Source organism: Shewanella salipaludis, assembly GCF_012911865.1.
In the GTDB taxonomy this organism is placed as follows: domain Bacteria; phylum Pseudomonadota; class Gammaproteobacteria; order Enterobacterales; family Shewanellaceae; genus Shewanella; species Shewanella salipaludis.
The window spans coordinates 1-57,671 of sequence record NZ_JAAXYH010000013.1 but is presented as its reverse complement, the minus strand read 5'-3'; the positions used below and the strand labels follow the sequence as shown (position 1 = coordinate 57,671).

Genomic DNA, 57,671 nt, shown 5'->3' with positions numbered 1-57,671 from the left:
CTGAGTCGCTGGTATCCGTGCGCTGACCCAGCTTGGCCGTCACCAGGTAACGTTTATCGGCATCCAGGAGATGCTGGGAGAACTTGGTCGCTTCTCCCAGACACACGGGCAGCATGCCGGTCGCCAGGGGATCGAGCGCGCCCGTATGCCCGGCCTTGGCGGCATTGAACAAGCGCTTCACTCTCTGCAGAGCAAAGTTGGAACTCATGCCTGTCGCTTTATCCAATAACACTATGCCGTCGATGAAACGGCCCTTGGGACGACGCGCCATTAAACCCCCTCTTCCGAGTCGGGTGTATCTGGCTCTGATTTTGAGGCCGGGTCCGCCTCAGGCTCTTCACTGCCGAACGCTTTCTGCTTGGCCTTATCCTGGGTGATCACTTGGCTTACCAGGTTAGACATGCGCATACCTTCCACCAGGGAGCTGTCATAGACAAACCTCAGTTCCGGCATGACGCGCAGCTTCATCCGCCCAGCCACCAGGGTGCGGACATAAGGCGCAGCGGCAGTCAAGGCCGCCAACTTCTGTTCAACCACATCCTTGTCTTCTTCGAAGAAGGTGACAAAGACTTTGGCATAGCTGAGATCCCGTGAGACGTCGACGTCATTCACAGTCACAAAGCCGATGCGGGGATCTTTCATGTCGCGCTGCAATATCACAGCCAGCTCTTGCTGGAGTTGTTGCGCTATGCGACGGGTACGACTGAATTCTTTAGCCATAATATTCTTGCCATAGCTGGAGTCATAAAATCAACAAGGGCGGCTAATGCCGCCCTCTTGGTTGTTACAGGGTACGGGCCACTTCGATGGTTTCGAAGACCTCAATCTGATCGCCTACACGAACATCATTGTAGTTCTTCACACCGATACCACATTCCATGCCATTGCGAACTTCGCTGACATCGTCTTTGAAGCGACGCAGTGATTCGAGTTCACCTTCGTAGATAACCACGTTATCACGCAGTACCCGGATAGGCGCGCTACGCTTGATGGTACCTTCGGTCACCATACAGCCTGCGATAGCGCCTATCTTAGGCGACTTGAACACATCCCGTACTTCGGCCAGACCTATGATCTGTTGCTTGAACTCAGGAGCCAGCATGCCTGTCATCGCCGCTCTGACTTCATCAATCAGATTATAGATGACGCTGTAGTAACGCAGATCCACGCTCTCATTTTCTATGGTCTTACGCGCCTGTGCATCGGCACGGACGTTGAAACCAACCATGATGGCGTTGGATGCGGCGGCCAGAGTCGCGTCGGTTTCGGTCAGTGCACCTACGCCACGGGCGATGATGTTGACTTTCACTTCGTCGGTAGACAGACCCATGAGCGAATCACAAATCGCTTCCAGTGAACCTTGTACGTCCGCTTTCAGTACGATATTCAGCTCTTGTACTTCACCTTCTTCCATGTTGGCAAACATGTTTTCCAGCTTGGATTTCTGCTGACGCGCCAGCTTGACGTCGCGGAACTTGCCTTGACGATACAAAGCCACTTCACGCGCCTTACGCTCGTCACGCACCACTGTCGCTTCATCACCGGCAGAAGGCACGCCCGACAGACCTAGGATCTCGACCGGGAATGAAGGACCCGCTTCTGTGATGGCCTTGCCGTTCTCGTCTTTCATCGCACGGATCTTGCCGTACTCCAGACCACAGAGCACGATATCGCCCTGACGCAGCGTGCCTTCCTGAACCAGGATGGTCGCTACCGGACCACGGCCCTTGTCCAGTTGTGACTCGATCACCACACCGGCCGCCATGCCGTCACGTACCGCTTTCAATTCCAGTACTTCGGCTTGCAGCAAGATGCCTTCGAGCAACTCGTCGACACCTTCACCCGTCTTGGCAGAAACGAAGGCGAACATGTTATCGCCGCCCCAGTCTTCCGACATGACGCCATGCTGAGACAGTTCGCTCTTGACGCGCTCGATATCGGCTTCGGGCTTATCCATCTTGTTGACGGCAACGATCAAAGGTACGTTACCCGCCTTGGCATGCTGGATAGCTTCTATGGTTTGCGGCATCACGCCGTCATCGGCAGCCACCACCAAGACAACGATATCGGTCGCCTTGGCACCACGGGCACGCATTGAAGTAAATGCGGCGTGCCCCGGGGTATCCAGGAAGGTGATCATGCCATTGTCGGTTTCGACATGGTATGCACCTATGTGCTGGGTAATACCACCAGCTTCGCCGGCAGCCACTTTGGCACGGCGTATGTAATCGAGCAGTGAAGTCTTACCATGGTCGACGTGACCCATGATGGTGACCACGGGCGCACGTGACTCTAACTTGACGTCTTCATCACGATCTTGCAGTACCTGATGTTCCAGCTCGTTTTCACGCAGCAGTACCACCTTATGGCCCAGCTCTTCGGCTACCAGTTGTGCCGTTTCTTGATCCAGCACTTGGTTGATAGTGACCATGGAGCCCATCTTCATCATCTGTTTGATGATTTCGGTGGCCTTGACCGCCATCTTCTGTGCCAGTTCGGCCACAGTTACCGTCTCGCCGATACGAATATCGCGGTTTACCGCGGCAACCGGCTTGTTGAAGCCATGTGCCATGGACTCGGGCGCAGTGCTGCGGTTACGCATGTGTCTTTCGCGACCGTCACGGGCATCCTTACCACCACGCTTCTTGGCAGTGCTCTTATTACGGGCACGACGACCACGTTTTTCTTCATCGGCATCTGAGGTATCTTCGGCTGCACGGGCAACTTTAGAGGTAGTGATGTGATGATCGCCATTCTTCTCGGCTTCCAAACGCAAACGCTCTTCTTCGGCCCAGCGCTTGGAGTTTTCTTCGGCCAGTTGACGGGCCGTTTCAGCCGCTTTGGCCGCTTCTTCATCTTGCTTACGCTTAGCCACTTCTTCCTGAGCCGCCTTGATACGCTCGGCTTCCAGTCTGGCCGCTTCGGCTTCAGGAGAAAGGTCTTTCGCGACTTTAGGCTCGGCTGCGGCTTTAGCGGCAGCGGCCTTCGCCTTGGCTTCGGCATCGGCTTTGGCTTTCGCCTCGGCGGCGGCCTTGGCTGCTGCGGCATCGGCTTCTGCCTTGGCCTTGGCGGCGGCTTCCGCTTGTGCCTTGGCTTCTTCTTCGGCCTTCAGCACGGCTTCGTTGCCATCACGCTTGATGAAGGTACGTTTCTTACGCACTTCAACCTTGACGTCTTTCGCCTGGCCGCCGCTGCCGGCAACACTCAGGGTCGAAACAGTCTTGCGCTGTAAGGTCATCTTGGTTGGCGCATTCTCGCCACCATGTTGTTTCTTCAAGAAGTCCAGCAGTTGCTGCTTTTCAGTTTCAGACACTGTGTCTGCTTGCTTCTTGTTAATTCCAGCCTGAGAGAACTGCTCAATCAAACGTTCAACACTTTTACCCACTTCCGTGGCCAGCTTCTCTACGGTCGTATCTGCCATCAGTTAAATCCCCCTGTTGATCGACTTATGCTTCTTCGCCAAACCAACAGATATTGCGGGCTGCCATGATGAGCTCACCTGCTTTTTCTTCTGTCAATTCTTCAATTTCGATCAAATCATCAATGCCTTGTTCAGCCAAATCTTCCAAAGTCACCACGCCTTTGCTCGCAAGAACATAGGCTAAGTGTCTTTCCAGACCTTCCAGTGCCAATAAATCATCACTTGGCTCTACACCATCCAGTGCTTCTTCGGATGCGAGAGCTCGAGTCGAGATCGCCGCCTTAGCACGCTCACGCAGGGTTTCAACGAGATCTTCGTCGAAACCTTCAATCGCCAATAATTCAGAGGCAGGTACATAGGCGATTTCTTCCAGCGATGTAAAGCCTTCGTCCGCCAATACCTGTGCAAAATCTTCATCGACATCCAGAGAAGCACTGAACAGGTCAACCACCTTGGCACTTTCGGCCTGGTGCTTGCTATTCATGTCTTCCACTGTCATTACGTTCAGTTCCCAGCCGGTCAGCTGAGTGGCCAGACGCACATTCTGGCCGTTACGGCCAATGGCCTGGGCCAGGCTGTCGGCTTCGACCGCGATATCCATGGAGTGGTTATCTTCATCCACTATGATGGAAGCCACGTCGGCCGGCGCCATGGCGTTGATCACATATTGTGCCGGATTATCATCCCACAGCACGATATCGACCCGCTCACCGCCCAATTCATTCGATACTGCCTGTACACGTGCACCACGCATGCCGACGCAGGCGCCGATAGGATCTATGCGGCGATCGTTCGACTTAACGGCTATCTTGGCACGGGCACCTGGATCACGGGCGGCGCCCATGATTTCGATCATCTCATCGGCAATTTCCGGCACTTCGACACGGAACAGCTCGATCAACATCTCAGGCTTGGTACGGGTCAGGAACAACTGAGCACCGCGGGCCTCGGGACGAACCGAATACAGGAAGGCACGCACGCGATCCCCTGGGCGGAAAGATTCGCGGGAAATCAGATCTTCGCGAAATAGCACGCCATCGGCGTTGTTGCCCAAATCGACCACCACGCTGTCACGGGTGCCCTTCTTGACGATACCTGTGATCAGCTCGCCTTCTTTGTCCTTGAACTGCTCGACTATCTGGGCACGTTCTGCTTCACGCACCTTCTGCACTATGACTTGCTTGGCAGTTTGAGTGGTGATGCGGTCGAAAACCACAGACTCGATATCATCTTCGATAAACTCGCCCGGCTGAATGTCCGGGTTTTCAAAACGCGCGGCTTCCAAGGTGATTTCACGGTAAGGGTTTTCCAACGCCTCACCGGCATCTTCAACCACCATCCAGCGACGGAAGGTCTCATAGCTACCGGTTTTACGATCTATGGCGACACGTACATCGATATCGCCTTCGTATTTCTTCTTGGTTGCCGTGGCCAGCGCTATTTCCAGCGCCTCAAAAATTTTCTCGCGTGGAACGGCTTTTTCGTTTGAAACCGCCTCAGCGACTAGCAGAATCTCTTTATTCATCTCGTCTTGCCTCGTTCACCTTGAAACCATCAAAACTTAGCGAGCAAGTTGCCTTTACGGATATTATCCAGCGCGACAACCAACTCTTTACCATCCACCTTCAGTGTGAGCATCTGCCCATCAACCTTGAGAATGGCACCTTTTAAATTGCGACTACCAGCAACCGGCATAGTCAGCTGAACTTTTACATCTTCGCCTACATAGGCCGCGTATTGCTCGGCGGTAAACAAGGGTCTGTCGACACCAGGCGAAGAGACTTCTAATGTATATTCGGTAGAAATGGGGTCTTCAACATCGAGAACAGCACTGACCTGACGACTGGTATTGGCGCAATCTTCGATATTGATGCCATTTTCACTGTCGATAAAAACCCTCAGAATGGAATGCTTACCAGCCTGAACATATTCTATGCCCCAAAGCTCAAAACCCAAAGCTTCCACCGGGACTCTCAGCATTTCTGCCAGTCTGAATTCTAACGTTGCCAAATAGGACCCCCAAAAAAACAAAAAAGGGCTTAATAGCCCCATTACCCTGTCGTAACCTATGACGACTACGACACATTTAAAAGTCCCAGATAACAAAAAACCCCGTAATCACGAGGTCATTATGTTCAAGAACCTGTAAACAGCAATGAATTCAAAACATTATTCATTGCTTGGAGCTGGTTGCGGGGGCCGGATTTGAACCGACGACCTTCGGGTTATGAGCCCGACGAGCTACCAAACTGCTCCACCCCGCGTCAACTGTGTGCAAGTATATTGACTATTGTCATTGCTTGCAATAACCCACAAAGAACTTATCTCGTCTCTATCGGTTATATTTTGGTGCCGAGAGCGGGACTTGAACCCGCACGACCGTTAGGTCACAGCCACCTCAAGGCTGCGCGTCTACCAATTTCGCCACCTCGGCGACACCTTTTACTAGTCAGGTATTTTCGTATCTGACTTTTCGGTTTTTGCTGGAGCCTGGTCAGAGACCTGCTCAGCCGAACCTAAATCTTTCCATTGATCTTCTTGCTTAGTGTGGTTTGCGCTCAGGTTGCCGATAACCAGGCTGAGAACGAAAAACGCAATTGCCAACACTGCAGTGCTACGGGTAAGAAAGTTACCTGAACCACTCGAACCGAACAGAGTACCAGATGCACCGGCGCCGAAAGAGGCCCCCATGTCTGCTCCCTTGCCTTGCTGGATGAGGATCAGACCAATCAGACCCAAGGCAACCAACAAGTAAATAACTATCAGAACTTCATACATATCATGCGCTCATCGCTATGGTACATAAACTTAAGAACTCACTCGAGTTCAAGCTGGCACCGCCAATCAGTCCACCATCAACATCGGGTTGGGCAAACAAGTCTGCCGCATTACTCGGGGTCACACTGCCACCGTAGAGTATCCTGACATTCTCTCCGATAAACGGAGACACTTCAGAGAGGCGTTTGCGTATAAACGCATGTACTTCCTGGGCCTGCTCTGGTGTAGCGCTCTTACCTGTCCCTACAGCCCATAATGGCTCGTAGGCGATAATGGCGTTATCAAAAGCCATGGTACCGTTTTTCTCAATCACTATGTCCAGCTCTTCTGCGATCACCTCGAAGGTGCGTCTCGCCTCTCGGGCCGGACCTGATTCACCGACACAGAGTATCGGTGTGAGTCCATGTTTTTGTGCAGCGGCAAACTTCTCCGCTACTATATTACTCGTCTCTCCGTACATACGGCGACGTTCCGAATGGCCGATAATCACATACCGACATCCTGAATCTTTTAGCATCTGACCGGAAACTTCACCCGTATAGGCACCGAAGTCATGTTGACTCAAGTTCTGGGCGCCTATCCTGACAAGGGAACCTTCCAAGGCTTCCTTGTTGGCTTCCAGCAGTTGCCTGACGCTTTCCAGGTATATAGAAGGCGGGCATAAAACCACTTCCGCAGAATCATTTTGGAGCTTAGTGGCAAATTTACCGAACAACTCTTTGGCCAAGGCCACACTGCCGTTCATCTTCCAATTGCCAGCAACCATAGGACGTCTGAGTGCCATCACTGTCTCCTCTGAAAGCGGCGTGAATAATAGCGAACCACTTATGAAGTTACAATAGCTAAATGCCGAATATTTACGATATCGCGTCGGAATGCTTGTTTTTTACCCTTCGACCCAGCCTTCGGGTCATTTAAACGGCTAAAGTACTAATTTTTAGCCGTTATCCCAAACGAGCCTGACGGTAAGCGGCTTAAAACGCCGCCTTGACCGCCTCGGCAATGGCGTTGGCGTGCGCCAAGACGTCGGCGTGAACTTCACCCTCGACCATGACGCGGATCAAAGGTTCGGTACCCGACTTGCGCAGCAGTACCCGGCCACGGGCGCCGAGCTGCGACTCGACCAAGGACTGGGCCGCCAGCACTTTTTCCGATGTCAGAGGATCATGCTTGCCTTCGAAGCGCACGTTGACCAATACCTGAGGCAGCATGGTCATGTCCGCAGTCAATTCATCCAGGGTCGCATTCTGGCGACGCATGGCCGCCAGCACCAGGATGCCCGCCACTATGCCATCACCCGTGGTGCCGTGATCCAGGTTGAGTATGTGACCCGAATTCTCGCCGCCTATGCGCCAGTCCTGGGCTTTCAACTGCTCCATCACATAGCGGTCGCCCACCTTGGAGCGGCTGAAGGGGATATCCAGCGCCTGCAGCGCCAGGTCCAGGCCCAGATTCGACATCAGGGTGCCTACCACGCCACCGCGTAAGATGCCGCGTTTCTTGGCATCGCAGGCGAGGATGTAGAGGATCTGATCCCCGTCTATCACTTCCCCCCTGCTGTTGACCATCATGATGCGATCGCCGTCGCCGTCCAAGGCGATACCCAAGTCGGCCCCCTCGGCGACCACAGTCTCACAGATCTTGCCCATGGAGGTGGCACCAACGTTATCGTTGATGTTCAAGCCATTGGGCTTATCGCCTATGGCAATCACCTCGGCGCCCAGTTCACGGAACACATTGGGCGCTATGTGGTAGGTCGCACCATTGGCGCAATCGACCACTATCTTCAAGCCGGTCAGCGTCTGATCTGCGGGGAAATTCCCCTTGCAATATTCGATGTAACGGCCGGCCGCATCTTCGATGCGTGATACTTTCCCCAGCAGGTGGGATTCGACACACACCAGAGGTTTTTCCAGTTCGGCTTCAATTTCCAACTCTATGTCGTCATCGAGTTTGCTGCCGTCGGTGGAGAAAAACTTGATACCGTTGTCATAATAGGGGTTGTGGGAGGCGCTGATCACCACCCCGGCTTCGGCGCGGAAGGTGCGGGTCAGGTAGGCCACGGCCGGGGTCGGCATGGGTCCCATCAACATCACATTCAGGCCAGCGGCAGACAAGCCGGCCTCGAGTGCCGATTCGAACAGATAGCCTGAGATGCGGGTGTCTTTCCCTATGATGACCTTCTTGGTGCCGGTTCTGGACAAGACGCGTCCCGCCGCCCAACCCAGTTTCAATGCCAGTTCGGGAGTCATTTTCCCTGAACCTACCTTGCCGCGAATCCCATCTGTACCGAAGAATTTTCTTTGTTTCACGCTTAACTCCATCACACAATACCCTATGGGGGCACTGTACTCACATTAACCTAATCTGAGCTGAACTCAGTATGCTTATTTTATATTCCGTACCGTTTGCAAGACCTTGAGCACATCCTGGGTTTCGGCCACATCGTGTACCCGAATGATGTGTGCTCCCTGCTGAGCCGCCAGCATAGCGCCGGCCAAACTGCCGGCCAAGCGCTCCTTAGTCGGCCTATGCAAGAGATTGCCCAGCATGCTCTTGCGCGATAAACCGACCAGGAGCGGCAACCCGAGCACGGCAAACTCCCCCAGCCTGGCCAGCAGCTCATAGTTGTGTGCCAGGCTCTTGCCGAAGCCGAAGCCGGGATCTATGACCAGCTGCGAGCGCTGGATACCCGCATCGAGGCAAGCCTGCACCCGTTCGCTTAGAAACGCCTTCACCTCGGTAACCACATCCAGATACTCGGGTGCCTGTTGCATGCTGTCGGGCTGTCCCTGCATATGCATCAGGCAGACAGGCACCCCGAGCTCGGCCGCCATGGCCAAGGCCCCAGGCTGTTGCAGTGCCCTGACATCGTTAATCATATGGGCGCCGGCGGCGACGGCAGCAGCCATCACCTCTGGCTTGCTGGTATCGACCGAAATCCACACTGGGTGGTGTGCGGCCACATATTCGACCAGAGGGATAACCCGCTCCAACTCCTCCGCCAGGCTCACTTCCGCAGCCCCGGGACGAGTCGATTCCCCTCCTATGTCTATGAAGGCCGCGCCCTGACTCACCAAGAGGTCTACATGGCGGCAAGCGGCATCGAACGCCGCATAGTCGCCGCCATCGGAGAAAGAGTCCGGGGTAACATTGACTATGCCCATGACCAGGGGGGACGCCAACGACAACCGCTTATTTGCAGCAATCAACTCAAACACGTTATTACTCCCGCAAACAAGAAAACCCCTTTCGGGGCTTTCTTTTTCAAATCAAACAATTATTTAGCCGGTGATTCATCTATGTCTTTAAGTTCGACATCCACTTTGGGTTCATCTTCACCCGCTTGCGCCTCAGGCTTACCGCCTTTGTCACCGCGGTTGGAATCACCATTTTCATCCAGGTTCCAATCGACAGGTTGACGCACTTCACGGCGATGCATGAGATCATCGATTTGCAGCGCATCTATGGTCTCGTACTTCATCAGGGCATCCTTCATGGCATGCAGAATATCCAGATTATCTGTCAGTATCTGCTTGGCCCTGTCGTAGTTCTTGTCGATGAAGACCTTGACTTCTGTGTCTATGATGCTGGCGGTATCGTCGGACATATGCTTGGCCTTACCCATGCTGCGGCCCAGGAAGACTTCACCGTCTTCTTCGGCATACAGCAAGGGTCCCAGCTTGTCGGAGAAGCCCCACTGAGTCACCATGTTGCGGGCGATGGAAGTGGCATACTTGATGTCCTGGGATGCGCCGGTGGAGACTCGCTCGGTACCGAAGATCAATTCCTCGGCAATACGGCCACCATAGGCCACAGAGATCTGACTCTCCAATTTACGACGGCTCTGACTGATGGAATCGGCTTCCGGCAGGAAGAAGGTCACCCCGAGGGCACGACCACGGGGGATGATGGTGACCTTATGCACGGGATCGTGCTCCGGTACCATGCAGCCCACGATGGCATGACCCGCTTCATGATAGGCAGTCATTTCCTTCTCGGCTTCGGACATCACCATGGAGCGGCGCTCGGCGCCCATCATGATCTTGTCCTTGGCGCGTTCGAATTCTTCCATCCCCACCACGCGGCGGTTACCACGGGCGGCAAACAGCGCGGCTTCGTTGACCAGGTTGGCCAGGTCCGCACCCGAGAACCCTGGGGTACCACGGGCAATCACACTGGCCTTGACGTCATCCGACAAGGGCACCTTACGCATATGGACTTTCAAAATCTGCTCACGGCCGCGGACATCCGGCAGTCCCACCACCACCTGACGGTCGAAACGACCGGGGCGCAGTAAGGCAGAATCCAGCACGTCGGGTCTGTTGGTGGCCGCAATCACGATCACACCTTCGTTACCTTCGAAGCCGTCCATCTCCACCAGCAGCTGGTTCAGGGTTTGTTCACGCTCGTCGTGACCACCGCCTAAGCCGGCACCGCGTTGGCGACCGACGGCATCAATTTCATCGATGAAGATGATGCAAGGGGCGGATTTTTTCGCCTGCTCGAACATGTCACGTACCCGGGAGGCACCGACACCGACAAACATTTCGACAAAGTCTGAGCCCGAGATGGTGAAGAAAGGCACCTTGGATTCGCCGGCAATAGCCTTGGCCAGCAGTGTCTTACCCGTACCCGGAGGGCCAACCATGAGTACACCGGTCGGAATACGGCCACCCAGTTTCTGGAACTTGGTCGGGTCACGCAGGTAATCCACCAGCTCTTTGACTTCTTCCTTGGCCTCATCGCAACCGGCGACGTCGACGAAGGTGGTCTTGATCTGATCTTCACTCATCAGCTTGGCCTTGCTCTTGCCAAAGGACATGGCGCCTTTACCGCCACCGCCCTGCATCTGGCGCATAAAGAAGATCCACACACCTATGAGCAACAACATAGGGAACCAGGAAATGAAGATCTGGGTCAGGAATCCCGACTCTTCGGTTTCCTGGCCATCGAAATCTATCTGCTGACGATTGAGATCGTTGATCAAATCTTTATCGTAGATGGGCATGATAGTAGTGAACTTCTCACCGGTACGCTTGGTCCCTTCTATGGTGCGTTCATCACTCTTGACCACTACCTTGGCAATCTGACCGTCACGGACATTGTCTAGGAAAGTAGAATATTCCATCTTCTGCGATGACGTAGAAGACGGGGAGTAACCCTGGAACACCGACATCAGCACCACTGCGATGACGACCCAGAGTATTAGATTTTTAGCCATGTCACTCAAATTACTCGACCTCATTAAAGTCTTGCGATTATTAAGGCTAGGGTACTACAACTTGTACCCAGTCGCCACAAGATAGACTTCCCGCGAGCGCGCACGCGAGGAATCAGGTTTACGTGTTTTAACGGTTTTGAAAGCTTCTTTAACCGCTTTCATATAGTCGTCAAAGCCCTCCCCCTGAAAGACCTTAACCGCAAAACTGCCGTTGGGTGCCAATACCTGATGACACATGTCCAGCGCCAATTCCACCAAGTACATGGCGCGGGGTTGATCGACACCATCGGAACCGCTCATATTGGGTGCCATATCGGACAACACCACATCCACCTTGGCCTCGCCGACCCGGGTCAACAAGGCATCCAGTACTTTATCTTCACGAAAGTCGCCCTGCAAGAAATCGACACCTACGATGGGATCCATGGGCAGAATATCACAGGCGATAACCTTGCCCTTGTCACCCACCAGCTTGACCGCCACCTGGGACCAACCGCCTGGGGCGGCGCCGAGATCGACCACAGTCATACCCGAGCGGATCAACAAATCTTTTTGCTGAATTTCTTCCAATTTAAACGCAGCGCGCGAACGCAATCCCCGTTTCTGTGCGAGTTTGACATAATGATCATCAAAGTGTTCCTGCATCCAACGGGTGGAACTGGCCGTACGTTTTTTAGCTGACATTTAAAATCCGCAACAAATGAGAGTTACACAAGGGCTATATAGGGGTAGAATAGCCGCTTTTCAACAGTAACTCAGCAAAAGTTGGTAGAAATGAACTTAACAACCAAACAAAAACAGCATTTAAAAGGTCTGGCGCACAATTTAAAGCCAGTGGTGCTGCTTGGTGCCAATGGTCTGACTGAAGGTGTACTAGCTGAAATCGATAGCGCGCTCACACATCATGAACTGATTAAAGTGAAAGTTGCCTCCAGCGACAGAGAGATGAAAAACGCCATAGTAGACGCCATAGTACGTGAAACCCAGGCCGCCAAGGTGCAGCTGATAGGTCATGTGCTGGTGCTTTACCGTCAGTCGGTAGAGATGAAGATTGCCTTACCCAAGGCAAAGTAAGGCTCTCCGGCTCTGGCCTCAGCCAGACAAGCAGACAAAATAAACAGCCACCCTCGGGGTGGCTTTTTATTGGCTCATGCCATAGAAGCAGGCAGGGGAACTAACGATATTCGACCGCAGTGATCTCGTAATCAGTCAAACCACCCGGCGTGGTGATCGACACTTCATCGTCCAGATTCTTACCGACCAAACCCCGGGCGATGGGCGAGTTGACCGAAATCAGGTTCTCTTTGATGTTGGCTTCATCATCGCCCACTATGCGGTAGGTGACTTCGACCTCGGTATCCAAATTCAGAATAGTCACAGTGGCACCGAAGATGATGCGACCACTGTTGACCATCTTGGTCACATCTATGATTTGGGCGTTCGACAGCTTGCCTTCGATATCGCGAATACGCGCCTCGCAGATCCCCTGCTCTTCCCGCGCCGCATGATACTCGGCATTCTCCTTGAGATCCCCAAGTTCACGGGCCGAGGCGATCGCTTCGGTGATTTTAGGGCGACGCTCAAATTTGAGAATATCCAACTCTTTACGCAGTTGCTCAGCACCAACAACTGTCATAGGAACCTTAGTCATAACTTCTTTCGTCTCCTTTAAAACAAAAGCTTCCCCGCCGGCATCAGGGCCAACAGAGTAAAAAAATCGTGTGGATTATACCCAAATTCATGCCAACTGCAGACAAGCGTCGGTGATATAGCAACCCGAGCTGTGTAAACCCGCGAATGCCTCGGCCCAATGCAAGGCACTGGCCGGGCAGCTCGAGACAGCTATTCTACCCCGAGTGCGCAGCGGATACACCCCTCGGATGCCAGCTACAGCTTAACCAAGCAGCGTCTCAGTTACCAGAGGCCCTGGCAAATTTTCCGCCGTCCCCAGGCGGCAGTATCCTTGCACCAGCCAAGTTCCGGCAACCAGCCTGCTCGGGCCGACTATTTTACCTTTGCCGGCTTCTGTTGGCATCTGCCTTGAGTTAGCATAGGCGCAGTACGGCCCTACGATGAACCGAAAGGCCGAACCAAAAGCCAAAAACCAGTCCATCCCGAGTCAAGCCTAATTGTGAGCAAGCATCATGCCTTTCATCCTGTTGGCCCTGTTATCCGCCATTTTCATGGGCACCATAGGCGTACTGGCCAAGTATGCCGCCCTACCCGCGGAGCACATCACCTTCTACCGCCTCTTGCTCGGCGCATGTTGCCTGGCGAGCTATATGGCAATGACGGGCAAGGCACACCAAATACGCCATAGACCGAGCAAGCGCACCCTGCTCAATGGCGTGATGCTGGCCGGTTTCATGGCCTTCTATGTTGAAGCCATTCAGTACATCAACATGGCCAACGCTGTGATGCTCATCTATCTGGCACCGCCACTGACTGCCGTCATTGCCCACTGTTTCCTGGGGGAGAAGCTGGCGAAGGCCAGTGGCCTGACTATCGTCCTGGCACTGGCAGGTTTCGCGCTCATGTTGCCACAGTCGGCCTCGGACGGCGGCAACGCGAATGTAACCAGCGGTTATCTGTATGCCCTGTTGGCCCTGTTGAGCTACAGCGGATTCATGCTGATAAACCGCAAACCCAGCCAGAGCACGCCCTACCAGAGCACCTTGGTGCAACTCTCGGTCGGTGCCTTATGCATGCTGCCACTGGTCATCCAGCATCCGCTGCAGCCTAGCCTGACTCAGGCCGGCTGGCTGGTCGCCATAGGGGTGTTGCCCGGCTTTATCGCCATCCTGTTTGCCGTCAAGGCATTGCGCCACCTTCCGGCAGCGACCTTCGGTACCCTGGCCTATGTCGAACCCGTGGCGGTCGTGGTATTTGCCTGGTGGCTGTTTGCCGAAACCCTGAATGAAGTGCAACTGTTCGGATGCAGCCTGATCATTCTGGCGGGTATGCTGCAAGGCTATTTAGGCCATAGGCAGGCGGCGCAAAAATGTCCCGTTTAAGCTTACCTTTCGTCGGGAATGCTCTAAATTTATAAGGCAGGACTGTGGATATTCGTTGAAGGATGCACCGCAACCCCACGACGCTAGCGCTGATAAAGGCCTTCAATATGGACTCCATGCCGGCCTTCCCTCTGGTTGCTTGAACGTGGGGCCGAACCTGAGATGCAAACTATCACATTCAACTGGTATAGATTACTCCGCTATGCCCTCTTATTTCTGGCATTTTCCCTGTTGATGACATTCGGCATGCTGCTGTGGTTTTCCAACAGCCTGGCCGAAGTCTGGCAAAAGGGGCGGATGCTGAGCATGACTGACCTGGGCGTCTCGATCGAACTGACCCTGACCCTGCTCATCTATATCAGCTTTCCAGTGCTGTTATTCAGGTTCATGTTCTACTTCGCCAAGATGATTTACCGTGGCCGCAATCCCGGGATTGGCATCTTCTGCTATCAAACCCTCTTCAATCCACTGAATTTCATGCTCTTCCCCAGTCTGCTCAACGCCGATGGCCTGCGCTTTCGGCGCCGCTGCCTGACGTCAATAGTGCTGCTCCTTTGCCTCTATTGTGCCATTCTGCTCCTTACCCTCTAGCCAACGACCCCTTGGCCTGAGAAAATGATGGCGATTTAAAGATGTAAGCCATTGGTTAATTTACATAAGCTCTCCGGCTTCCCTCGGCACAGCCAAAAAATCAAAAAACACTAATGATAATGATTTGCATTAGTGCATCCGATTGCTTAGAATCCGCCCCATTATGTAAACAGCAGTTTGGAGATTTGTTTAAATGGGACCACTAGTTCGTCATTCTTTCAGCCTGGTCACCCTGGCACTCGTTACCTCTGGTTTGAGCCATAGTGCCATTGCAGGTGAAGATTTATTCGGTTATGTCAAAGGCGCAGAAGCCTTGCCACAGGGGGCGATGGAAGTTTACCAGAAAGTCACCCTGCGTGATGACAAGGGCCAGGGCACCTACAGGGGCATAGACTATGAAACCGAAGTCGAATACGGCTCCACGGACAAGTTCTCCGTTTCCGGTTCCTTCAAATTCATGTCGCTCAAGAATGAAGGCCTGATCGTCGACGGCTATCTGCCCGAAGAGAAAGACATAGGCTTCAAGACCTCGGGTGCCGAGCTTGGCCTGAGCTATATGTTCCTCAGCCCGGCCAAAGATGACATAGGCCTGTCGGCGTCCGTTTCCCTGGACTACGACTGGCTGGATAAGCACTCGGGCGAAGACAAGGACACATTGTCACTGGATCTGGGCCTGCAAACCCAGAAGTATATGCTCGAAGGCGAGCTGGTCTGGGTGGGCAACATAGGCACAGAAGCCACCTATGCCGATCGCGCCGCCATAGATAACCTGCCGGAAGACTTCGACTGGCCAACAGATCCCGAAATGGAAATCGAACTCAAGCTGGGTACGGGCCTGAGCTACCGCTTCGCCCCCAACTGGTTCGTGAGCGCCGAAGTGCTGTTTGAAACCGAATTCGAAACCGAAGTGGGTCAGGAGCGTTGGTCTGTCTTCGCCGGTCCTTCATTGCATTACGGCAGCCAACAATGGTGGGCGACCCTGACCTGGTTGCCACAGCTGAGCGGCGGCGGTGAGCAATACGAAGGTCAGGCCGATACCGGCCTGCATTTGATCGAAAAAACCGAGCAGGAAGTCAGATTGAAAGTGGCATTCAACTTCTAACTTTCCTGAATTGCGCAGGGACGCCGGCTAACTGACTCGTTTCAGTTCAGCCGGCGTTTGCCTTTAATTCCAACCTATACTCGATAGGAACAGCTATGTCTCATCACTATTGGAATAGCCTCTGGTTCATGCCCATGGCCGTGGTCACGGCACCGGCATTTGCCGCCGACTACCTGACAATCCCCCAGGCACAGGCCCTGATCTTCCCCGCCGGCGCCCAATTTACCGATCAAGGCAAGCTGCTGACCAGTGACGCCAAAGATCAGATTAAAGATCTCGCCGGTGTGCGCCAGCGTCATGATAAGCAACCCATCTGGCGGGTCGAACAGGAAGGGAAATTCCTCGGCTGGTTTATCGTCGACGATGTGGTCGGCAAACATGAATACATCACCTATGCCGTAGGCATCAGCCCGGCAGGCGAAGTGCTGAGCATGGAAATCCTCAGCTACCGTGAGACCCATGGTGGGCAGGTGCGTGATGCCGCCTGGCGGCAACAGTTCAAAGGCAAGACCCTCAAGGATCCCTTCAAGCTGGATAATGACGTCAGCAACATCAGCGGTGCGACCCTGAGCTGTCGTAATCTGCTCGACGGGGTTAAGCGCCTGCTGGCGATACATAAACTCTTTCTGGCACAAGACTCAATCTCTTGATCCGCCGCGCCCGCCCCCTGCTCGGCACCTTGGTCGAGATAGCCGCCCTAGCCAAGCCATCGCAGGATGATGCCGAGGTCAATCTGGCCATGGCCGCGGCGTTCGCACGCATCGCCGCCATAGGCCGCAGCCTGAGTTTCCATGACGGCGACAGCGAGCTGTCCCGCCTCAACGCCAACCCGGGTCGGTGGCAGCCCATGAGCCCGGACGCCCTGAGGGTGTTGCGCCTCGCCAAGGCGATGGGCAAGGCCAGTGACAACAGGTTCAACTGCACCGTCGGCGGCGAGCTGATCCACCGCCGCGCCTTGCCCGGGCATATCTCCCACCCAGTGCTGCCCCAGGGCACATGGCAGGATATCGCCTTGGGGCATGGCAGCGCCAAGCTGCTGCGGCCAATCGCCGTCACCCTGGACGGCATTGCCAAGGGGTATGCCGTCGACGTGGCCGTGACCGAGTTGAAGAAGGCGGGCCTGGCCGGCGGTTGGGTCAATGCCGGTGGCGATCTCAAGGTGTTTGGCAGTGCCTCCCTGGCGGTGCAGCAACGCAACGCTCAGGGCATGAGCCGGGCGCTGCAGATCAACAAGATGGCGCTGGCAAGCTCCAGGGTGTCATTGACGCTGGACCCTGACTATCCCGCCCTGCTGCTCCCCACGGGGGAGGCAGCAATGCCAGCGCCTGCCGCCTGCCCCCATAGTGCAGAGCAGGCTCCCGAGCGGATCGTCAGCGTGGCCGCCCGTTTCGCCTGGCGGGCCGATGCCCTGACCAAGGTCGCAAGCTACCTGACGGATGCGGATTGCACTGGCCGAATCGCCGCCTTAGGGGGTAAAATCCTCGGCTTTAACCAAGATGAACGAACAATTTTATGAGACGACTGAGTGGCTACCCGAACTGGTTCTTTTGGCTGATCATCACCGCCACGGCGACGGCCACCCTCACAGGGCTCTTCATGTTGCCTTGGGTGCTGGAGTTCAAGCTGCAATGGGATCCGGGCGTCGAGCTGGCGCCAGGCTTGCGCCTGCCGGCCGTCGTCATGCATGTCTTCTTCGGCTGGCTGCTGCTGATGCTGCTGGGCGCACTCTGGCATAGCCATATCCGTGCCGGCTGGCGCAAGCGGAATAATCACCACAGCGGCCTGCTGATGTCCTTCAGCCTGCTGCTGTTGGCATTGAGCGGCATAGGTCTGTATTACCTGGGATCCGAGCAGGGTCAGCTCCTCGCCAGCCTGCTCCACAGCGGCTTGGGCCTGACCCTGTTCTGTGGTTTTCTCTGGCATTACTATCATGGTCGTCGGCTGCGCCTGGCCCAGGGGCATGGGCGCCATCACCGTCATAGGCACGGCCGATAGCTAAGTGCGCGGCGGCGGCCCTGCTAGAAAGGACAAGGGCTCTCAGCCAGGATGCGCTCCCCCGTCACCGGATGCTCGAAGCCAATCGAGGTGGCATGCAGCATCAGCCGCTTGGCCAGGCTGAAGGCCTCATCCGAGGCATAAAGATCGCACCCCAGGATAGGATGACCTATCTGCTGGCTGTGGATGCGCAGCTGATGGGTGCGGCCGGAAACCGGCGTGAAACAGACGCGGGTCGTCTTGGGGCCGGTTAGGCGTTCCAACACCCGATATTCGCTCACCGCCGGCTTGCCCGTGGCAAAACAGATCTTCTGCAGCGGGAAGCGCTCCACATCCTTGGCGATCGGCAGCTCGATGCGGCCGCTGTCAGCACTGAGGTGGCCATGCAGCAGCGCCGTATAACTTTTGTCTATGCTGCGGTCCTGAAACTGTTTGGTGAGGGCGCCGTTGATGGCCTTATTCAGCGCCACCAGCATGATACCCGAGGTGCCAAAATCCAACCTATGCACCAAGGTCGCGCCCGGAAAGTCCCGCACCAATCGGTAATGCACCGAGTCTTTATTGGCCGGATGCTTTCCCGACAGGCTCAGCAAGCCGCTGGGCTTATTGATCAATAACAAGTGCGCATCCTGATACAGGACGTCTATGTCGGCATCACACCTGGGGGCGATGAAGGGATCGGTTTGTGGCTGCATGGAATTCCTGTTGTGGTTATCGCGGGTTTTCGCTGCTGAAAAACAAAAAGGCTGCATAACTGCAGCCTTTTTTCACTGTACGCCTAACTTATTTTGCCAGTATACGCTTGTGCAGTTCCTGCACCGAATTGACATTGTTTCTGTCATCGGCGGCATGGGCCATGCAGGTCGCGAACGCGGCATTGAGGGTCGTAGTGTAATTCACCTTGTAACGCAGGGCACCGCGGCGCAGCTGGCGCGAATCTTCGATCGCCTGACGTCCTTCCGTGGTGTTGACTATGTAGGTGTATTCGCCGTTCTTAATGCGGTCAAGAATGTGTGGCCGACCTTCGTGTACCTTGTTGACCAGACGGGGATTGATGCCGGCTTCACCCAGGACTATGGCGGTGCCGTGGGTCGCATCTATCTCGTAGCCCAGCTCGATCAGCTTGGCGGCCAGGTCGGCAACCCGTTTCTTGTCGCTGTTACGCACGGACAGTAAGGCACGTCCAGACTTGGGTACTTCTGAGGTGGCGCCCAGCTGCGCCTTGGCATAGGCTTCGGCGAAGGTTTCACCCACGCCCATGACTTCACCGGTAGAGCGCATCTCGGGGCCGAGCAGAGGGTCGACACCGGGGAACTTGTTGAATGGCAACACCACTTCTTTTACCGAGTAATAGGGTGGGATCACTTCTTCGGTGAAGTTCTGTGATTTCAGGCTCTGACCCGCCATCACCCGGGCGGCAATCTTGGCCAGAGGCACACCCGTCGCCTTGGAGACGAAGGGCACGGTACGGGCGGCACGGGGGTTAACTTCGATCATATAGATCTCGTTATCCTTGACCGCGAACTGGACGTTCATCAGACCCACAACCCCAAGCTCCATCGCCAGCTTACGCACCTGGACGCGCATCTGGTCCTGGATATCCTGGCTCAGGGTATAAGGCGGCAGCGAACAACCCGAGTCACCCGAGTGTACCCCGGCCTGCTCTATGTGTTCCATGATGGCGCCAACCACCACTGTCTCACCGTCACAGACGGCGTCGATATCCACTTCTATGGCATCGTCGAGGAAGTGATCCAGCAGCACGGGCGAGGCGTTGGACACGCTGACGGCCTCGTTGAAGTAGCGCAGCAAGTCTTGCTTGTCATAGACGATTTCCATCGCCCGGCCACCCAGGACATAGGATGGACGCACCACCAGCGGATAGCCGATACGCTCGGCAGCGATGACTGCGCCTTCGACCGTGGTGACCGTCTCGTTTTCCGGCTGCTTCATTTCCAGGCGCTGAATCGCCTGTTGGAAACGCTCTCTGTCTTCGGCTCTGTCGATGGCATCCGGACTGGTGCCTATTACCGGCACACCTGCGGCTTCCAGGGCACGGGCCAGTTTCAGCGGCGTCTGGCCACCATACTGGACTATGACGCCCTTGGGCTGCTCTATGCGGACAATTTCCAGCACGTCTTCCAGGGTCACCGGCTCGAAGTACAGCCTGTCCGAGGTGTCATAGTCGGTCGATACCGTCTCTGGGTTACAGTTGACCATGATGGTCTCATAACCGTCTTCGCGCAGCGCCAATGCCGCATGGACGCAGCAATAATCGAATTCTATGCCCTGACCGATACGGTTAGGGCCGCCGCCGAGCACCATGATCTTGTCACGGGTCGATGGGTTGGCCTCACACTCTTCCTCGTAGGTCGAGTACATGTAGGCTGTGTCTGTGGCGAATTCGGCGGCGCAGGTGTCGACCCGCTTGTAAACAGGATAAATCTCGTGACGATGACGTAGCTTGCGCACTTCACCCTCACTCACGCCCAGCACGTCGGCCAGACGCGAATCGGCGAAGCCCTTGCGCTTGAGCTTGCGCAGCAAGTCTTCGTTCAGACCCGACATGCCGACCTCGGCCACCTGGGCTTCGAGGGCAATCAGCTCTTCAATCTGCACCAGGAACCAAGGATCTATGTTGGTCAGGGCGAAGATGTCGTCGACGGACAGGCCGGCACGGAAGGCGTCGGCGATATACCAGATACGGTCACAGCCTGGTTCCTTCAGCTCGTGGCGAATGCGTTGCAGCGCCTCGGGCTTGCTCGTGTCTATGACAGGATCGAAGCCGTTACGGCTCACTTCCAGACCACGCAGCGCCTTATGCAGCGACTCCTGGAAGGTACGGCCTATGGCCATCACTTCACCGACAGACTTCATCTGGGTCGTCAGGCGGTCGTTGGAACCGGCAAACTTCTCGAAGTTGAAGCGCGGCACCTTGGTGACCACATAGTCGATGGCGGGTTCGAACGACGCCGGCGTACGGCCACCGGTGATGTCGTTCATCAGTTCATCCAGGGTGAAGCCTATCGCCAGCTTGGCGGCGATCTTGGCGATCGGGAAGCCGGTCGCCTTGGAAGCCAGCGCCGATGAGCGTGATACCCTGGGGTTCATTTCTATGATGACCATGCGGCCATCCTTGGGGTTGATACCGAACTGCACGTTCGAGCCGCCGGTTTCGACGCCGATCTCACGCAGTACCGCCATGGAGGCGTTACGCATCAGCTGGTATTCTTTGTCGGTCAGGGTCTGGGCCGGCGCCACCGTGATGGAATCCCCGGTGTGCACTCCCATGGGATCGAAGTTCTCGATGGCACAGACTATGATGCAGTTATCATTGCGATCCCGCACCACTTCCATCTCGTACTCTTTCCAGCCTATCAGGCTCTCGTCGATCAGCAGCTCATTGGTCGGCGACAAGTCCAGACCCTGGGAGCAGATCTCTTCGAACTCTTCCTTGTTGTAGGCGATACCGCCACCCGAGCCACCCATGGTGAAGGACGGGCGTATGATACAAGGGAAACCCACTTGGTCGAGTACGCCGTAGGCTTCTTCCATTGTGTGGGCTATGCCGGCACGCGGACACTCGAGACCTATGCTCTTCATGGCGACATCGAAGCGCGATCTGTCCTCAGCCTTGTCGATGGCATCGGCGGTGGCGCCTATCATCTCGACGTTGAATTCTTTGAGTACGCCCTTGGCTTCCAGCTCCAGCGCACAGTTGAGTGCAGTCTGGCCGCCCATGGTCGGCAGTATGGCGTCCGGACGCTCCTTGGCTATGATGTTGCGCACCACTTCCCAATGGATCGGCTCGATATAGGTGGCATCGGCCATTTCCGGGTCCGTCATTATGGTGGCCGGGTTGGAGTTCACCAGGATGACGCGGTAACCTTCTTCGCGCAGGGCCTTACAGGCCTGGGCTCCAGAATAGTCGAATTCACATGCCTGACCTATGACGATAGGACCGGCTCCCAGGATAAGAATACTCTTGATATCTGTACGTTTTGGCATTGCTTAAATCTTCTCCCAGTTAATACGACTACTTGGCGGTCTGACGATAGTGTTCGATGAGCTCGATAAAATGATCGAACAGCGGCGCGGCATCATTGGGTCCAGGACTCGCCTCTGGGTGTCCCTGGAAGCTGAAGGCCGGCTTGTCTGTCAGGTGTATGCCTTGCAGCGAACCGTCGAACAGCGACTTGTGGGTCACCCTGATGTTGGCCGGCAGTGTGGTCTCATCGGCGGCAAAACCATGGTTTTGGCTGGTGATCATCACATTGCCCTGTTCCAGGTTGCTCACAGGGTGGTTGGCGCCATGGTGACCGAACTTCATCTTCAGCGTCTTGGCACCGCTGGCCAATGCCAGTAACTGGTGACCCAGACAGATGCCGAATACCGGGATGTCGGTTTTCAAGATTTCCTGGATAGCCGCAATGGCGTAATCACATGGCTCAGGGTCGCCCGGGCCGTTGGACAAGAAAACCCCGTCGGGATTCATCGCCAGCACTTCGCTTGCCGGCGTCTGCGCCGGCACGACAGTCACGTCACAGCCGCGGTCGACCAGCATCCGCAGTATGTTGCGCTTGACGCCGTAATCGTAGGCCACCACCTTGAACTTGAGGTCGGCTGCCGGGGTATCGTCCGGCAGGCCGCCGACCAAACGCCAGCTGCCGCTGCGCCATGGGTAGGCTTTATCTGTGGTGACTTCCTTGGCCAGGTCCATGCCCTTGAGGCCGGGGAAGGCCTTGGCCGCCGCCAGCGCTTTGGCTTCGTCCAGATCGCCGACCATGATACAACCGGCCTGGGCGCCCTTCTCCCTCAGGATACGGGTCAGTTTGCGGGTATCGATATCTGCTATGCCGACAACCTTGTTGGCCTTGAGATAGTCGCTGAGACTCTGGGTATTACGGAAATTGCTTGCGATTAGCGGAAGATCGCGGATGATGAGACCACAGGCATGAACCGCCGCGGATTCAGTGTCTTCATCATTGGTACCAGTGTTGCCTATATGAGGGTATGTAAGTGTTACTATCTGGCGTGAATAGGAAGGATCCGTCAATATCTCCTGGTAACCTGTCATCGAAGTGTTAAATACCACTTCACCAACAGAGAGTCCATCGGCACCAATTGCTGTGCCAGAGAATACGGTTCCATCTTCGAGTACGAGTAAGGCAGACTTTGTCAACGCGACCTCCAAAAAGAGCCAAGCCACTGAAATATAATGTTTTTATATAATGTTAAGATACCAATTTCCGCTAATTTACGAAATTTTGACAAATTCCAGCGATTTTATAGGAAAAAGCTGAAACCGTCTACGCCTTGGCGGGCGGTTTTTTCCAAAAAACTCTGTTCGCAAATACCATTCGAAAAAAAACCACCCCTGGGTGGTTTTTAAAAATCATCGATTGAGCCCGAGCACCTGCTGCATATCGTAGAGGCCGGCATCCTGATCCACCAGCCAAATGGCGGCGCGCATGGCACCGTTGGCGAAGGTCATGCGGCTCGAGGCCTTATGGGTGATCTCCAGGCGCTCGCCGATATCGGCAAACATGGCGGTATGCTCGCCCACGAGATCGCCGGCACGAATGGTGGCGAACCCTATGGTGTTGCGCTCCCGCTCACCCGTTATGCCCTCACGGCCATAGACGGCACACTGCTCCAGATCCCGGCCCAGGGTCTGGGCGATCACTTCACCCATCTTCAGCGCCGTGCCCGAAGGGGCGTCTTTCTTATGCCTGTGATGGCCTTCGATGATCTCTATGTCGCTGTACTCGCCCATGACCTTGGCGGCCGTTTCCAACAGCTTCCACATCAGGTTGACGCCGACCGACATGTTGGGCGCCAGTACCACAGGGGTTTCCTCGGCGAAGGCATTGATCTGCTCTTTCTGCGCGTGGTTGAAGCCCGTGGTGCCTATCACTATCGGCTTGTTGTGGCGGGCACACCAGTCCAGGTTAGCCAGGCTGGCTTCGGGAGAAGTAAAATCGATCAGCACATCGAAGTCATCATGACTGAAGTCGAGGGAATCGCCTATGGGAACATGCAGCCGACCGACACCGGCCAGCTCACCGGCATCGACATCCACCAGACTGGAGCCGGGCCTATCTATGGCCGCGCCCAAACGTATCTGGTCATGATTCCTGGCGGCCTCGATAAGAGTACGTCCCATACGGCCACCCGCCCCGACGATAGCAACTCTCACTTGTGCACTCATCTCTTTCTCCTAATCCTCTGGATGCAGGTAAAAAAACGCCTAAGTTAACTTAGGCGATTTATACGATTAAACGATATCCAACAACTCAACTTCGAATACTAAGGTTGAGTATGGTGGAATCGAGGCACCGGCGCCACGTTCACCGTAAGCTAAGTGATGTGGAACGAAGAGTTTCAGCTTAGTGCCAACCGGCATCAGCTGCAGGGCTTCGGTCCAACCGGCGATCACACCTGAAACCGGGAACTCTGCGGGTTGACCGCGAGTCACTGAGCTGTCGAAGACGTCACCGTTGATGAAGGTACCGTGATAGTGAGTGCGAACCGTCGACTCATGGGTCGGCTTCTCGCCATCGCCTTGAACCAGCACTTCGTACTGCAGACCCGAGTCAGTCACTGTCACGCCATCACGCTTGGCGTTCTCGGCCAGGAAGGCTTCGCCTTCGGCAGAAGCGGCAGCGGCGGCTTCTTCTTGGGCCGCTTGTAAGCGACGACTGATTTCAGTGAAAGCCACTTGCAGATCTTCCATGGAAACAGCGCTTTCTTTACCCGCGAATGCATCGGCAAGGCCGGCCTGTACCGCTGGGATATCGACACCCTCGAAAGGATTCGCCGCCAGTTGTTCGCCCATTTGACGACCCACACCGTAGCTGGCTTGCTGTTCCATAGTGCTGAATTTGTCAGACATAATTAATTTACTCTCAGTAATCAGTGAATTTTAGCCGTGAATTTAAGTAGCTTAAATTTAGTATCTGGGGATTTTCGCGCGCCAGTATAACACATTTTGCCCGCAGATGCTGGCAAAGCCTGGGCTTATTTGCCCAGCTGGCAGCGATTTTTCACCCCGGCCTGACTGGCATGGTACAGAGGCAACACCTGAGCCTGGCGTTTCTGCAGCTCTTCTATCCTATGTCCATGGGACGGATGGGTCGACAGCAACTCGACGCCCTGGCCGCCGCCCGCCTTATCCATGTTCTGCCACAGGGCGATACTGGCCGCGGGATCGAAACCCGCCTTGGCCATCAGCTCCAAGCCAATGGCATCGGCTTCACTCTCCTGCGCCCTGCCGAAGGGCAGAATGAAGCCCACCTGGGCCCCGAGCCCCAGGGCCGACATATAGAGATCTTTGTTGGCCACGCCAACACCGCCCAGCGCCGCATCGGCAATCTGCATGCCGACCCCGGTCAGCTGCGCCCGCGAGACCTGCTCGTTGCCATGATTGGCCAACACGTGGGCCACTTCGTGTCCCAGCACAGTGGCCAGTTGGTCGGGACCCTCGGCCACTTTCAACAGCCCCGTGTAGACGCCTATGTGGCCACCTGGCAAGGCGAAGGCATTGACCTGCTCCGAGTCGAACAGCACCACCTCCCAAGGTTGGCCCTGGTTCGGTAACACAGAGGTGATGCGCCGGGCGACACAGTTCACATAGTCAGTCTGGCGTTTGTCCTTGCTCAGCTTCTGCTGCCGCTTCATCTCGGCGAAGGAGCTGTCGCCCATTTGCTGCATCTGCTCGGCAGAAAACAACAGGGTCTGACCACGGCCGGTCGGTGACTCAGTGGTGACGCAGCCACTCAACAGGGCCGTGGTCAGCAAACTCAACAATAGGGGTTTCATGGAATTCATCCTTTGTGCGACTCCTTGGTCTATTCCAGCCATAGGCGCTTCATATGGGAATAGACGCTTCATATGGGAATTTTACTTGTGCCTGCCGGGGATGCCAAACGAAGATTGGCCTCCTGCACTCAATCCAGCCTTTCTCCTGCTTCAAGCAGAGATTGCCCCGTCTATCGCTGGGCTGCAGGCTGCAATGACTGCCCCTGTGCCGGCTCATCCTGAAAAATAGCCTCAATGGGCAAGCCAAACAAACGCGCCACCTTGAAGGCCAGCGGCAGGCTGGGATCGAACTTGCCGGTTTCAATCGCATTGATCGTCTGGCGTGAAACGCCCAACGCCTGCGCCAATTGTGCCTGAGTCCAGTCGCGTTCCGCCCGCAACACTTTCAATCTATTTTTCACCTGTATCTCCTGTTGCCCGCCAGCACACCGACGAGAAACGTCAGGCCCATCAATATCATCAAGTGTGAGATGTCGGGTTCGAAACTGATCAGCCTGATATCCTCCATGATGCCGTAACTGCAGGCGCACACCAAACCTACGCCCAAAGTAATGGCGGCGGCATCTAAAAATATCTTGCGCGCCAGCTCATCCATCGCCTGTACCTGACGGATGTTGGCTCTGATCATGACGGCGCCCACCCCCAGGTTGAGCATGAGTGCCAGGAGCGAATACAAGGTATCGAACTGCCAGAGAAACCTCGGCCCAAAGGCCAGCAGCGCAGTTGAAAGCAACCAACTCCCCGACCATAGGCCCAGGCTGAGGGTGCTGCGCTTCAAGGTGGTTTGCCAAACTTCTGCATTCTGTTCTGACTTGCTCATATGTACGCTCCATTTGTCATTAAGTCATGTTAACTTTACTTACAGTAGCAATCGCCCCTCAAATGTCAAGCTCGCATGACTTAACGTCGTCAACACACGACTTTAGCTCATGGGCACGCGAGTTTACGGCGACCCATGTGGTGCGCAGCTCCCATCCTTGGCCTGAGAGTATTGCCAGAGCGCTGAACCCATGGGCTCAAACCTGCGGATTTTACCCGCAATCGCGGCGGGGCTATGCTGATAGTGATGGATTCAGCCGGATACGCTTATGAGCTTAAGTACAAAGGATCCTCATGCGGCCTTGGTGCGCACTTCCTTCTTTCGCTTCTATGAGGAACTCAACGATTTCTTACCCCAGGCGAGGCGCAGGGTCAGCTTTGCTTATGGATTCAAGGGACGGCCCAGCATCAAGAATACCCTCGCCGCCCTGGGGGTACCCCATGCCGAGATAGATCTGCTCTTGGTCGATGGCCGCTCCGTCGATTTCGACTACCGGCTACAGGGGCAGGAACATGTCAGTGTCTACCCCATGTTCGAGTGTTTCGATATCAGCGCCATCACCCGGCTCAGCCATAGGCCGCTGCGGAACAGCAAATTCATAGTGGATGTGAACCTGGGGAAACTGGCCACCCAACTGAGACTCCTGGGTTTCGACAGCCTGTATCGCAGTGACTTTGCCGACAGGGAGATAGTGGCGCTTTCACTGGCGGAGCAGCGCATCATACTAACCAGAGACAAGGGCATACTGCATTATAATTCGGTCAGCCACGGCTACTGGGTGAGGAGCACGGATGTCAGGGTCCAGATCCAGGAAGTCATAGAGCGCTTTCAACTCGAGCATAAGCTGGCGCCCTTCAGCCGCTGCCCCCTATGCAATACTGTCTTGGAGGCCATAGACAAGGCCGAGGTCCGCGGGCGGGTGCCGCCGGGGGCCTTTGGTTGCTACGAGACTTACAAGGAATGTCCTCGCTGCCGCAAGATCTACTGGCAAGGCTCCCACTACCGGCAAATTTGCCGGCGCATCGCCGCCCTGCGCGCCAGCCTGCACTCCGCCGGCGCGCCCCCAGCCGACCCACTCCCTCTGGATGCAAACGGCGGCAAAGATTAAGGCTTTCCAGCGTTCCATGGCGCCGGCTTCATGTGCCGGCACTTAAGTTCCCGGGTAAAACCGCGGCTATGTCGGGTTTGCGCCCTGGACTATACTGACTAACAGACAGGTATTATCTTTGGCCCAAGCCGAACCTGTCGAACGCGCCTGGTTGCAACCACGGGTGAAATCAGCACTGAAACCAGAGTTGGAACCAGCACCGAAACCAGAGTTGCAGCCAGAGCCGTAAGCGGCGGCGCAGCAAGATTAGCCGCGCTCTTTGAGCCTGATGTTGGGCCTGAGTGACTCATTACAGCTCATTAAAAGATACGCACCGAAGGACATCCATCATGAAAGGTTTATTGCTTTCAGCCATGTTGCTCTTCAGCAACGTCACTCTCCCGGCACTCGCCGCCGACGTCGGCATCTCCATCAGCATCGGCCAACCCGGCTTCTATGGCCAAATAGATATCGGCGACTTTCCGCAACCTGAGGTCATCTATGGCCACCCCATACTGATCGAACCCCTGGTGATCTCGCGCCCAGTCATCTACCTGCGGGTGCCCCTCTACCATGCCAGAGACTGGCATAGATATTGTCACTACTACCGAGCCTGCGGTGAGCGGGTCATGTTCGTCCGGGACAGCTGGTATACCCACACCTTTGTGCCCTATTACCATAAACATAGGCAAGAGTACGAAAACAGACGCCACCATAGTCACGGCGATAAGCATTACTACAGGGACTACCGGGACCGCCAGGATGACGACCACAGTTACCGGGATAGGGGGGACGGCAATCGCCAGGGCCATAAGCAGAAATACCGTGACGATAAGGGCAATCGCGGCAAAGGCCATGGGGACCAGGGAAAAGGAAAAGGCAAGGGCCAGGATCGCGGCCATGAGAAACACTGAACGCATTTCCCTCATTTGCCCCTTCCAACCAAGTTTCACCCATGAGCCGGGCAAGTGTCCCGGCTCAATTTATGTCGTGCCGCCGTCGTGCCGCTCGTGCATCTAGGGCCGTCACCGCAATCGATGCATGACATGACTCGTTAGCCATGCGGCCGCTGACCTAAAGACGTAGGCAATGCCTATTGCAGTATTCCCCATGGCTCTCGTTCACAGCATGCCGCTATGCAAGGCTCACGGGGGCAACAGTGCCTGCTTTGCAGTGCCCATCTGGCAGCAGAGTCTAAGTAGAGGTATGCCAGCCACTGCTCTTTTGTGAGCGCACAGGCCAAAGAGTACCCCCTTGGGAGTTGCCGCTGGGGGGATGGATCTCTTGATTTAATATCAGGCATCTACTGCACCTGACTCAGCAGGGGCATCATGGCGGGTGCAGGGTGCATAACCCCGGCGGTTGAGCTTATGAGCCAGAGTTAAAGCCCACGATTCTCGCCAAGCGCACCCGCCAAGCGCAGCTTGAAAGGTTCCGCAGGAGCCTTTCAAGCATAGTCAAGCCGCCTAGCGCCCGGATTTTCCTGTAAAGTCCTTGATGCTGCGCTTATTGATGCTGCGGCGGTTGGCCTGTTTATCCCTGGGGGGACGCTTGCGCTCGCCGCCTTCGCCACGGCCGCCACCGCCTACACAACCGTCACCGCGCTTCCCCTCCGGCACCTCACCCGTACCAGTGTCGGCCTTGGCGGCCGGCAGATCTGTGACGGGGAAACCCGGCAATGCCTGCAGCGGCAAGGCCCGCCCCGTCAGGGTACGGATGGCATCGAGGGCATCGTTCTCGCCATGACACACGAGTGAGATGGCCAGCCCTGAGGCGCCGGCCCTAGCGGTGCGGCCGATGCGGTGCACATACACGGGCGCGCTGGGCGGCAGGTCCAGGTTGAGCACCACGGGCAAGGCATCCACGTGGATGCCGCGGGCCAGCAGATCTGTCGCCACCAACACCTTCACCCTGCCCGCCTTGAAATCCTCCAGCGTCTGGGTACGCACCGCCTGCGCCTTGTCGCCATGCAGGGATGCCACCGCAACGCCGGCCTTGGCGAGGCGCTTGGCGAGGGCATCGGCACTGTCCCTGGCGCCGATAAACACCAAAGCCTGTGACCATTGGTGTTCCTTTAACAAGGCTATCAGGGCCTGGGCCTTGCTGCCCTTGTTGACCAGATACAGACGCTCCTCTATCTCGGCCACCACAGAATTGAGCGCCTGGGCCTCGATGCGCACAGGCTTTGTCATCATCCCCAGCGCCAGCTCATTCAGCGCCGCTGGCAGGGTCGCGGAGAAGAGCAAGGTCTGCCGCGTATCCGGCATAAAAGTCAGCAGACGTTGGATATCGGGCCAGAAGCCCATCTCCAGCAAACGGTCGGCCTCATCCAGCACCAGGTGGCGCACATGCTGCAAACTCAGGGCATCTTGTTTGAGCAAGTCCAGCAGCCGCCCCGGAGTGGCCACCAAGAGCTGTGGCCCCTTGGCCAGGCCTTCGAGCTGGGTCTCCTGCGCTTCCCCGCCGCACAGGACCTGCAGCCCTATCCCGAGTGGCGTCGCCACCGCTTGCAGCGCCCTGCTCACCTGCGCCGCCAGCTCCCGGGTCGGCACCAAGATCAGCGCCTGCACCCGATCCCTTGGCTCTGAGTTGTCTGAATGCAGATTCTGCAGCAGCGGCAGGGCATGCAGCAGCGGCAAGCCAAAGGCCAGGGTCTTGCCGCTGCCTGTCTGCGCCAGCGCCAGCAGATCTTTGCCCTGCAGGGCTACGGGGATCGCCAACTGCTGGATACGGGTCGGGGTATGCAGCTCAGGGGGCAAGGCCGCAAGCAATACGGGATTGAGGTTAAGCTCGGCGAACGTCATGGGGAATACAAGGCTAAGGGAGTCGAGGGCGAAGTCTACCAGTGTCACTGGATAAGTAAAACCCGCCGCTTGCCCGCGCCTACGGGAAACGACTAGTCACAGTGTATGAGGAAATATGTTTTGGTTGTCCTTTCTTTTTCTTAGGGCAGAATTCCAGGTGTCCACATTTTTGTCGGTAAATAAAACGGCTATGACCCCTTTTATTTCCTTTTATTTCCTTTTATTTCAGTCATCACATTAAGTAGATAGACAAGGTTTTGTATGCGACACGACACCTTTTTCCCATTGAATTCATGATTACTCAAACAGCAATACAGACGCTATAGCGGACTATTACTGCAACCGCACTAACTCTCGTTTTCTTTTAGGTTCCGTTAGGTAAAGAACCTGCGAAAAATCTTCAGAGGCGTTAATCAGCATCTTGCCTTGTTTGTCTCCAATCTCGGTTTGTTGCACACTCTGGTCGAGTAAATTTACTTGGCTACGCAGATAATGTGCTTCTAACTCATGAATAACGTTCAACATTCCATGTATTGCCGTGAGGCCGATGATGTCTTTATCCTGTGATTGCCACACAGGATTAAAGTGACCGTTCGAGTCTAGTTTAAACACGGTGCGTTCATTAGACACATAGAGCGAATCTTGTTCATCTAAATCGAGCGCGGAGCATCCTAACTTTTCACCTTCCACTTCATAGGGTGTCAGCGTCAACGTATCTAAATCAAATTTGGCCGGGTGGTGAGTGGTACCGTTTACAGCGCGATAAGACACAAGCAAGGCGTTGCTGAGATTAAAGGCCTCGCGAAGATAAAAAGAATGGTGCGGATTGTTTATGGGTTTTACTTCCTGTGTTTTTATGTCAATACGATAAAGCGTATCTTTACTGGCGGTATAAACGTACTGCCCATTTGGGCTCCAAACCACGCCAAACATTTCTTCATTGTCTGGGCTGGTAAAGACTAAACGCTGTTGGCCTTGATGATACAAAAAGAGTTGTTTGCGACCAAAGCGATGAGACTCAAAGACAAACTGGGTGCCATCGGGTGAAAATATCGGCAAAAAATCTACCGACGAGGTATCAATAAGTGTTTCAAACTGCTCAGGATCGTCGGGTTGATTACGGATGATATCAACGTCAATATTAACGAGTTCCATCAGAATTTCATTACCGTTTGGATGGTATTGTGCGTCGCGAATGATTTTGTAGTTATTAAAGGCGATTGCCTGACGCGTGCCACTTAAGTCGAGGGTAAACAATTGGTTTTGATTACTCAGTAGCAACTGGTTTTGCGTAGGGTGCCAACTTAGGCCTTGAACTCCATCTTCAATCATCGCAAGTGACTCCACATCGCCGCTATCCACATTAAGCAGGTCGACTCGATATTGGTTTTGACCGGCTTCGAACGCCAAAGCAATGCGCTTATTATCTGGCGACAGCGCATGCATCAGTAACCAATCTTTCCCTTTACTTTGGTAAACGACACGCGTTGCTGCACTCGACAAATCGACGGCCGAGAGTTGTGTATCATTGCTGTTTTTAAGTTTTTCGGCGTAATAAAGCGTGTTGTTGGTTGCCCAGTTTAAGGTGTGGCTGGTGATAGTCGACTCTGTAAATTGAACGATTTGCTGAGCTGGGTGCGGCGTCATCGAAATCGGGTCAAAGGTCAAATAGGCGAGCGTATGCACGTCATTTTCTTGTTGTTCGATTATTGCAAGGGCATTGCTATCTGGGCTCCAGCCAAGGCTGAGGTAGCCCGCCGAATTACTTAACAGCATAGTTTCTTGGTTTGAGTCGAGTCGCTTTACCCATACGCCATAGTGGTCTTCGGTCGCCCGAACAAAGGCGGCTTTGTGCCCATCCGGCGCTAGCACCAAGTGAGATTCATTGGCGTCGACAGAATTAAGCGGGCGCAATGTGGTAAAGGTGGTTTTAACGTCAGCCGCTTTACCAAAATACGCATACGCACTGGCAAAACCAAGGATAAGAAATAGGCTTACAATAAGCACTAATCCGTAATTGGATCGTGTTGAAGCGGTTTGATTTTGGCTTACGGGGATTTCTAAACTGTAGCCTCGTTTTGGGTGAGTGAGGATATAGCGAGGTTGTTTGGAGTCTTCATTCAGTGCTTTTCTTAAGAGTGCGATACAGCGTTGGATTGAGCTTGGATTAAAAATCGCATTAGGCCAAACTCGCTCGAAAATCACTTCTTGGCTGACCACTTGGCCTTGCATTGAATAGAGCACGTTGAGTACATCCATGACTTTTGGCTCTAACGAAACACTGCTTTCGTTGCCACTTATCACGCATCGGCTTAGGTCTACGTGGAACTCTCCGATTGCAAAACTACTCAAATGCCACTCCAAAAAAATATTATTATTCAATGCCTAAGACTTTCTTAAGGAAAACTAAAGCGAAATTCCATTGTGGCTAATGCACGCAAAATGACACCGTGCCGACACGTTTTACTAAGCCCACTACATGATGAACCGTATTCTATTCATAATCGTGATTTTTTTCAGTGCCTTTTTGCTTTTTCAAATCCAACCCATTTTATCCAAAGAGCTACTTCCTGTGTTTGGAGGGGGAGCATCCATTTGGACAGCTAGCCTTTGCTTTTACCAAAGTGCGCTGTTACTTGGGTATTTTTACGCCCATGGCCTTGGTTATCTCAAATTAAAATCGCAAGCGACCATTCACTTTATGTTACTTGCTATTGCCATTGGTACGACGTTCTATCAACCAGAATGTGTAATGGGCGAAACTCTTTCACCCGCAGCAAGGGTGATTTTAAATCTGACTCTCCAAGTTGGGAGCATCTTTGTCTTGCTTAGCTCAACGAGTATTTTGTTGCAGCGCTGGTATTGCGATGTGTTTGTAAAAGAAGTGCCTTATCACTGGTACGCGTGGTCCAACGTTGGGTCGTTGCTGGCACTCTTAAGTTATCCGTTTGTCTTTGAAATCAATTTTAGTCTCTCTGAGCAAAAACTAGGGTGGTTAAGTGCTGCAACCATCATGGTGGTGGCGCTGGCTCTATTGATGAGCAACCTTATTCGCCATGCCAATAATACAGGCTCAGAATCGACAGGGAATGCATTGAGTCATCATCCGTTTATGAGTCGATGTGCTTTGTTGTGGATTGCGTTGGCAGCATGCAGCACCTTGTGTTTGATTGCGACGACACAAATGGTGAGTACCAATATTCCACCCATGCCGTTACTTTGGGTGTTACCTTTAGCCTTGTATCTTGTTACTTTCATCATTGCATTTGCTTTGCCAAAACAAGGTGTTCACTTTATTTGGCTTGGACCGTTGGTGTTTGCATGGCTTGCTGGTGTCATGATGTACTTTATCGGTGGTCAATTTAATGCGTTAGCGCAATTGGCCATGTACAGCTTGATCCTCGCCATCTGTTGTTTGTTTTGCCACAGTCAATTACGCGCTTTAGCGCCTACAAAATCGCAAATGACGCACTTTTATATTTGTATTGCCTTAGGTGGTGCGCTGGGTAGCGTATTCAGTGCCCTTGTCGCCCCTCTGATATTTGAACAATTGCTTGAATACCCATTAATGTTACTGATGACTCTCGGCTTGTTTACGCTGCGTTTTGATAAACCCTTGGCAATGAATAAAGCAAAGGGGCTCGCCATCGCGATGGTATTGAGTTGCACCTCATTATTTGCTTGGTTAAACGGCCAATTTAATCAATTTAATGTGGCAACCGATCGTAACTTTTATGGCTATATAGCGGTGAAAGATGTGAAGACCGCGGCAATTAATGAGCGCAGATTAATAGACGGGACGACCGTCCATGGCAGCGAAACATTGCAAGGAGTAAGACATCTCACACGTGATTACTATCACGCGGATACCGGAGTGGGGCGCGCACTCGAAATCTTAAAGCAATTCGGTCCACTCAACATCGGAGTGATAGGGCTAGGCGCGGGTGTTATGGCGCATTTTGGCGACGAGCACGATAGGTTCACCTTTTATGAGCTCAATCCTGCGGTTTATCAAATGGCGACAATCTACTTCTCGTATTTAAAACACGCTCGCGCGCAAGTGGATGTAACGTTGGCGGACGGCCGACTGGCACTGCGGGAGGAAGCAAACAGTCAGCTGCCAACAAAAAATGCGTTGATTATTGATGCCTTTTCCAGCGATGTGATCCCAACCCATTTAATGACGTTAGAAGCGTTCCAGTTGTATTGGCGACGACTGCAAGATACGGGCGTGCTTATCGTCCATATTTCCAGTAATTACGTCGATTTAATGCCAGTGTTATCGGCTCACGCGCTCTCGCTAAATAAGTCTCTTCTGGTCTTTGATTATCAGGGTAACGACATCACTCATTTAGGCTCAAAATGGGCGGTGATGACCAGCGATCCGCGCTTTTTAGCTGCTTTTCCTGCAAATTCGCACCGCACAATTAACCCAGAGAGTACTGATAAACTCGTCTTTTGGACGGATGAAAAGAACAGTGTATTGCCGCTGTTAAAGTTTTAATTAACATAAGATTTGTATATCGGCGACGTTATCTTAATAGCCTCATCAGGGTCAGGTTTTGTTCAATGACATTTTCAGAAAAACGTGATCAGGTTGGTGGTGAAGCGTGCTAGATTTTTGGAAACCTCGATAATACTGCTTATACATGCAGGGGAAAATGTGCAGGCAACAAGACTGGCAGGGCATATTAGGGTCACTCAGGTCTGGGCATCGAAATCAGCCATGATGCCAGGTGGACTAAATCTGACTCGAAGTGACCATCTCATCTTCCAAGACTCTTAACACTCTTTCCAAGCATAATTGCCAAGCGTACTGGCGCAGCTGTCACATAGGAGGCCAACGCGATTGGCCATGAGCAGCAAACCTGCGTTTGGCCTTCTAAAACAGGGAGGTTTTAGCAGAGCCTATAGAGACATATCCATGGCGTGCCAATGAACAGGATTGCTGCAAATACACTAGCCAAATTTATTATTTCTCACTAAACAATTGAATGGTCACAATCAAGAGTGCCCAAGCAAAAAACAGGGCCGGTCAGCCCTGGCAATACCAACCGACGTTGTTGCCTAAATAGGTGAACCTTCTGCTCCTGACACGATCAGATCCTGTGAATAGCACACAGGAACTGATACAAAATGGGCAAATCCAAGCATCGCACCACCAATTGGCCGGAATATAACAAAGCCTTGACCAAACGAGGCTCATTGACGTTTTGGATAGACGAGCAGGCTATGTGCCACTGGCGCTGCACCGAACATCATGGTGGCCGAGGCAGGGGATTTCAGTACAGCATTCTTCGTCAACTAGATGGGCGATTGAAACAGCGTTAATGCTCAAGGGCCTGTTCAATCCCCCTTTACGGGCACTGGAAGGTTTCATCAACTCGGTATTTGGCTTAATGAACGTCCCCCTGACGTCACCCGGTTACAGCTGCATCAGCAAGCGTACCAAGACTGTCGAGATTCGCTACCGCAATCCCAGCCGTGGGGCGATTGCCCACTTGGTTGTCGATGCCACAGGGCTGAAAGTTTACGATGAAGGTTAATGGAAAACCCGCAAACACGGAAAGGAAAAGCGTCGTACCTGGCGTAAGCTGCATCTGGCGGTGGATGCCACCACACATGAAGTGATAGCTGCTGAGGTCAGCTTGGAAAGTGTGGCCGACAATGAGGTCTTGCCTACCTTATTGAACCCATTAAGGCGCAAGACTCCCTGTGCAGAAAGTACAAGTGTCAGCCGATGGCGCTTATGACACTAAAGCCTGTCATAAACTGCTGAAACGCAAAGGCAGCAATCCCGCCTAGGAAAAATGCGGGTTACTGGGAGGACGGTCACCCAAGAAATGAGGCCGTCAAGGCGCTGAAAAGTCATACGCTACAGCAATGGAAGAAAGACAATGACTATCACCAACGCTCATTATCGGAAACGGCCATGTACCGCTACAAGCAACTCATCAGCCCGAAACTGAGCCTGCGAGACTACAACTCCCAAGTCGGCGAGGCCTTGGCCGGCGTGAGGGTGATGAACAAAGTCATAGGACTGGGTATGCCCGTTCGCCAGGTGGTCAATTAACACCCTAAACCTTGATGGGGGCAGGCTTGCCTGCGAATGATTTGATCAACAAGGCCAAGGTGAACTATCGAACGACGCAAATGGATTTGAACAAAAAATGGACATTAATCTTGCTAAACCCGAGGTGACCATATATGTCCTTTCTTTTTCTTAGGGCAGAATTCCAGGTGTCCACATTTTTGTCGGTAAATAAAACGGCTCTGACCCCTTTTATTCCTTTTATTTGGGTTTGACGTCACCACCCACCAATAAAGTGAGCAAGATTTATCTTAATGTAAGAGCAACAGGAGGAAAATAACAGAAGAGCCAACATGCCGCTGGTTATGCCAAGTTATGTTTCCACTGGTCCCAATGTGGGGTGTCCCCTCCCAGGTTTTCCGTCAGAAAATCGATAAACACCCGTACTTTTTGCGGTAGGTATTGCCGCTCTGGAAATACCGCATACAGAATTTTATGAGGCATGCTGTAATCCGTCAGAATGGGCACGAGCTTCCCTCTGGCTATGTCATTACCCGCAATAAAGGTGGGTAAGCGGCCTATGCCTAACCCCTGTAATAGTGATTCGCGCAAGGCATCACTGCTGTTCACTTGATAGTTGCCGGTTACCTGCACCTTTGTTTCCACATCGTGCTGCATGAAGACCCATTCATTTTTGAGAGAATGGTGGGTGGATACTATGCAGTTATGCTTGATCAGGCTTTGCGGTGTCTCAGGTTGGCCCTGCTCTGCGATGTATTCTGGTGACGCACACAGCACACTGTGTAATGGCAGGAGTTTTTTGGCGATCAACAAGGAGTCTGGCAATTCTCCTGCTCTTAAGGCGATATCAAACCCCTCGGCAATCACGTCTGACCAAGTATCGTTCGTATGCATGTGCAGGCTGATCTGGGGATAGCGTTTTAAAAAAACCGGAATAATAGGCGCCAAATGCAGACGACCAAATGACATGGGCACACTGATCCGCAATACGCCTTTGGGCTGGCGCTGTAATTCAGTCGCCGCTTGCTCTGCAGCCAGTGCCGCCTGTAATGCTTGCAAAGCATGTTCATAATATCGCTCTCCCGCTTCGGTAAGGCTCAGTTTACGGGTAGATCGATAGAGCAATTGCACACCCAATTGAGCTTCCAATCGGCTGATACGTTTGCTCACGGCCGATGTCGAAATCCCCAGTTTTTCGGCGGCTTTAGAAAATCCTCCTTGCTCAATCACAGTCGTAAAGATGGGAATAGTGCTGATATCTAACATGGATACGCCAATTGTTGACCAGAGGTTAATAATGATATTCCCATAGCCCCTATTATCCGTCAATGGCAAAGCACCTACACTTGAGGCACTTACTAGCACTCATGAGTACAAACAAGAAAACAAGGAGAAACACATGTTTCGTTTAGAGCATATTAATTTAGTGGTTAAAGACATAGACGCCACCCTCGACTTTATTCAAACCGCCTTCCCTGACTGGAAGGTTCGCGGAAAAGGTTCCAGTGAGTGGTACAACACCAAGCGCCATTGGCTACATGTGGGAACGGACGATAATTACATCACCCTAAATAGCGCGAGTGAAGGCCAAAACCGTGACCTAAGAAGCAATGCTCCCGGACTGGCTCATATTGGATTTTGTGTGGATGACCTTGCAGGGATTGCCTCGCGTTTGCAGCAAAATGGCTATGAAATCGCCACCATAGGCGCGGATCATCCTCATCGGAAAACCCTGTATTTTATCGATCCCGCTGGGTTCGAGTTCGAATTTATCGAGTATTTAAGCCAAGTCAGCACAGAAAGAAACCAATATGGCGGCGAAACCTCGGCCATACAAAGGGTCGGCAGTGCCTAAAAAACGCCTTATTGCTCAATTGCAAAAGCCTAGTTTACCGCCCTTCTTATACTTTCATAAAAGCGAGAAAAAACAATGGATAACACCAAGCTAATCAAAACCTTATATCAAGCCGTCGATAACAAGAGCCTTACGGCCTTAGCCGATTTCTTGGCGGACAATGTGCGTTTTCAAATAGGTAATTACGCAGCGATCACAGGCAAAAACGCCGTCTTGGATGCCAACCATAGCTTCTTCTCCAGCATCACCAGCATGGCCCATCAAATAACAAGTATTTGGGAAAGTGGCGATGATGTGTTGTGTAACGGCCATGTCGATTACACCCGGCTTGATGGCAGCGGTCTTTCAATTCCCTTCGCTACCGTTCTGAAAATAGACGCCGATAAAATAGTCGATTATCAGGTCTATGTGGATGTTTCACCGCTGTAGCGTCAACTTGGCTTAAAGCTGTCAATGCCACTCTTCAAGAATGCCACTTTTCAAGCTAGTCCCTTTCAACGATGTTTTTACTCTATTAGTGGCCTTGGCATAGTCCTGCAAGGCTGTCTTTGAGTGGGTGTCTTGATAAATGATATTCCATTTCAATTACGCCTAAATATTGACAGGGAGAATCATATGAACTCCCTACTTAGAGGAAAAGATTGTTGGCCAAACTGGCGGCGAAGGAGCAAAAATCCAACAGTCATTTGTTTTTTGAGTGACTTGTTAACATGATGTCCTCATGTCTCAACCGAATTATTCTTTCCCAAGTGGATCTTTAACGCATCTCTAATTTTGTACAGAGTTGACTTATTGCCGTCACTGGACATGAGTATTATTGTGTAGTTGTTTTCAAAATCAGAATGTTTGATAGTGTGATGACTGGGATTGGAGCCATCATGCTCCCAATAGACAATACTTCCATGTTTATCGTTATAAAACCGCCCAAAATCAAAGTAAGCGCGATTAGGCTTGCCGGATAATTTATCACCTGGCAAGGCCTTTTTTATCTTCTCGATAGGCAGAAGTAAGGAACCCCTTAAGGCAGTTTCAAACTTTAATAAGTCGAGTGGTGTTACATATAAAGTCACCCCATTCACCGCAGTTGGATAGTCGCCTGTCACTTTTAACTTGGAAAGATTATTGGCATCTACTTGGAAATATGAGTCAGTCATTCCTGCAACGTCGAAAATAAACTCTTTAGCAAAACTGGAATAAGTATCGCCTGTTACTTTCTCTACAATCAAAGCGCGTAAAATCACATTTAAATTAGAATAAAGATAATTATTTCCAGGTTCAAAAGCCAGAGTGCTATTTTTTATCTGCTTTATCACATCGGAAGTATCTATATATTTCTCCCACTTGACCTTAGGCAAACCTGAAGTATGAGTAAGCACATGTTCTACAGTTACATTTCTTGCCCAAGAAGGGAAATCTGGCAAATACTCAGCAATGCTGTCTTCATAACTTAATTTCCCTTGTTCAACGAGCTGCATAATCGATATGGTAGTAAACTCTTTACCTACTGAGCCTGGGCAAAACAAGTGTTTGTTTGATATCAGGGTTTTCCTGTCGTCATCGGAAAACCCTATGTTTTCATGAAAAACCACACGTCCATCTTTACTTATCAAAACTGTGCCATTAAACCCAGTATTTGCAATAGCCCCTTCAACAACATCATGATATTGACTGTCTTTTTCGGATTCTACCGCAAGAACCATTGGGAAAAAAACTATCATACATATTAATAAAAACATTTGTCTCATTTGAAAATCCTTATCATGTTAACGCCTCAATCTGGGAAATCCCCAGATAATTTCCTTCATATTCAAAATAGCAGACACGCATGCTGTTGTTTGAGCTAATCAATTTCGCACTTTTTTGAATTCATTGACCTTTGCCAACAATTCCAACTCCATGCGCTGCTCTACCTAAATGAGTTCATATCTTACACTGTTTACTCAAAGAGTACTGCCCTCACTCTTGTTGATAAAATAGTAAAAAACCTTAATTCTCTTATGGTTGCCACTGAGGTCTTGTCCGATAACGGTAATTTCAGGCCAACACAATACGAAAAAGGGCTGTGTTATCAATAGTCCGGCTTGGGAATGAAAGTTCGGCGACGCCCAAACTTTCCCAGTAAAAGCGTCAGATTCAAGAGTCGATTTTTCGTTGGGCAATGCTGGAATACAACAAGCGAGTTCACGCCGGAGAAATGCCAGAATGATGAGGGGATCCTCCAGCGCCCCAATAAACCGCCGAAAGGAGCCTATCGCATTGATAGTCGGATTGATTGGTTGTTATGTGCCTTACTTACGGTCCGCTGGATGCTTGACGCCATCATATGTGGGAATGTCGTTGATTTTTAGTGGATTAACACCCTCAAGGCAAGCCACGTTGAAACCGTATTGTGACGGATTGGAACGGCGCTGGTGATGTGTATATATGCCGCAGTTGGAACAAAAATAATGCTTCGCCGTCTTGGTGTTGAATTGGTAAAGCTTAAGGTGCTCGCCGCCTTTGAGAATATTGATACCAACAAGCGGTACCGACGCAACAATGGCACCGCGACGGCGACACAGGGAACAATCACAGCGCCTAACATCAACCAAACCCTCGGGCAGAGAAAGCTCAAACTCTACAGCTCCACAATGGCAAGTCGCTTTATGCTTAGGCTGTATTTTTACACCATCAACGTCCGTGAGATTTATCGGCATAGCGACTCCTTAAAGCACCTAACGCCTCGCTTAACCGGCGCAAAATAGCAGGCTAAAATTAGCGACGAAGGAGCGCAGCCTGCTGTTTTGCGTCCCTTGGTTAAAGCGTTTGTTAGCCGTTCGGTTCAAGGCTCATTTGCTCTGCCATGAGTTCTTTAAATTTACCTTCATGAAGTGAATCAAGGAAGTTGGCAATAATATCCATTGCTACTTTACAGCACCACTCTGCAAACTTAGCTGTCATAATTAAATCCAGCCAACTTTCTTTACCCTGAATTGAACCTATAACCCCTTCTTGTGCCAAATAAGTTAGTTCTTTATCTGGACGTTCATATTTAGATGAATAAGTATATTGCCATTTACCTATTGTCAACTCGCCTAAAATAACTTCAGGAGGTCTATGAATTATCGAATTCCTAAGGTTTCTCAGCATTTCAAACTCTTTATAAGGAGATTCAGATTTGTTCCAGTGTTTTTTTGTGAATAGCCTTTTTGACTTTTTATATTTATCTAAAGTGCTACTCTTCTCCTGTTGTAAAAGAATCATTTGTTCAAATAACTCTTTTTCTTGAGGTGTTCGTCTTCCACCACAGAACAGTTCACTTGAGCCTATTGTTTCATTTATAAAGGCTTCGAGACAGTTAAAACTAAAGATCAATGAAACAATAGCTTGTTCAGGGTTTTCATCTGTATCTTGAGATGCTTTCTTTGCTATCTCAAATAGTAGTTTATGAGCAAAATATACATTTTTTGAATATATCTTCTTACCTTCAATTGACACAGATCTCTCCCTAGACGGCTAACCTTTGTATAACACGCATGCGCATTTATCGGCTCGGACCAGCGCAAAACGTACGTGCGCGCCATAAACACTGTGCCTGTAATTATCCACAACGACAAGCCTAACTTACTGTCAAACATGAAGATTGACAATAGCCAAGATTGCAAAGCGTGCACAGCATCTGGACTAAGTGTGCCAAGGGTGCCGATTACACTGCCCATGGTTGTGAGGCAGAGCGGGATACACCCTCCCCTCGGAGTTGCCGCAGGGCGAATAGACAAATTGCGTGAGTCTTGCCATGGATGGCAAGCTAGCTTTCGGGGGGGAAGGGACGCCCCATCGGAAGCGTCAGCAAATTTGTCGATGAGCACAAGGGGCTTTCCAAAAGGGGCGCCTACTTGCACACAAAGTTTGCAAGATCACTTTTGCTAGACCCTGGAACTAGCTCAAACCACTGAGTTGGATTTTCTTTTATCGCCGTCGGTGATTCTTCGCTGTAGCCAAGCTCACGCATTTCCATTGTTGCGCAGTTTGTTTCTGTTCTGGTGTAGCCGATGCTATCTACGCCAACCCGTTTGTGCAACGCACGGACAATACCATCTTTCTTTCTGGACTCAAGTAGGAAATACTTGCCTTTATCTCCGGCCATACTCCTAGGAATTAGTACCTCGGCTTGGGCTGCTATGGCCGCTTCGCTACTGGCCATCGCAACGAGGAAAAGAATTACTGCGCCTTGTTTCATCTGAACTCTCCTGAGTAGCTATCGCCGCGTTCTGCGGCAATTTTGGATCGCAACGGAAAAATTATCCGGCAGCAGCGCTTTGTTAGATTATTCTAGTTCGATATTCAATTTCAGTAACAAGAATTAACGAAACACCCACTGTGATATTTCCTAGATGCAAGGTTGGCAATAGTTGCGTTCAGGCAGTTCAAGCGTGACAGAAGTAAGCACTGTCATGAAAGTGACCGTCGACGGCATGGATGCCGTCGTCGAGCCCTCAGGGATGAGTTAATGGCGTGTCACTGGAATGACAGTGCTTAATCACTCATAACATTTTTCCCATTTTAGAAATAAAAAAGCCCTGCAAGGTTAACCAATGCAGGGCTTCCAATTATCGCCAGTCACGCTGACAACAGCGGAACTAGACCAGGTTAGCTATTCAGATCTTGGAAGAACTTCTTCACCCCGTCGAAGAAACCTTCGGCCTTGGGGCTATGGGTCTTGGAGTGACCCGTGAGGGTCGCCTCGAATTCCTTGAGCAACTCTTTCTGACGCTCGTTGAGATTCACCGGCGTTTCCATCACTACCTTGCACAGCAAGTCACCGACCGCATGGCTGCGGACCGACTTGACGCCCTTGCCGCGCAGGCGGAACATGCGCCCCGTCTGGGTCTCTGCGGGGATCTTCAGGCTGACCTTGCCATCCAGGGTCGGCACTTCGATCTCGCCGCCCAGCGCCGCCTTGCTGAAGGAGATGGGCACTTCGCAGTAGAGGTTGTTGCCGTCACGTACGAAGATCGCATGCTCACGCACGCTCACCTGCACATAGAGATCGCCCGGAGGCGCACCGAACTCACCGGCCTCGCCTTCACCGGCCAGGCGGATGCGATCGCCCGTGTCGACACCGGCAGGGATCTTGACCGACAAGGTCTTGCTCTTCTCGACCCGGCCATTGCCATGACACTTGCTGCAAGGCTCTTTGATGATCTTGCCGCGGCCATGACAGGTTGGACAGGCTTGCTGCACGGCGAAGAAACCCTGGCGCATCTGTACCTGGCCTTGGCCATGACAGGTGCTACAGGTGGTCGCTGAGGTGCCTTTCTTGGCGCCGCTGCCATCACAGAGATCGCAGGCAGCCAAGGCTGGAATACGCAGCTCCTTGGTCAGGCCCTTAACCGCTTCTTCCAGCGACAGCTCCAGGTTGTAGCGCAGGTCGGAGCCACGGGCAGCCTGACGCTGACCACCGCCGCCACGACGACCGCCACCGAAGATGTCGCCGAACACATCACCGAAAATATCGCCGAAGTCCTGGCCGCCACCGAAACCACCGCCGCCACGATTGGGATCGACGCCGGCATGACCGAACTGGTCATAGGCCGCCTTCTTATCGCTGTCGGTCAGGATTTCGTAGGCTTCTTTCGCTTCTTTGAAATTGGCTTCGGCCGCCTTGTCACCCGGGTTTCTGTCCGGGTGAAATTTCATGGCTAAACGTTTGTAAGCCTTTTTGATTTCGCGCTCACTGGCATCACGGCCAACGCCCAATACTTCGTAATAATCTCGCTTTGACATAGTCTCATGCTTTCTCGGCTGGAGTTGTACGAACGGGCGTTAGGGTTTCCCCGTAACGCCCGCCTGGAAATTAATCAGTTACTATCACTAATCGAGAGTCACTGATTATTTCTTGTCGTCTTTCACTTCTTCGAATTCAGCATCGACAACATCATCGGCAGTCGCGTCGGCACTCTGACTCGCGGCGGCACCGGCATCGCTGCTCTGCGCCTGAGCCTTGGCTTGCGCGATTTCCATCAGCTTGGCAGAGGCTTCGATCAGCTCCTGAGTCGCCTTGTCGATCGCTTCCTTGTCGTTGCCCTTGATGGCGGTTTCGACAGAAGCCATGGCCGCTTCGATCTTTTCCTTGTCTTCTGCAGGCAGTGCTTCACCCGCTTCTTCGACCTGCTTCCTGGTGCCGTGAACTAAGCCATCGGCCTGGTTGCGTGCCTGTACCAGCTCTTCGAATTTTTTGTCTTCGTCGGCATGGGCTTCGGCGTCACGCACCATTTGGTCAACTTCTTCCTCAGACAGACCGGAAGAGGCCTTGATGGTGATGTGCTGTGCCTTGCCGGTTTTCTTGTCTGTGGCAGACACGTGCAGAATACCGTCGGCGTCGATGTCGAACATGACTTCGATCTGTGGCGTGCCACGCGGTGCCGCATCTATGCCGTCCAGGTTGAACTGACCCAGAGACTTGTTGGCGCTGGCTTGCTTACGCTCACCCTGCAACACGTGAATGGTCACGGCGCTCTGGTTGTCATCAGCTGTCGAGAACACTTGCTGCGCCTTGGTAGGAATAGTAGTGTTTTTCTCGATAAGCTTGGTCATCACGCTGCCCATGGTTTCGATACCCAGAGACAGGGGCGTTACGTCCAGCAGCAGTACGTCTTTCACGTCACCGGCCAGTACACCGGCCTGGATGGCGGCACCGACGGCAACGGCTTCGTCAGGGTTAACGTCTTTACGCGGCTCTTTGCCGAAGAAGGCGGTAACGGCTTCCTGGACTTTAGGCATACGTGTTTGACCACCGACCAGGATAACTTCGTTGATGTCGGAGATAGACAGATCTGCGTCGGCCAGTGCCACTTTCAGTGGCTCCAGGGTACGGGTGATCAGGTCTTCAACCAGAGATTCCAGTTTGGCACGGGTGATCTTGATCACCAAGTGCTTGGGACCCGTGGCATCTGCTGTGATGTACGGCAGGTTCACTTCTGTGTGGTTGGTGCTCGACAGCTCGATCTTGGCTTTTTCGGCCGCTTCTTTCAGACGTTGCATCGCCAGAGGATCTTTACGCAGATCCAGGCCTTGCTCTTTCTTGAACTCGTCTGCCAGGTAGTTGATCAAACGGTTGTCGAAGTCTTCACCACCCAGGTGGGTGTCACCGTTGGTCGCCAGTACTTCGAAGGTTTGGTCACCGTCGTTGCTGTCGATTTCGATGATAGAGATATCGAAGGTACCACCACCCAAGTCGTAAACGGCAACTATGTTATCGCCTTGCTTCTTGTCGATACCGTAGGCCAATGCCGCAGCCGTTGGCTCGTTGATGATACGTTTGACTTCCAGACCCGCGATACGGCCGGCGTCTTTAGTCGCCTGACGTTGTGAATCGTTGAAGTAAGCGGGAACGGTAATAACGGCTTCGGTTACGGCTTCACCGAGGAAATCTTCGGCGGTTTTCTTCATCTTCTTCAAGATTTCGGCAGAAACCTGTGGGGGTGCCATCTTGTTGCCGCGAGACTCGACCCAGGCATCGCCGTTGTCGGCCTGAATGATCTTGAATGGCATGATGTTCACGTCACGCTGAACTTCGTCATCCTTGAAACGACGACCGATCAGACGCTTGATGGCGAAGAAAGTGTTATGTGGGTTAGTCACGGCCTGGCGCTTGGCAGGTTGACCAACGATAGTTTCATTTTCGGTGTAGGCAATGATGGACGGCGTGGTGCGATCACCTTCCGCGTTTTCTATGACCCGTGCCTTGCCACCGTCGAGGACAGCTACACAAGAGTTAGTTGTGCCTAAATCGATACCAATAATTTTACCCATGAGAGGTCCTCCAAAATATTTCTGTAACGCTAAATTTGTTGTCTGGTTTCGATATGGGGACGGACAGGGTAAATATCAAGTCCGCCCTGGTTTGCATCCATATCAGCCTTACTCCCTATATTGGGACGGGCAAACTGATTACAAGGGCAGAAAAGTAAATTTTTGATCAAAATTCGGATCCGGCCGGCGGCGAAAGATCGCCGCCCGGACCAGGCAGCGTCGGAGTCTCGCGGAAAAAATAGGCTAATCATTTAAATTATCAGGTAAATTTTTATGGGCCTGCCTGAGTCAAGCCGAATGCCATGAGGTTAACGCCGAGTTAACCCAGAGCAGAGACAAGAACAAACAAACGCTAAAATGCTGGCATCCGTGGGCCGCTCGGGGTAAAAAAGAAGCCATCCCTGCAACCTTAATCCTCAGTATCGGGCAGCTGCACTTATGACCCCAGCCGTACGACTCGTCAAAGGCGCGAGCATAGACTTCAGCCTGCACGACTATCCCCATCAGAAGCATTGCGAGGCCTATGGCGAAGAGGCCGCCGCGGCGCTGGGGCTCGACCCAGCCCAGGTATTCAAGACCTTGCTGCTGGCCATGGACAAGGGTCTGGCACCCGTGGCCGTCGCCCTGGTGCCCGTGTCCCACCAGCTGGATCTCAAGGCCGCGGCGGAGCAATTGAAGTGCAAGCGGCTGGTGATGGCCACCCCGGAGGCGGCCCAGCGCAGCAGCGGCTATCTGGTGGGCGGGATCAGCCCATTGGCACAGAAGAAGCGCCTGCCGACCCTGATCGACAGCAGCGCCCTGGACTTGGCACGCCTCTATGTCAGCGGCGGTCGCCGTGGACTGGAGATCTGTCTGGCGCCGCAGGACTTGGCCGCGCTATGCCAGGGCAGCTTCGCCAGGATCCAGCATAGCGAATAGCCCTACTGAATAGTCAATAGCCATAGTGAGTAGCCTGGCGCAGGGCTATTTTCTTCTGGTGTAGTCGCCCGTGCCGAGCCACTTATAAGTGGTCAGCGCCTCCAGCCCCATGGGGCCCCGGGCATGCAGCTTCTGGGTGCTGACCGCCACCTCGGCGCCGAGACCAAACTCGCTGCCGTCGGTGAAGCGGGTGCTGGCGTTAACATACACGGCCGCCGAGTCCACCTGGTTCATGAACTCGGCCGCGGCGTGGATATTGTCCGTCAGTATCGCCTCCGAATGGCCACTGGAATAGCGGCGTATGTGGGCTACCGCCTCGTCCAAGTCCTGCACCACCCTGATCCCCAGGGTCAGCGACAGCCATTCTGTCGCATAGCTCTCATCGTCTGCCGCCAGCGGGGTTATGCCGCTCGCGGCGCTCAGCGCCCGGGTCTGTTCACAGCCATAGAAGGTCACCCCCAGCGCCGCCAGCTCACGGCAGATGACGGGGATAAACTCGGCCGCTATGGCCCGATGCACCAGCAAGGTATCCAGGGCGTTGCACACGGTCGGGCGCTGCACCTTGGCATTGGCGATGACATCGACGGCGCGCTTCAAGTCCGCCGCCTCATCGACGAACAGGTGGCATATGCCTATGCCACCCAAGATCACGGGGATGGTCGCCTGCTCGGCGCAGAGGCGCTGCAACTGGGCGCCGCCGCGGGGCACTATCATGTCGACATATTTATCCAGCTTCAGCAGGGCGCTGACCAGGCTTCTGTCGGGCGAGTCTATCAGCTGCACCGCATCCGCCGGCAGGCCTTGGGCGACCAGCGCCTGTCGGATGGCCGAGGTCAACACCTTGTTGGACGCCAGGGTTTCCTTGCCACCACGCAGGATCACCGCATTGCCCGTCTTCAGCGCCAGCACGGCGATGTCGACTGTGACATTGGGGCGCGCCTCGTAGATCACCCCTATCACCCCGAGCGGCACCCTGCGCCTGGACAAGCGCAGGCCATTGTCCAGCAAGCGACTGTCGAGCTCCTGACCGACGGGATCGCCGAGAGCTATCACCTTGTCTATGTCGGCTATGATGCCATCCAAACGGGCCTCATCCAGCAGCAAGCGGTCCAGCATGGCGGCATCGAGACCGGCCTGCCTGGCGGCGGCCAGATCTTGGGCATTGGCTGCGATAATTGCCGCACTCGCTTGACGCAGTTCGGCGGCAATGGCGCGCAGCAGCGCCTGTTTCTTGTTCGAAGCCAGGTTTGCCAGGGCGTAGCTGGCCTGCTTGGCCCTCTGCCCCAGGGCCTGGATTGTGCTTTCCTGTTCTGTCATAACAACACCATATCGTTGCGGTGCACTATCGCGCCACCATAGTCATATCCGAGTACCGACTCTATTTCGTCTGAATGTTTGCCGGCGATTTTTACCAGTGCATCTGCGCCGTAACGCGTCATGCCGCGGGCCAGCACCTTGCCGGACTCATCCACCAGTTGCAGGGTGGCACCGCGTTCGAACTCGCCCTTGACGGCGCTGATGCCCTTGGACAGCAGGCTGCGTCCCTGCTGCGTCACGGCACTGGCGGCACCGGCATCGAGTACCAGCACGCCTTCGGTCACTGGGCCGGCGAGCAGCCATTGCTTGCGACTCTCGAGGGGGTTCTCTATGGCACTGAAATGGGTGCCGACCGCTTCCTTGCTCACCGCCTTATGGATCACGTCCGGGTGATGGCCCGAGGCTATGACCACTTCTATGCCGGCACGACGGGCTATGTCGGCCGCCTCCAGCTTGGTGGCCATGCCGCCTGTGCCCAGGCCGGAGATGGAGCCGCCGGCCAGCAACCTCAGGCTGTCGTCTATGTTCACCACCTGGGAAATGAGTTTGGCGTCGGGATGCTTGCGGGGATCGGCATCGAACAGCCCCTTCTGATCCGTCAGCAAGATCAGCAGATCGGCATCGCAGAGCAGGGCCGCCCTGGCGGAGAGATTGTCGTTGTCGCCCACCTTGATCTCATTGGTGGCAACGGCATCGTTTTCATTGATGATGGGAATGATGTTATGTGCCAACAGGGCATTGAGGGTATCGCGGGCGTTGAGGTAACGCTCCCTGTCGTGCAGATCGGCGCGGGTCAGCAGCAACTGGCCCACGTGCAAGCCATAGATGGCGAACAGCTGTGACCAGGCGAGGATCAACTGGCCCTGGCCGACCGCCGCCAACAGCTGTTTGTTGGCCATGGTATCGGGCAATACCGGGTACTGCAGGTGCTCGCGTCCGGCGGCGATCGCCCCCGAGGTGCAGAGCACCACTTCTATGCCGGCGCGCATCAGGCATGCCATCTGCCGCGCCAATTCCACCATGTGTGCCTTGTCCAGGCGTTTGCTGCCCGAGGTCAAGACACTGGTGCCCAGTTTTACTACCACACGTCGATACGCCATCTCAGTTAACTTCATTATTCACTTATAAAAAAATGCCGAACAATTCTTATACCCAATACCGGCGGCAATTGGTAGTGAGTCTGTTTCAGTATCTAAGAATAAAAAGGCATAACTGACAATACGACAGCAAAAGGCCGTAGGTGCGATGGGAGGAGGCGTCATCGGGCGAAAAACAGGCAAAAAAAAAGCCTGTTCAAAAGAACAGGCAAGACATATTTCAAGCGTCCCATGGGGGTGGGAAAAACCGCAATAACGGAAAAACCTGGCATATCAATCAAATAATCAACATGCTACTTGAGTCTTAACACGCCCACGGGGCGATACAAGGGTTGATGGAAACTGGGGTTGCAACTTAACCTTTAAAACTCATGGCGAATAAACCGCCACGCAAAACCTCTGTGTTGAACCAGGTGTTCTGCCAATAAAATTTGTTCGAACCTGTGTAAGACATAGTCTGACTCCCATAAAAAGTGGTAATAAAATTACTCTAGTGAAGTGGGCCTGCCCGGGTTCAAACCCTGAGGTGGCAACTTTTCACTCGGTTTCCTTGGAGACAAGGTCCATCCTGGACTAACTAGAGGGGGCGGGCTGTTACCCGACCACGAGAGAGATTATAGCTAAATGTAGTTTTATTACAACCATTATTTGAGATTTTCTCTCACAAAACGACATCGTGTAATTAAATTACCTTTCAAATGTCGGGAGAGACCGCCTCAAACGACGGTCGGCACCAGAGTAATCATTGATAGTATTGAAATAAATATCAATGTTTCGACTTTGTTACTTTATTACCATATGTTGAAACAAGCCCACCAGAGGGGCCGCCGTGGGTTTGCCGTACAAGGGATCGCCCTCGGTGGCACTGCCGGCAATATCCAGATGGGTATAAGCCAGCGGCTGTGGCGCGGCCGCACCATGGGCCGCCAACCCCGACGCCTTGAGCAGGAAGGCCGCCGGATACTGGTGGCCGCGGGCGGTGACCGAAGAAGGCGCATTGTTGGACGAGAGTAGCTCTGCCGCCCCCGACACATCCCTTATCTTGGCAAAATCATCACGGCGCAGCATCGACAGCTCCAGCGGTTCCCCCCAGAGGGCCGCCTGCTCCTGCAAACGACTGCCGACGCCGGCATTACGGGCGACGCTGTTTTCCACCGCCGCCGTATAACCGCCATAACAGCGCACCACATGGCCCGTCAGGGTCGCCACGGAAAACAGCTCGGGCTGCACGGCAGCGACCGCCTTGAGGCGCAGATGCGACAAGAGATCCGCCAGCACCAGGCGCCCTTCGGCATCCGTGTTACCTATGCGCACCCGAACCCCTGCATGGCCGGTGATGATCTCATCCGTGACAAAGGCTTCGCTGCCTATGCTATTGCGCACCAGCCCCAGTTCGGCAACCACACGTATGCCCTTGGGCTTGAGGATAGACAGTGTCTTCATCAGTCCGGCTACCGCCGCGGCGCCGCCCTTATCCCGGCTCATACCCGCCATGGCGCCACCGACTTTGAGATCGGCACCGCCCGTGTCGTACACCACGCCCTTACCGGCAAACAGGAAGGTGCGTTCGACCTCGCCTTCCGGCAGGTATTCCAACTTCACCACCCTGGGTTGATGGCGGGATACGGCGAAGGAGGCCCGGCCAACGGCGCTCAGCAGTGGATAATCCCGCTCCAGCACGTCTCTGTCTTCTATCACCTCCAGCGCTATGCCGCTGTCCCTGAAGGCATTGACGCAATAATCGGCGAAGGCCGGGGCCGACATCCGCTCCGGCTCTGTGCCACAGAGATCCCGCGCCAGATTGCGCCCAATAGCCAGGGCATTGAGCAACCCGGCGCCATCATTGACACTCAGCAGCCCTATGGCCTGCAGCGGCGCCTCACTCGCATCGACATTGGCTTCGCGGGCTTCCAGCGGTTGCCAGAGTTCCTGGCCACAGGCCAATGCCGCCACCTGCGCGGCGAAGGCGTAACGCCCGCCGTCGGCGCCCAACACCAGCATGAGCGGGCGCACCGCGCCCGTGTCTTTCGCCAGGGCTATGCCGGTACGGGCGGCGTCGGCAAACACCCGCACGTCTTCATAGTCATCCTGGTGGTTAGCTACCGGCGAGATGATGAGCTTGCCGCCGGCAAGGCCAGGCGCGAACAACACAGTCGCGCTCTTGCCCACCCGCTTGTCGACGCCGGCGGCATGCAGGGCCAACTGGGCCAGCTCTTGCTGGGGAATGGCTTCCAGTGACGGGGTCACCAGCAGCAACGCGTCCCAACCGTCGCGGCCCGTATCAAAAATGGCTTGTTCGTCTTTTACATCAATAAAATCAACCTGAAACATATGCTTCCTTATAATTTTTTTGTGGCGACATTATTCTCCTTATCCCGCCGAATTGCCAATCCTATGGCGGCAGCGGCACCAGGCCGAACTGGGTACTGGCAAGCCAGGCTGACACTCTAGCCTGACCAGGTTAAGGATAGATTAATCCGCCGCTGACTCTGTGGTAAACTGCCGGCAGAATTTGCCAACAGCAGAATCCCCAACATCTTCTCGCGGTAACTCAAGTAATAACTATGGAGCATCCAGTGACAGCCTTACATGAATTACAACCTCAAGCCCTGTGGCAATGGTTCGAGCAAATTTGTGCCATTCCCCACCCTTCCAAGCACGAGCAGGCGTTGAGCCAGTTTATCCAGGCTTGGGCCAAAGATAAGCAACTGGCACTGGTGGAAGACAAGGTAGGCAACCTCATCATACGCAAGCCCGCCACCCCGGGAATGGAGAACCGCAAGCCTGTGGTGCTGCAGGCCCACCTGGACATGGTGCCGCAGAAGAATGCCGATAAGGTGCACGACTTCGAGACAGACCCTATTCGCGCCTATGTCGATGGCGACTGGGTCACGGCCGACGGCACCACCCTGGGCGCCGACAATGGCATAGGCATGGCCTCGGCGCTGGCAGTGCTGGGCGCGGACGACATCAAGCATGGGCCGCTGGAAGTCTTGCTGACCATAGACGAAGAAGCCGGCATGACGGGCGCCTTCGGCCTGGAAGCCGGCATGCTCAATGCCGAGATACTGATCAACACGGATTCCGAGCAGGAAGGTGAGATCTACATGGGCTGCGCCGGTGGCGTCGATGCCCAGATCACCGTGCCCATGGCATGGCAGGCGCCCGAGCCGAGCAACAGCGCCTTCAGCCTGAGTCTCTCAGGCCTCAAGGGCGGCCACTCGGGGGTCAATATTCACCTGGGTCGCGGCAATGCCAACAAGCTGCTGGCGCGTTTCCTGTTTGAACATGGCGATGAGCTGGCGCTGGAGTTGACCGACTTCAGCGGCGGCTCGCTGCGTAACGCCATTCCCCGCGAAGCCAGTGTCGGCTTCATGCTGCCGCCGGAAAATGTTGCCCGGCTGCATGCCCTGGTAACCCAGTTCCAGGCCATGGTGCGCGCCGAGCTGGCGATTGCCGATCCTGAGCCGTTGCTGAGCCTGAAGGAAATCCCGGCGCCGCAACAGGTGATGAGCGAAGAGGCACAAAATACCCTGATAGATCTGCTGCACGCCTGCCCCAACGGCGTGATGCGCATGAGCGATGATGTGCCGGGCGTCACCGAGACCTCGCTCAATGTCGGCGTCATCAGCACAGACAAGGAAGCGGTAAACATACTCTGCCTCATCCGTTCGCTGATCGACTCGGGTCGCAGTGAAGTGGAAGGCATACTCACGGCCCTGACCAACCTCGCCGGTGCCGAGGTCGAGTTCAGCGGCGCCTACCCTGGCTGGAAGCCGGATACCGCCTCGCCCGTGATGGCGATAGTGCGTGACACCTATCAGGATATCTACCACAAGGAGCCGGTGATCATGGTGATCCACGCCGGACTCGAGTGTGGCCTGTTCAAGCTGCCCTACCCTGACATGGACATGGTCTCCATAGGCCCCACCATACGCTACCCTCATGGTCCGGATGAGATGGTCAACATCACCACGGTGGGCCAGTACTGGCAGTTGTTGCTGGCAGTGCTGGAACGGATCCCTGAGAAGGACTGATAGCCTCCGGCTTGCCACAATAACCTGAATAAAGAAGCCACCCTTGGGTGGCTTCTTGCTTTTAGCTAAAGCTGACTGAACAACTCAGCACTCTCCAATTTAACATCCTCCAACTCAGCACTCTCCAACTCAGAACCATCCAACTCAACATCCTCCAATTCAATGCTCCTGGCCAACTTGGCCAACAAGGCAACCAATTGCTTCTGCTCTTTCTCCGTCAGAGCATCAACGATTTGATTTTCCAGTGCCATGTCTTCAGCAAAGGCGGCTTCGATAACGGCTCTGCCTTCATAGGTTAGCTGTACCAGGGAACTGCGCTTGTCATTGGGGTCAGCTTGTCGGCTGACATAACCCAATTTGGTCAGCCGGTGCAATCTGTCTGTAAGACCGCTCGAAGTGATCATCAAAGTTTGAAACAACTCGGTCGGCCGCAGCGAAAAGGGCGCGCCGGAGCGACGCAAAGTTGCCAGAACATCGAACTGTCCCGTATCCAATCCGTGCTTGCTGAAAATGGCCTCGATCTGCGGACGCGCGGCCAGAGTGATGCGTCGTGCACGAGCCAGTATGCACATGCCGCGCAGCGACACCTCAGGCATTTCTTTACTCCATTGGTGTTCAACTCGTTTTACATGGTCTTCCATCGAAAATCCTATATCTGAATTGCTGCCGTGATCATATAGCTCAACAGTATACCCATAATTATCTCGACAGCGAGGTAAATCGGCTCTAACATGTCTCGGTATCGAGATAAATTACCGACAATGGAACCCATTTTTAAAAAAGGAGCTCACCATGGATAACACTTCAAAACCCATTCAAACCCATAAAATGCCCTGGATGCCGCTGACCGAAGGGCTTTGGGTAAGGCCGTTACGGTTGGTGGGCGAAGAGCGAACACTGCAACTTAGGGTTGATCCTGGAGTAACCATTCCGCCACATAGGCATACCGGCTTCGTGCACGCGTTGAATTTGAGCGGTCATCGTCAACTTTCAAACGGCCATATCGCCGGACCCGGTGATTATGTTTATGAACCTCCGAGTAACCTGGATACTTGGTCCTGTATCGGCGACGAGCCCTGCGTGATCCAAATCACCATGTCCGGTCGCGTGGAAAATATCGATGAAGACGGCAACCTGCTGAGCTATACGGATACGGCGAAACTGCGAGAAAAGTACCTGGAGTGGTGTAAGCGGGAAAGTTATGTACCAGTGGCCATTGGCGCATCTGACTAGAGGAAAGCCGCCGCAGCACTAGGTTCATCCGGCGCAGAAAGGTAACAGGCTTCTCACACAATTGATGCATCCATAATGCTTGCTGACCCACCTCGCCGCTGTGAGGTGGGGTTCAGCGGAGAAAACAGACGAAGACAAATAAGACAAATAAGACAAAGAAGACAGGACTGGCAAAACTTTTTGAATACATCAGCGCAGGCTCTGAGAGAGCCTTGCTATTGAAGGCACCCAAGTGCAACAGCACCAGTTTTGGCGTCCAAGCTTCGCATCAGAGTATGAAAGCCCAGTCCCTCGCCCATCATGAAACCATGGCGCCAATTAGTTAATCACTGCTCTATTAATAGACTGATTTTTTTAGTAAAGTATGCCACTACAAGGATGTTTTTAGATATTATCAATGGAAATGACTATGTCTCATGCGCTGCTACGTTCCCCGCTTCAAGCAAATAAAGAAAAACTGCTCAAACTGCGATTACAAAACGAACTCAATACAGCACGTATCTTCAAAGCCCTGGATGCCGATCCGAATACGGCAGGTGCAGGGGTGGTTTTTATAGACCATGAATTTACCGCTATCACTTTACGACCCTTTGAACCTATTTGCCGCAAGTATCCTATTCGGTTGATATTGCGCGAACCTCCCAGGCATGTGTCTGCAGTGAACTATGCCAATGAGCTAAAAGCATCACGCCGTGAAAGTAAACTGACCGGTGAATTGCTAAATACTGGATTGAGTTGTGGCGCCGCTGTATTGAGCTGGGTTGTCGTCGCAGGGGCAACAGCAGCTATCCCTATCACTGGCGGGGCCAGTACGGCAGTAACTTATCTTGGCGTCGCTGCAGCTACAGCGTCGGGCTTACAGTGCTTCAACGGCTTTGGACGAACAGTAGCTGAAGCAGTGAATCCCGAATCTCTAGATTGGTTAGATAAGCAGGAATGGTATAACGCTGCCAATACTGCGCTGGATATCATTTCACTGGGCGGTGCGGCAGCTGCAGGTGCTACCACGATTAAAATGGTGCAAACGCTTAGAAAAACCACATCCAAGTCGCTAACAGAAATATTAAAAGGTTTGAGCCGCGCCGAAAGAAAACGCCTAACACAGGAAATTCAAAGGCTGAATCAACCAGGCATCAGTCAAAGCGTGCTTAAAACGCTCACCAATTCTGGTCAGTTAACAACACGCTACAGCAGCCAAGCTCTCGTGAATGCGGTGTCGCTCAATATCAAGGATGCCGTGGGTGCCAGTTTGAGTATCACGGGTAGCGCGTACGGCGGGACGATAAAGAATTTAGCAGTTGGCATATATGAGGAGTTGGGCGCCGATGTCAGATAACTTTTTTGAGAAACATGAATTTTCTATGGGCATGTTTGCCGCCGGCATTGCAGTCATCATGTTCATCATGTTTGGTGCAGGGATTGTATGTCCCTTAGCCATTTTATCATTGCAGACACTATTCGGTGAATTTACATCCAAAGAATTTGGTATTCTTTTCACCTCGAGTGTAGTGATAATGACCCTGATCATTGTTGTGCCAAATGTATTGATTTTTCGAGGAAAACCCCGAGCCGCCAAGGTTAACCAGATAAACATCTATTTCCAGCTTGTCTGTTACTCGTTGTTATCATTGACCTTTGAACATCAGTACAAGTGGGTTTTTCTAAGTTTTGTTATTTTCCCACTGTTGGCAAACTGGTTGATGGTATCGGCTAAGTACCAAGCGTTCCTCGCCTATCATGAGGCCCTGCGCAAAGACCCAATAGGCTTTCGCCGCAGCCTAGCAAAGAAGATGTTTGAGTAGCGCTCTGAGCCCAAGAATAACCGGCACATTGGCTCGATACATTAGCTATCAAAGAACCAAAGACTGGCCAGTCAAAACTTTTCTCGGCGGCAAAGCAGTTCGCTTTTCTTGGCGCTCGCTCGCAGCTACCGCCATGCGATACTCGCCTATGCCACTAAAGGTCGCAGGCGCAACAGTGCCAGTTTTTGCGTCCAAGCTTCGCATCTGTGTATGAAAAGAGTTGTGCCAGCTCTGTCTCGTCCTTACAGGGGGACAATAAAAAACCTGGCGATAGGCATATATGAGGAGCTAGGCGTCTATGCCAAATAACTTTTTTGAGAAACATGAATTTTCTATGGGCATGTTTGCCGCCGGCATTGCGGTCATCATGTTCATTATGTTTAGCGCAGGGGTTGTATGCCTCCTGATGATTTTAACGTTGCAGACACTATTGGGTGAATTTACACCCGAAGAGTTTGGTATCCTTCTAGTCTCGAGTGCATTGATAATGACCCTGAGCATTGTTGTACCAAATGTATTGATTTTGCGAGGAAAACCCCGAGCCGCCAAGGTGAATAAGATAAACATCTATTTCCAGTTTGTCTGTTACTTGCTGTTTTTATTTACGTTTGAAAATAAAAATGATTGGTTTCTCCTCGTTTTTGTTATTTTCCCGCTGTTGGCAAACCGGTTGATGGCATCGGCTAAGTACCAAGCGTTCCTCGCCTATCATGAGTCCCAGCACAAAGACCCAGTAGGTTTTCGCCGAAGCATAGCAAAGAAAATGTTTGAGTAGGTACAGTGCAGGGCAAGATCATGAACGTTTTTTTGCCTACCCTCTAAACAGTATTGACCCACGGAGTCCTCTGTGATCTTATGTCTCCTTTTTTTTGGGGCATGAGCATGAATATCGACATTATTAAGCAGCAT

51 protein-coding genes, 2 tRNA genes and 2 pseudogenes (1 of these 55 running past the window's edge) are annotated in these 57,671 nt (G+C 53.2%); 20 read left to right on the top strand and 35 right to left on the bottom strand.

Features of this window, described 5'->3' with window-relative positions; translation table 11 throughout:
- The 13 genes from truB to rlmE all read right to left on the bottom strand — a co-directional run.
- Positions 1-271: the 5' end (the start) of a tRNA pseudouridine(55) synthase TruB gene (truB, locus tag HC757_RS15425; RefSeq protein WP_169565274.1), read on the bottom strand. The gene continues 683 nt to the left of window position 1, outside the view; only the first 271 of its 954 coding nucleotides appear in the window; its start codon is at positions 269-271; its stop codon lies off the left edge, out of view.
- Positions 271-720: a 30S ribosome-binding factor RbfA gene (gene rbfA / locus HC757_RS15420; RefSeq protein ID WP_244623573.1), complete on the bottom strand. Its 450-nt coding sequence runs from the start codon at positions 718-720 to the stop codon at positions 271-273. Before rbfA ends, truB begins: the two co-directional genes overlap by 1 nt.
- A gap of 64 nt (positions 721-784) precedes the next feature.
- Positions 785-3,421, bottom strand: a complete 2,637-nt coding sequence (gene infB, locus HC757_RS15415) for a translation initiation factor IF-2 (RefSeq protein ID WP_169565273.1) — start codon at positions 3,419-3,421, stop codon at positions 785-787.
- Between the two features lie 25 nt (positions 3,422-3,446).
- Positions 3,447-4,946: a transcription termination factor NusA gene (nusA, locus tag HC757_RS15410; RefSeq protein WP_169565272.1), complete on the bottom strand. Its 1,500-nt coding sequence runs from the start codon at positions 4,944-4,946 to the stop codon at positions 3,447-3,449.
- Positions 4,947-4,975: 29 nt separating this feature from the next.
- On the bottom strand, positions 4,976-5,431 hold the full coding sequence (gene rimP, locus HC757_RS15405; protein ID WP_169565271.1) for a ribosome maturation factor RimP: 456 nt from the start codon (positions 5,429-5,431) through the stop codon (positions 4,976-4,978).
- Between the two features lie 177 nt (positions 5,432-5,608).
- Positions 5,609-5,685: transfer RNA gene (locus HC757_RS15400), tRNA-Met, on the bottom strand.
- Positions 5,686-5,768: 83 nt separating this feature from the next.
- Positions 5,769-5,855, bottom strand: a tRNA-Leu gene (locus HC757_RS15395).
- 11 nt (positions 5,856-5,866) lie between these two features.
- Positions 5,867-6,199, bottom strand: coding sequence for a preprotein translocase subunit SecG (gene secG / locus HC757_RS15390; protein WP_169565270.1), 333 nt, complete (start codon positions 6,197-6,199; stop codon positions 5,867-5,869).
- Between the two features lies 1 nt (position 6,200).
- Positions 6,201-6,983, bottom strand: coding sequence for a triose-phosphate isomerase (gene tpiA, locus HC757_RS15385; protein ID WP_169565269.1), 783 nt, complete (start codon positions 6,981-6,983; stop codon positions 6,201-6,203).
- A 190-nt stretch (positions 6,984-7,173) separates the two neighbouring features.
- On the bottom strand, positions 7,174-8,511 hold the full coding sequence (glmM, locus tag HC757_RS15380) for a phosphoglucosamine mutase (protein WP_169565268.1): 1,338 nt from the start codon (positions 8,509-8,511) through the stop codon (positions 7,174-7,176).
- A gap of 75 nt (positions 8,512-8,586) precedes the next feature.
- Positions 8,587-9,420 (bottom strand): dihydropteroate synthase, encoded by an 834-nt coding sequence (gene folP, locus HC757_RS15375; protein WP_169565267.1) that lies wholly within the window; start codon positions 9,418-9,420, stop codon positions 8,587-8,589.
- 59 nt (positions 9,421-9,479) lie between these two features.
- The gene (ftsH, locus tag HC757_RS15370) at positions 9,480-11,447 is read right to left on the bottom strand and encodes an ATP-dependent zinc metalloprotease FtsH (protein ID WP_169565266.1); all 1,968 of its coding nucleotides are present in this window, start codon (positions 11,445-11,447) and stop codon (positions 9,480-9,482) included.
- 30 nt (positions 11,448-11,477) lie between these two features.
- The gene (gene rlmE / locus HC757_RS15365; protein WP_169565265.1) at positions 11,478-12,107 is read right to left on the bottom strand and encodes a 23S rRNA (uridine(2552)-2'-O)-methyltransferase RlmE; all 630 of its coding nucleotides are present in this window, start codon (positions 12,105-12,107) and stop codon (positions 11,478-11,480) included.
- Between the two features lie 90 nt (positions 12,108-12,197).
- On the opposite strand from rlmE, the gene yhbY reads away from it, so the two are divergent.
- The gene (gene yhbY, locus HC757_RS15360; protein ID WP_169565264.1) at positions 12,198-12,497 is read left to right on the top strand and encodes a ribosome assembly RNA-binding protein YhbY; all 300 of its coding nucleotides are present in this window, start codon (positions 12,198-12,200) and stop codon (positions 12,495-12,497) included.
- A 100-nt stretch (positions 12,498-12,597) separates the two neighbouring features.
- On the opposite strand, the gene greA is transcribed toward yhbY, so the two are convergent.
- Positions 12,598-13,074 carry a transcription elongation factor GreA gene (gene greA, locus HC757_RS15355; RefSeq protein WP_169565263.1) on the bottom strand — a complete coding sequence of 159 codons (477 nt, stop codon included), beginning with the start codon at positions 13,072-13,074 and terminating at the stop codon, positions 12,598-12,600.
- 493 nt (positions 13,075-13,567) lie between these two features.
- Here greA and HC757_RS15350 point away from each other — a divergent pair, with 493 nt between their 5' ends.
- From HC757_RS15350 to HC757_RS15325, 6 genes are all read left to right on the top strand, one after another.
- Positions 13,568-14,437 (top strand): DMT family transporter, encoded by an 870-nt coding sequence (locus HC757_RS15350; RefSeq protein WP_169565262.1) that lies wholly within the window; start codon positions 13,568-13,570, stop codon positions 14,435-14,437.
- Positions 14,438-14,599: 162 nt separating this feature from the next.
- Positions 14,600-15,028 carry a hypothetical protein gene (locus tag HC757_RS15345; protein WP_169565261.1) on the top strand — a complete coding sequence of 143 codons (429 nt, stop codon included), beginning with the start codon at positions 14,600-14,602 and terminating at the stop codon, positions 15,026-15,028.
- Between the two features lie 193 nt (positions 15,029-15,221).
- A complete protein-coding gene (locus HC757_RS15340; protein WP_169565260.1) occupies positions 15,222-16,130 on the top strand; it encodes a DUF6662 family protein in 909 nt (302 codons plus the stop codon).
- Between the two features lie 95 nt (positions 16,131-16,225).
- The gene (locus HC757_RS15335; protein WP_169565259.1) at positions 16,226-16,780 is read left to right on the top strand and encodes an FMN-binding protein; all 555 of its coding nucleotides are present in this window, start codon (positions 16,226-16,228) and stop codon (positions 16,778-16,780) included.
- Complete coding sequence (locus HC757_RS15330; RefSeq protein WP_169565258.1) at positions 16,777-17,646, top strand: FAD:protein FMN transferase; 870 nt, start codon at positions 16,777-16,779, stop codon at positions 17,644-17,646. Before HC757_RS15335 ends, HC757_RS15330 begins: the two co-directional genes overlap by 4 nt.
- Positions 17,643-18,125 carry a hypothetical protein gene (locus tag HC757_RS15325; RefSeq protein ID WP_169565257.1) on the top strand — a complete coding sequence of 161 codons (483 nt, stop codon included), beginning with the start codon at positions 17,643-17,645 and terminating at the stop codon, positions 18,123-18,125. The genes HC757_RS15330 and HC757_RS15325 overlap by 4 nt, the downstream gene beginning before the upstream one ends.
- A 23-nt stretch (positions 18,126-18,148) precedes the next feature.
- Here HC757_RS15325 and HC757_RS15320 read toward each other — a convergent pair whose 3' ends face one another.
- From HC757_RS15320 to HC757_RS15285, 8 genes are all read right to left on the bottom strand, one after another.
- Positions 18,149-18,820, bottom strand: coding sequence for an RluA family pseudouridine synthase (locus HC757_RS15320; RefSeq protein ID WP_169565256.1), 672 nt, complete (start codon positions 18,818-18,820; stop codon positions 18,149-18,151).
- Positions 18,821-18,908: 88 nt separating this feature from the next.
- Positions 18,909-22,133 (bottom strand): carbamoyl-phosphate synthase large subunit, encoded by a 3,225-nt coding sequence (gene carB / locus HC757_RS15315; protein ID WP_169565255.1) that lies wholly within the window; start codon positions 22,131-22,133, stop codon positions 18,909-18,911.
- A 28-nt stretch (positions 22,134-22,161) separates the two neighbouring features.
- Positions 22,162-23,319, bottom strand: a complete 1,158-nt coding sequence (gene carA / locus HC757_RS15310; protein WP_211164448.1) for a glutamine-hydrolyzing carbamoyl-phosphate synthase small subunit — start codon at positions 23,317-23,319, stop codon at positions 22,162-22,164.
- Between the two features lie 201 nt (positions 23,320-23,520).
- The gene (gene dapB / locus HC757_RS15305) at positions 23,521-24,336 is read right to left on the bottom strand and encodes a 4-hydroxy-tetrahydrodipicolinate reductase (RefSeq protein WP_169565253.1); all 816 of its coding nucleotides are present in this window, start codon (positions 24,334-24,336) and stop codon (positions 23,521-23,523) included.
- A 66-nt stretch (positions 24,337-24,402) separates the two neighbouring features.
- Positions 24,403-25,020: a BamJ family beta-barrel-assembly machinery protein gene (gene bamJ, locus HC757_RS15300; RefSeq protein WP_169565252.1), complete on the bottom strand. Its 618-nt coding sequence runs from the start codon at positions 25,018-25,020 to the stop codon at positions 24,403-24,405.
- 125 nt (positions 25,021-25,145) lie between these two features.
- Positions 25,146-25,946 carry a M48 family metallopeptidase gene (locus tag HC757_RS15295; protein ID WP_425313978.1) on the bottom strand — a complete coding sequence of 267 codons (801 nt, stop codon included), beginning with the start codon at positions 25,944-25,946 and terminating at the stop codon, positions 25,146-25,148.
- A 170-nt stretch (positions 25,947-26,116) separates the two neighbouring features.
- Positions 26,117-26,347, bottom strand: coding sequence for a helix-turn-helix domain-containing protein (locus HC757_RS15290; RefSeq protein WP_169565250.1), 231 nt, complete (start codon positions 26,345-26,347; stop codon positions 26,117-26,119).
- Positions 26,344-26,766: a hypothetical protein gene (locus HC757_RS15285; protein ID WP_169565249.1), complete on the bottom strand. Its 423-nt coding sequence runs from the start codon at positions 26,764-26,766 to the stop codon at positions 26,344-26,346. Before HC757_RS15285 ends, HC757_RS15290 begins: the two co-directional genes overlap by 4 nt.
- Before the next feature lie 268 nt (positions 26,767-27,034).
- Here HC757_RS15285 and HC757_RS15280 point away from each other — a divergent pair, with 268 nt between their 5' ends.
- A complete protein-coding gene (locus HC757_RS15280; protein WP_169565248.1) occupies positions 27,035-27,874 on the top strand; it encodes a Mut7-C RNAse domain-containing protein in 840 nt (279 codons plus the stop codon).
- A gap of 329 nt (positions 27,875-28,203) precedes the next feature.
- The gene (locus tag HC757_RS15275) at positions 28,204-28,767 is read left to right on the top strand and encodes a hypothetical protein (RefSeq protein WP_169565247.1); all 564 of its coding nucleotides are present in this window, start codon (positions 28,204-28,206) and stop codon (positions 28,765-28,767) included.
- A 552-nt stretch (positions 28,768-29,319) separates the two neighbouring features.
- On the opposite strand, the gene HC757_RS15270 is transcribed toward HC757_RS15275, so the two are convergent.
- On the bottom strand, positions 29,320-30,657 hold the full coding sequence (locus HC757_RS15270; RefSeq protein ID WP_169565312.1) for a DEAD/DEAH box helicase: 1,338 nt from the start codon (positions 30,655-30,657) through the stop codon (positions 29,320-29,322).
- A 333-nt stretch (positions 30,658-30,990) separates the two neighbouring features.
- Positions 30,991-32,961, bottom strand: coding sequence for a winged helix-turn-helix domain-containing protein (locus HC757_RS15265; RefSeq protein ID WP_342343074.1), 1,971 nt, complete (start codon positions 32,959-32,961; stop codon positions 30,991-30,993).
- A 175-nt stretch (positions 32,962-33,136) separates the two neighbouring features.
- Here HC757_RS15265 and HC757_RS15260 point away from each other — a divergent pair, with 175 nt between their 5' ends.
- Together HC757_RS15260 and HC757_RS15255 are read left to right on the top strand one after the other, a co-directional pair.
- Positions 33,137-35,161: a fused MFS/spermidine synthase gene (locus HC757_RS15260; RefSeq protein ID WP_244623571.1), complete on the top strand. Its 2,025-nt coding sequence runs from the start codon at positions 33,137-33,139 to the stop codon at positions 35,159-35,161.
- Between the two features lie 632 nt (positions 35,162-35,793).
- A pseudogene (locus HC757_RS15255) lies at positions 35,794-36,730 on the top strand (IS5 family transposase).
- A 321-nt stretch (positions 36,731-37,051) separates the two neighbouring features.
- Here HC757_RS15255 and HC757_RS15250 read toward each other — a convergent pair.
- On the bottom strand, positions 37,052-37,975 hold the full coding sequence (locus HC757_RS15250; RefSeq protein WP_169565246.1) for a LysR family transcriptional regulator: 924 nt from the start codon (positions 37,973-37,975) through the stop codon (positions 37,052-37,054).
- 133 nt (positions 37,976-38,108) lie between these two features.
- Here HC757_RS15250 and HC757_RS15245 point away from each other — a divergent pair, with 133 nt between their 5' ends.
- Both HC757_RS15245 and HC757_RS15240 read left to right on the top strand, forming a co-directional pair.
- Positions 38,109-38,564, top strand: coding sequence for a VOC family protein (locus HC757_RS15245; RefSeq protein ID WP_169565245.1), 456 nt, complete (start codon positions 38,109-38,111; stop codon positions 38,562-38,564).
- 75 nt (positions 38,565-38,639) lie between these two features.
- Complete coding sequence (locus HC757_RS15240) at positions 38,640-38,993, top strand: nuclear transport factor 2 family protein (RefSeq protein ID WP_169565244.1); 354 nt, start codon at positions 38,640-38,642, stop codon at positions 38,991-38,993.
- A gap of 290 nt (positions 38,994-39,283) precedes the next feature.
- Here HC757_RS15240 and HC757_RS15235 read toward each other — a convergent pair whose 3' ends face one another.
- On the bottom strand, positions 39,284-40,309 hold the full coding sequence (locus HC757_RS15235) for a serine hydrolase domain-containing protein (protein WP_169565243.1): 1,026 nt from the start codon (positions 40,307-40,309) through the stop codon (positions 39,284-39,286).
- 287 nt (positions 40,310-40,596) lie between these two features.
- On the opposite strand from HC757_RS15235, the pseudogene HC757_RS19200 reads away from it, so the two are divergent.
- Positions 40,597-40,770: pseudogene (locus HC757_RS19200) on the top strand (IS4 family transposase); the annotation flags it as partial.
- Positions 40,771-40,852: 82 nt separating this feature from the next.
- Here the strand turns inward: HC757_RS19200 and HC757_RS15230 are convergent.
- From HC757_RS15230 to dnaK, 5 genes are all read right to left on the bottom strand, one after another.
- On the bottom strand, positions 40,853-41,260 hold the full coding sequence (locus tag HC757_RS15230; RefSeq protein WP_169565242.1) for a GFA family protein: 408 nt from the start codon (positions 41,258-41,260) through the stop codon (positions 40,853-40,855).
- A 112-nt stretch (positions 41,261-41,372) separates the two neighbouring features.
- Entirely contained in the window at positions 41,373-42,041 is a 669-nt protein-coding gene (locus tag HC757_RS15225) for a hypothetical protein (protein WP_169565241.1), read from the bottom strand.
- Between the two features lie 394 nt (positions 42,042-42,435).
- Positions 42,436-42,783 carry a hypothetical protein gene (locus tag HC757_RS15220; RefSeq protein ID WP_211164441.1) on the bottom strand — a complete coding sequence of 116 codons (348 nt, stop codon included), beginning with the start codon at positions 42,781-42,783 and terminating at the stop codon, positions 42,436-42,438.
- Between the two features lie 410 nt (positions 42,784-43,193).
- Positions 43,194-44,330, bottom strand: coding sequence for a molecular chaperone DnaJ (gene dnaJ, locus HC757_RS15215; protein WP_169565240.1), 1,137 nt, complete (start codon positions 44,328-44,330; stop codon positions 43,194-43,196).
- Positions 44,331-44,435: 105 nt separating this feature from the next.
- Positions 44,436-46,358: a molecular chaperone DnaK gene (gene dnaK / locus HC757_RS15210; protein ID WP_169565239.1), complete on the bottom strand. Its 1,923-nt coding sequence runs from the start codon at positions 46,356-46,358 to the stop codon at positions 44,436-44,438.
- A gap of 438 nt (positions 46,359-46,796) precedes the next feature.
- Between dnaK and ybaK the strand changes: the two genes are divergently transcribed.
- A complete protein-coding gene (gene ybaK / locus HC757_RS15205; protein ID WP_169565238.1) occupies positions 46,797-47,276 on the top strand; it encodes a Cys-tRNA(Pro) deacylase in 480 nt (159 codons plus the stop codon).
- Positions 47,277-47,321: 45 nt separating this feature from the next.
- On the opposite strand, the gene HC757_RS15200 is transcribed toward ybaK, so the two are convergent.
- The 3 genes from HC757_RS15200 to HC757_RS15190 form a co-directional block, all read right to left on the bottom strand.
- Positions 47,322-48,593, bottom strand: coding sequence for a glutamate-5-semialdehyde dehydrogenase (locus HC757_RS15200; RefSeq protein WP_169565237.1), 1,272 nt, complete (start codon positions 48,591-48,593; stop codon positions 47,322-47,324).
- The gene (gene proB / locus HC757_RS15195; RefSeq protein ID WP_169565236.1) at positions 48,590-49,708 is read right to left on the bottom strand and encodes a glutamate 5-kinase; all 1,119 of its coding nucleotides are present in this window, start codon (positions 49,706-49,708) and stop codon (positions 48,590-48,592) included. The genes HC757_RS15200 and proB overlap by 4 nt, the downstream gene beginning before the upstream one ends.
- Before the next feature lie 765 nt (positions 49,709-50,473).
- The gene (locus tag HC757_RS15190) at positions 50,474-52,021 is read right to left on the bottom strand and encodes a M17 family metallopeptidase (protein WP_169565235.1); all 1,548 of its coding nucleotides are present in this window, start codon (positions 52,019-52,021) and stop codon (positions 50,474-50,476) included.
- Between the two features lie 245 nt (positions 52,022-52,266).
- On the opposite strand from HC757_RS15190, the gene HC757_RS15185 reads away from it, so the two are divergent.
- Positions 52,267-53,727 carry a beta-Ala-His dipeptidase gene (locus HC757_RS15185; protein WP_169565234.1) on the top strand — a complete coding sequence of 487 codons (1,461 nt, stop codon included), beginning with the start codon at positions 52,267-52,269 and terminating at the stop codon, positions 53,725-53,727.
- A gap of 65 nt (positions 53,728-53,792) precedes the next feature.
- Here the strand turns inward: HC757_RS15185 and HC757_RS15180 are convergent, their stop codons facing one another.
- On the bottom strand, positions 53,793-54,368 hold the full coding sequence (locus tag HC757_RS15180) for a MarR family winged helix-turn-helix transcriptional regulator (protein WP_169565233.1): 576 nt from the start codon (positions 54,366-54,368) through the stop codon (positions 53,793-53,795).
- 151 nt (positions 54,369-54,519) lie between these two features.
- Here HC757_RS15180 and HC757_RS15175 point away from each other — a divergent pair, with 151 nt between their 5' ends.
- The 4 genes from HC757_RS15175 to HC757_RS15160 all read left to right on the top strand — a co-directional run bounded on the left by HC757_RS15175 (position 54,520) and on the right by HC757_RS15160 (position 57,537).
- Positions 54,520-54,960, top strand: a complete 441-nt coding sequence (locus tag HC757_RS15175) for a cupin domain-containing protein (protein ID WP_169565232.1) — start codon at positions 54,520-54,522, stop codon at positions 54,958-54,960.
- A gap of 409 nt (positions 54,961-55,369) precedes the next feature.
- Entirely contained in the window at positions 55,370-56,296 is a 927-nt protein-coding gene (ssp4, locus tag HC757_RS15170; protein ID WP_169565231.1) for an Ssp4 family T6SS effector, read from the top strand.
- A complete protein-coding gene (locus tag HC757_RS15165) occupies positions 56,286-56,762 on the top strand; it encodes a hypothetical protein (RefSeq protein ID WP_169565230.1) in 477 nt (158 codons plus the stop codon). The genes ssp4 and HC757_RS15165 overlap by 11 nt, the downstream gene beginning before the upstream one ends.
- 298 nt (positions 56,763-57,060) lie before the next feature.
- Positions 57,061-57,537, top strand: a complete 477-nt coding sequence (locus HC757_RS15160) for a hypothetical protein (RefSeq protein ID WP_169565229.1) — start codon at positions 57,061-57,063, stop codon at positions 57,535-57,537.
- Positions 57,538-57,671: the final 134 nt, after the last annotated feature.

What these genes read in the sequence shown, in the direction of transcription:
- HC757_RS15295 (WP_425313978.1), bottom strand. Translation starts at nt 25,946, where the DNA reads ATGAAACCCCTATTGTTGAGTTTGCTGACCACGGCCCTGTTGAGTGGC.
- HC757_RS15345 (WP_169565261.1), top strand. Translation starts at nt 14,600, where the DNA reads ATGCAAACTATCACATTCAACTGGTATAGATTACTCCGCTATGCCCTC.
- yhbY (WP_169565264.1), top strand. Translation starts at nt 12,198, where the DNA reads ATGAACTTAACAACCAAACAAAAACAGCATTTAAAAGGTCTGGCGCAC.
- HC757_RS15230 (WP_169565242.1), bottom strand. Translation starts at nt 41,260, where the DNA reads ATGCCGATAAATCTCACGGACGTTGATGGTGTAAAAATACAGCCTAAG.
- dnaK (WP_169565239.1), bottom strand. Translation starts at nt 46,358, where the DNA reads ATGGGTAAAATTATTGGTATCGATTTAGGCACAACTAACTCTTGTGTA.
- rlmE (WP_169565265.1), bottom strand. Translation starts at nt 12,107, where the DNA reads ATGTCAGCTAAAAAACGTACGGCCAGTTCCACCCGTTGGATGCAGGAA.
- infB (WP_169565273.1), bottom strand. Translation starts at nt 3,421, where the DNA reads ATGGCAGATACGACCGTAGAGAAGCTGGCCACGGAAGTGGGTAAAAGT.
- HC757_RS15240 (WP_169565244.1), top strand. Translation starts at nt 38,640, where the DNA reads ATGGATAACACCAAGCTAATCAAAACCTTATATCAAGCCGTCGATAAC.
- HC757_RS15190 (WP_169565235.1), bottom strand. Translation starts at nt 52,021, where the DNA reads ATGTTTCAGGTTGATTTTATTGATGTAAAAGACGAACAAGCCATTTTT.
- dapB (WP_169565253.1), bottom strand. Translation starts at nt 24,336, where the DNA reads ATGAGTGCACAAGTGAGAGTTGCTATCGTCGGGGCGGGTGGCCGTATG.
- proB (WP_169565236.1), bottom strand. Translation starts at nt 49,708, where the DNA reads ATGAAGTTAACTGAGATGGCGTATCGACGTGTGGTAGTAAAACTGGGC.
- HC757_RS15335 (WP_169565259.1), top strand. Translation starts at nt 16,226, where the DNA reads ATGTCTCATCACTATTGGAATAGCCTCTGGTTCATGCCCATGGCCGTG.
- tpiA (WP_169565269.1), bottom strand. Translation starts at nt 6,983, where the DNA reads ATGGCACTCAGACGTCCTATGGTTGCTGGCAATTGGAAGATGAACGGC.
- HC757_RS15350 (WP_169565262.1), top strand. Translation starts at nt 13,568, where the DNA reads ATGCCTTTCATCCTGTTGGCCCTGTTATCCGCCATTTTCATGGGCACC.
- HC757_RS15325 (WP_169565257.1), top strand. Translation starts at nt 17,643, where the DNA reads ATGAGACGACTGAGTGGCTACCCGAACTGGTTCTTTTGGCTGATCATC.
- HC757_RS15285 (WP_169565249.1), bottom strand. Translation starts at nt 26,766, where the DNA reads ATGAGCAAGTCAGAACAGAATGCAGAAGTTTGGCAAACCACCTTGAAG.
- HC757_RS15340 (WP_169565260.1), top strand. Translation starts at nt 15,222, where the DNA reads ATGGGACCACTAGTTCGTCATTCTTTCAGCCTGGTCACCCTGGCACTC.
- HC757_RS15270 (WP_169565312.1), bottom strand. Translation starts at nt 30,657, where the DNA reads ATGACGTTCGCCGAGCTTAACCTCAATCCCGTATTGCTTGCGGCCTTG.
- HC757_RS15160 (WP_169565229.1), top strand. Translation starts at nt 57,061, where the DNA reads ATGCCAAATAACTTTTTTGAGAAACATGAATTTTCTATGGGCATGTTT.
- HC757_RS15320 (WP_169565256.1), bottom strand. Translation starts at nt 18,820, where the DNA reads ATGCAGCCACAAACCGATCCCTTCATCGCCCCCAGGTGTGATGCCGAC.
- HC757_RS15280 (WP_169565248.1), top strand. Translation starts at nt 27,035, where the DNA reads ATGAGCTTAAGTACAAAGGATCCTCATGCGGCCTTGGTGCGCACTTCC.
- bamJ (WP_169565252.1), bottom strand. Translation starts at nt 25,020, where the DNA reads ATGTCTGACAAATTCAGCACTATGGAACAGCAAGCCAGCTACGGTGTG.
- HC757_RS15235 (WP_169565243.1), bottom strand. Translation starts at nt 40,309, where the DNA reads ATGAGACAAATGTTTTTATTAATATGTATGATAGTTTTTTTCCCAATG.
- HC757_RS15260 (WP_244623571.1), top strand. Translation starts at nt 33,137, where the DNA reads ATGATGAACCGTATTCTATTCATAATCGTGATTTTTTTCAGTGCCTTT.
- carB (WP_169565255.1), bottom strand. Translation starts at nt 22,133, where the DNA reads ATGCCAAAACGTACAGATATCAAGAGTATTCTTATCCTGGGAGCCGGT.
- HC757_RS15165 (WP_169565230.1), top strand. Translation starts at nt 56,286, where the DNA reads ATGTCAGATAACTTTTTTGAGAAACATGAATTTTCTATGGGCATGTTT.
- rbfA (WP_244623573.1), bottom strand. Translation starts at nt 720, where the DNA reads ATGGCTAAAGAATTCAGTCGTACCCGTCGCATAGCGCAACAACTCCAG.
- HC757_RS15250 (WP_169565246.1), bottom strand. Translation starts at nt 37,975, where the DNA reads ATGTTAGATATCAGCACTATTCCCATCTTTACGACTGTGATTGAGCAA.
- ybaK (WP_169565238.1), top strand. Translation starts at nt 46,797, where the DNA reads ATGACCCCAGCCGTACGACTCGTCAAAGGCGCGAGCATAGACTTCAGC.
- ftsH (WP_169565266.1), bottom strand. Translation starts at nt 11,447, where the DNA reads ATGAGGTCGAGTAATTTGAGTGACATGGCTAAAAATCTAATACTCTGG.
- HC757_RS15220 (WP_211164441.1), bottom strand. Translation starts at nt 42,783, where the DNA reads ATGAAACAAGGCGCAGTAATTCTTTTCCTCGTTGCGATGGCCAGTAGC.
- HC757_RS15275 (WP_169565247.1), top strand. Translation starts at nt 28,204, where the DNA reads ATGAAAGGTTTATTGCTTTCAGCCATGTTGCTCTTCAGCAACGTCACT.
- HC757_RS15245 (WP_169565245.1), top strand. Translation starts at nt 38,109, where the DNA reads ATGTTTCGTTTAGAGCATATTAATTTAGTGGTTAAAGACATAGACGCC.
- HC757_RS15200 (WP_169565237.1), bottom strand. Translation starts at nt 48,593, where the DNA reads ATGACAGAACAGGAAAGCACAATCCAGGCCCTGGGGCAGAGGGCCAAG.
- HC757_RS15180 (WP_169565233.1), bottom strand. Translation starts at nt 54,368, where the DNA reads ATGGAAGACCATGTAAAACGAGTTGAACACCAATGGAGTAAAGAAATG.
- dnaJ (WP_169565240.1), bottom strand. Translation starts at nt 44,330, where the DNA reads ATGTCAAAGCGAGATTATTACGAAGTATTGGGCGTTGGCCGTGATGCC.
- ssp4 (WP_169565231.1), top strand. Translation starts at nt 55,370, where the DNA reads ATGTCTCATGCGCTGCTACGTTCCCCGCTTCAAGCAAATAAAGAAAAA.
- HC757_RS15175 (WP_169565232.1), top strand. Translation starts at nt 54,520, where the DNA reads ATGGATAACACTTCAAAACCCATTCAAACCCATAAAATGCCCTGGATG.
- greA (WP_169565263.1), bottom strand. Translation starts at nt 13,074, where the DNA reads ATGACTAAGGTTCCTATGACAGTTGTTGGTGCTGAGCAACTGCGTAAA.
- secG (WP_169565270.1), bottom strand. Translation starts at nt 6,199, where the DNA reads ATGTATGAAGTTCTGATAGTTATTTACTTGTTGGTTGCCTTGGGTCTG.
- nusA (WP_169565272.1), bottom strand. Translation starts at nt 4,946, where the DNA reads ATGAATAAAGAGATTCTGCTAGTCGCTGAGGCGGTTTCAAACGAAAAA.